Raw genomic sequence first — 57,671 nt, forward strand, 5'->3', positions numbered from 1 at the left:
TCGGTGCTGGCGTTGTCGGCGATCGTGATGCGGAAGCCGTACGGGAAGGTTCCCGTGAGGTAGGCGTGCAGGCGGCGGACGCTCTCGCCGAGCACCCGCTGCTCGTTGTGGACGGGGACCACGATCTCGACCAGCCGGGTGCGCGCCGGTGCGGTGGCCTTCACGCCGCCCTCCGGGGGCGGGGGCTCGGGTGTCTCATGCCCTCAGAGTCATCATGTGATCTTGAGCGATCCTGAGGCGATCGTTAACACCGGGTGAGAAACCCGCGCGCCCGGTTCCACCGCCGTACGGGCGGCTCACACGCCGGAAGTGACGGGGAAAACGGGAAGTGACGGAGAGCAGGGACACCTCCGCCGATGCCACCGGAAACGACCGCTCACATGCCCTGGACGACGGGGTCCCTGAACACCTCCGCCGACACATCACCGGAAACGACCGCTCACGCGCCCAGGACGAACGAGACCCCCGGACACCGCCGCCGACACCACCGGCGGCGGTCGCTCACGTGCCCGGGACGACGGGAGACCGGGTGGGAGAGCCGGGCAGGCGGACGCGGGCGAGGATGCCGCCCCCGGCGGCGTTCTCCAGGTCCACCTCTCCCCCGGCGTCGCGCACGGCCTTGGCCACGATGGCCAGCCCCAGTCCCGAGCCGGGCATGCTGCGGGCCGAGGACGACCGCCAGAACCGGTCGAACACGTACGGCAGCTCCTCCCCCGGGATGCCGGGGCCGTGGTCCCTGACGGTCAGCTCGCCGTCATGGAGCCGCACGCCCACCGGATCGGGCCGGTCCGCCGAGAACTTCACCGCGTTGTCCAGCAGGTTGACCACGGCCCGCTCCAGGGCGGCCTGGTCTCCCCGCAGGTACCAGGGGCTCAGCTCCACCTCGATCGAGGTGTCGGGGGCGCGCAGCCGCGCCCTGCGCACGGCCGCCTCGACCGCGTCGTGGAAGGCGACCTCGACGTGCGGCTCGTGCTCGTCCTCCGAGCGTGAGAGCTGGAGCAGGTCACCGACGAGCGTGGACATCTCCTCGAACTGGGCCTTGAGGTTGGCCAGCAGCCTGCGCTTGGGGGCGGCGTCGAGGGGACGCCCGGTGTTCTCGCTGCGCAGCAGCAGGTCGATGTTGGTGCGCAGGCTGGTGAGCGGGGTACGCAGCTCGTGCCCCGCGTCGGCGACCAGCCGCCGCTGGCGCTCGCGGGACCCGGCCAGCGCGGTGGTCATCGCGTTGAAGGAGACGCCGAGCCTGGCGATCTCGTCGGTGCCCTCGACCGGGATCCTGGTGTCGAGGTCCTCGGTCCTGGCGACGTACTCGACGGCCTCGGTCAGCCTGCCGACGGGGCGCAGCGCCGTACGGGAGACGAGCAGCCCGGCGGAGGCGGCGCCGAGCACGCCGAGCGCGGTGACCCCCGCGAGGATCCAGGCGAGCGTGGCGAGGGTGGACCGGACCTCCTCCAGGGACCGGGACTCCATGACCGCGATGCCGCGTCTGACGTTCATCGTCATCACCCGGACCTCCTCCCCGGCGTCGGTCACGCCGTTCCTGAACACCCGCCTGCCCGGGGGGCCCTGAGTCAGGGCCAGGTCGGCCGGGGTGACCTTGACGGGCGCGGAACCCGCCACGCACCTCCCGCCGTCGGCGTAGACCAGCTGGATGGGCGGGAGACGGAGCAGCGGCCTGCGACCGGTGATCTCTCCCCGGCCCCCCGGGACTCCCGGAACCTTCGGGACTCCCACCCCCGGTAGCCCTCCCGGACAGTACGGCCCGATCCACTCGATTCCCTGCGTCCGTCCCTCCAGCGAGCGCTCCACCTGCCGCAGCAGCTCGGCCCTGACGACGAACCAGCACAGCACCGCGCACACCGCGATCGCCAGCGCCACGGCCGCCGCCACCAGCAGGGTCAGCCGGGAGCGCAGGGAGCGGCGCCCGTTCACGCGGAGGTCCGCAGCACGTATCCGACGCCCCGTACGGTGTGGATCAGCCGGGGGCGCCCACCGGTCTCGGTCTTGCGGCGCAGGTACATGACGTAGACGTCGAGGGAGTTGGAGGACGGTTCGAAGTCGAAGCCCCACACCTCGCTGAGGATCTGCTCGCGGGTGAGCACCTGGCGGGGGTGGATCATGAGCAGTTCCAGCAGCAGGTACTCGGTGCGGGTCAGTTCCAGCGGCTCGCCCGCCCGGACGACCTCGCGGCTGGCGGTGTCCATCCGCAGGTCGCCGAAGGCCAGGACCGCGTCGTCCTCGGCCGCGGGCGCGCTCAGGGCGCCGCGCCGCAGCAGCGCCCTGACGCGTGCCAGCAGCTCGTCCAGCTCGAACGGCTTGACCAGGTAGTCGTCGGCCCCCGCGTCCAGGCCCGACACCCGGTCACCCACGGCGTCGCGGGCGGTGAGCATGAGCACCGGCAGGTGGTTGCCCGCCGCCCTGAGCCTGCGGCAGGCGGTCAGCCCGTCCAGCCGGGGCATCATGACGTCGAGCAGGACCAGCTCGTACGGCTCCCGGTCGATCGCCTCCAGTGCCGCCTGGCCGTCCGAGGCCAGCCCGACCCGGTAGCCCTCGAATTCCAGGCTGCTCTGCAGCGCCTCCCTGAGCGCGGGCTCGTCGTCCACGACCAGCACCCGCGCCGCCTCACCCTCAGCCATGGCCTCCACGGTAGACGCCCATCATGAGAGCAGGATGAACGCCTCCGGCCGTGCCCGCCGGAACCGGCCCGCGACCGCCCCTCCGGCCCCGCCGGGCCGGGGCGGGCCGGGTCGGGCGATCGGGTCCGGTCGGCGGCCGGGCTCAGGTGAACAGCGCCATGGCGGCGTTGTGGCCAAGCTCAAGTAGGCAACGCCATGGCGGCGTTGTGGCCGGGCTCAGGTGAGCAGCGCCATGGCGGCGTTGTGGCCGGGGATGCCGCTGACGCCGCCGCCGCGCCGGGCGCCCGCGCCGCAGAGCAGGACGCGTTCGAGACCGGTCTCCACACCCCACAGCCCCGGCTCCCCGTACGGCCAGGACAGGTCGCGGTGGAAGATGTGCCCGCCGGGCAGGCCCGCCTCGTTCTCCAGGTCGACGGGGGTCTTGGCCTCCAGGCAGGGGCCGCCGTCGGGAGCGCGCAGCAGGCAGTCCTCGACGGGTTCGGCGAGCACCCCGTTCATCGAGGCGAGCGTGGCGCGCAGCGCGGCCTCGCGCGCGCCCGCGGGGTCCTCCCGGAACAGTCTGGCCGGCATGTGCAGGCCGAACAGCGTCATCGTGTGCGCTCCGGTCCGGCGCAGCTCCGGGCCGAGGATGGAGGGGTCGGTCAGCGAGTGGCAGTAGACCTCGGCCGGGGGCAGTGAGGGGATCCGCCCGGCCGACGCCTCCGCGTACGCGCGGGCGAGCTGGTCGCGGCCCTCGTTGATGTGGAACGTGCCGCTGAACGCCGCCGCGGGGTCCGCTCCGGGGTCCTTCAGGCGCGGCAGCCGCGAGAGCACCATGTTGACCTTGAGCTGGGCCCCCTCGGGGGCGGGCCCGGCGTCTCCGAGCAGCCGGGCGAGCACGGCGGGCGGCACGTTGGCCAGGATCCGCTCGCCCGTCACCGTGTGCTCCCCGTCCGCGTCGCGGAAGGCGACCTCGCCCGAGGGATCGACCGCGAGGACCTCGGCGCCGGTCAGGATCTCCGCCCCCGCGGCGCGGGCGGCGTCGGCCAGCGCGCCGGAGACCGCGCCCATGCCGCCGACGGGGACGTTCCAGTCACCGGTCCCGTCGCCGATCACGTGGTAGAGGAGGCAGCGGTTGGCCAGCAGGTCCGGGTCAGAGGGGTCGGTAAAGGTGCCGATGAGGGCGTCGGTGAGGACCACGCCGCGTACGGTGTCATCGGCGAACCGCTCGTCCACCACCTCGCCGATCGGCCGCTCGAACAGGTCGCGCCAGGCCTCCTCGCCGACGAGGTTCCGCATCGCCGCGCGGTCGGCGAGGGGTTCCAGCAGCGTCGGCGCGACCCGCTCGGCCACGTCGGCGGTCATCCCGTAGAAGCGCCGCCACGCCTCCAGCTCTCCGGTGCCTCCGGTGACCCGGGCGAAGGAGGCGGCGGTCCGCGCGGCGTCGCCGTTGTCGACCAGCAGCCCGGTGTCCCCCACCGGCGTGTACGAGGCGTACCGGCGGCGGCGCAGCGCGATCCTGAGTCCCAGGTCGGCGACGATCTTCGAGGGCAGCAGGCTGACCAGGTACGAGTAGCGCGAGAGCCGGGCGTCGACCCCGGGGAACGCCCTCGCCGACACGGCGAGGCCACCGACGTGACCGAGACGTTCCAGGACGAGGACGCGCCGTCCGGCGCGGGCGAGGTAGGTGGCGGCGACCAGGCCGTTGTGGCCGCCTCCGACGATCACGGCTTCGTAGCGAGAGCGGAGCACGAGACTTCCCGGTGGGTGAGGTGAGGGACGCGGGGCTGGGGGCTCCGGCCGCTCAGAGACCTGTCTGCCAGTGCGGCTCGGGGCAGAGCACACCCGACGTCTCGACCATCACCATGCGATTCACCATATCCCGAAATATCGCCAGATCGGCAGCCCCAAGCGCCCCGCCAACCGTCCCGCCGACCGTCCCGCCGCCCTGCCTGCCCACCGCCCGGCCACCACCTGCCCACCGCCCACCCGCAGCCGCTGCCCACCTTCACCTCGATCCGTGACCGACACCCCGATCCGTGACCGGCCCATCCGCGACAGGCCGATTCACAGCCGACCGACCCACGAGCGGCCGGATCACGACCGGCCAGATCACTGCCGCTCGCGGGCGGCGGAGAGGGTGATCCTGAGGAGGGTGGCGGCGGGACCGGTGGGGGCACGGCCGTGGCGCCAGACCGCCCGCAGGCGGCGCGTGAGGTCGATGTCCTTCGTGGGCACCTCGACCAGGCGGCCGGTGGCCAGCTCCGCCTCCACCGCGTAGCCACTGAGCACGGCGGGGGCGGCGCCCTCGCGGGCGGCTCCCTTGACCGCGGCGTTGGAACCGAGTTCCAGCCTCGGGGGGGCGACCGTGTGGCCGGTGAGCGCGAGGTCCAGCGTCTCGCGGGTGCCCGACCCCCGTTCGCGGACGACCAGCGGGGTGGCGGCCAGCTCGGCGGCGAGCAGCGGGGTGCGGCGGCGCGCCCACGGGTGCCCCGGCGCGACCACCACCACGAGCCTGTCGGTGGCCACCACCTTCGACACCAGCCCGGCCGGGACCGAGGGCCCCTCCACGAACCCGAGCTCGATCTCCCCGCCGATCAGTTTCGCCACCTCGGCCGAGTTCTGCACGTCCAGGCCGACCTGGACCTGGGGCTCGCGGTCCTGGAGCTCCCCCAGCCATCGCGGCAGCAGGTACTCGGCCACCGTCATGCTGGCGGCGATGTGCAGGTGCGCGGCCCTGCCGTGCCGTACCGCCTCCGCCCCCCGCATGAGCTCCTCCGCCGCGGCCAGCACCTGCGTGGCCCAGGCCGAGACCATCACGCCCTGCGGGGTGAGGGTGGACCCGCGCGGGGTGCGGTCAAGCAGCGGCAGCCCGAGGCGGCGTTCCAGCAGCGAGATGCGCTTGCTCACCGACGGCTGCGCGATGCCCGCGGCCCGGGCGGCCTGGCCGAGACTGCCCAGGCGTTCCACGTCGACGAGCAGGCGCAGGGATTCGAGGTCGGGCAGCTCGCTCATAGCGCCAGGCTATGACCTTCCAGGAAGGTGACGGCTACCGGCCTCCCGGTGCCGCGCCGACACTCGGGGCATGCCCGTCTCCCCCCTCACCCGTCCCCCCGGCTCCGCCGCGCAGGCCCCTCCGACTCCCGTACGCCCGATACCGGCACCGATATCGGCGACGGCGAGGCTCGGAGCGCTCGGGACGCTCGCGCCGGGGCTCGCGGCCGCGGCCGTCGCGGTGGTCCTGGCGACGGCCGCGACCAGGGTCGTTCCAGGGGTGAGCGCCGCCGTGATCGCGGTGGTCCTCGGGGTCGCCCTCACCAACCTCGGCGGCCTGCACCGGTCGCTGGCCCCCGGGCTCGGTTTCGCCTCCCGCCGGGTGCTCCGCCTGGCGATCGTGCTGCTCGGCCTGCAGATCGCGCTGCCGGAGCTGCTGGCGCTCGGCTGGCGGGCGCTGGCGGTGGTCGCCGTGGGGACCGGCGTCACGTTCGCCGCGACGCGGTGGATCGGAGGCCGCCTCGGGGTGAGCCCGCGCAGGTCCCTGCTGATCGCGACCGGCGTGTCCGTCTGCGGGGCGGCGGCCGTGGCCGCCATGCACGAGGTCGCCGGGAGCGACGACGACGACGTGGCGGCCGCGGTCGGCGTGGTCGTGCTGTACGGCAGCGCCTCCATCGTCACGCTCCCCCTGCTCGCGGGGGCGCTGGGGCTGACACCGCAGCAGCTGGGCCTGTGGGCGGGAGCCTCGGTCCACGAGGTCGCGCAGGTGGCGGCCATCGGCGCGGCGGCCGGAGCGGGCGTGCTGGCGAGCGCGGTGGCCGTCAAGCTGGCCCGGGTCGTCCTGCTGGCCCCGATCGTCGGGCTGACCTCCGTCTCCCTGCGCCGTGCCGCGACCGCCGAGGCCGGAAGGGCGGTGCGGCGCCCGCCGGTGGTGCCGCTGTTCGTCGCCGGGTTCGTCGCGGCCGTGGCGGCGCGGAGCCTGGGCATGGTGCCGCACGAGATCACGCGGGCGGTTCCTGGCCTGACGACGGTGCTGCTCGCGGCGGCGCTCTTCGCCCTGGGCACCGGTGTCGACCTGAGGAGGCTCGCGCGGGGCGGGCGATCGCTGCTCCTGGGCGGGATCGCCACGGCCATCATCGGCGGGATCTCACTGCTCGGGGTGGTGGTCATTGGCTGATCTTTGAGTGGACGTCTCCCTGCAACCGCCGTAACGTGCTCTTTTTGGGGAAGACGGTGTCGTTTACACCGTTCCAAAAGCAAGCAATGATTACGACCTCGGACAAGGAGACAGAACCAGCTCATGCGTACCACCCGACAGTCCCTCTCCAACGTGCTCCGCCCCTCCGGCGAGGTGGCCGAAGCGCTGGAGCGGGGTGCCCCGATCGTGGCGCTGGAGTCCACGATCATCTCTCACGGCCTGCCCCAGCCCCGCAACCTCGAGGTCGCGGTGGAGCTGGAGCGGATCGTCCGGGAGGCGGGGGCGGTGCCCGCGACGATCGCGGTGCTGGACGGCGTGGCGCGCATCGGTCTCGACAAGAGCGAGCTGGAGCGCGTCGCCGGTGAGCCGGGGCTTCGCAAGCTGGGCTTCCGCGACCTGCCCGCCGCGGCGGCGCTCGGGGCGAGCGGGGCGACCACGGTCTCCGCCACCTCGTTCCTGGCCGCCAGGGCGGGCATCCGGGTCTTCGCCACCGGTGGTCTCGGCGGCGTGCACCGCGGGTGGACCGAGAGCCAGGACGAGTCGGCCGACCTCGACACGCTGAGCCGGACCCGCATCACGGTGGTCTGCGCGGGCGTGAAATCGATCCTGGACGTTCCGGCCACCCTGCAGCGGCTGGAGACGCGCGGCGTCACGATCGCGGGGTTCCGCACCGACGAGTTCCCCGGCTTCTACCTGCACTCCTCGGGCGAGCCGATCGACTGGCGGATCGAGACCCCGGACGAGGCCGCGGACATCATGCGGGCCCAGGACGCGCTCGGCGGCCCGGAGACCGCGCTGATCGTCGCCAACCCGGTGCCGCTGGCCGAACAGCTCGACCCCGAGCTGCACGACCGGGTCCTCGCCGAGGCCCTCGCCGAGGCGGAACGGCGGCGGATCACCGGTCAGGCCATCACCCCGTTCCTCCTGGGCTACCTGGTACGCGGCACCGACGGCGCCTCGCTGGAGGCGAATCTGGCCGCGGTGCGGGGCAACGCCCGCGTCGCCGGGCAGATCGCGGCCTCCTGGAGCCGGGGAGACTGAGGGCACCGTGGCCGGAACGGGTCTGCTGGTCATCGGCGACGTGGTGACCGACGTCGTCGCGCTTCACGGCGGGTCCGCCAGGAGCGGCCTGGCCGTCGGGACGGACACCGCCGCCGACATCGTGCTGCGTCCCGGCGGCTCCGGGGCCAACACGGCCTCCTGGGCCGCCCGGCTGGGCGCCGACGCGCGGATCCTGACCCGGGCCGGCTTCGACACCGCCGACTGGCACGCCGCCGAGCTGCGACGATTCGGGGTACGGCCGCACCTGCGGGTCGACCCCGACCGGCCCACCGCGGTGGTGATCGCCATGGTCGACGTGACCGGGGAGCGTTCCATGCTCACCAACCGGGGCGCGGGCGGGCACATCGGCACGGGCGACTGGGACGAGACCCTGCTCGACGGTGTGGGGCATCTCCATCTGTCCGGATACACGCTGTTCGCCGAGCCGGGGCTCCAGCTTTCCCGGCTGGCCATGGCCGAGGCGTCCCGGCGCGGTGTCTCGATCAGCGTGGACCCCGCCTCGACCGGTTTCCTGCGCTCGTTCGGCGTCGAGCGGTTCATCCGGGAGACCCTGACCGCCCAGCTGATCATCCCCAACCTGGACGAGGCGCTGCTGCTCACCGGCGAGGCCACCGCCGAGGAGGCGGCCGAGAGCCTGAGCCTCCGCTACGGCGCCGCGGCGGTGAAACTCGGATCGCGCGGCGCGCTGATGGCCAGGGACGGAAAGTTGGCCGCTCGGGTTCCCGCGCTCACCACCGAGGTGATTGACTCCATTGGAGCGGGGGACGCGTTCGCCGCCGGGCTGCTGACGGCCCTGCTGAGCGGGGCCGCGGACGAGGCCGCGCTGGACGCCGGACGTCGTGCCGGGGCGGAGGCCGTGACGGTCCTGGGTGGCCGTCCGCGTGTCCTTCCGTCTGATTTGGGTACTAAGGAGCTTTACCCTCTTAACACCAATTGATAGCTTGCGGCGTAAGCTGCACCATTAGCCACACGCGTCACTTTGGGGAGGTTACGGTCCGCCGATGGATGCCGAGTCATCGATCTGCCTGAGTGATCTGGTCCCGGCCCTGCGCTGGAGCCGTCCCCAGCAAGTCGCCGAAGCCCTCGCCGACCCCCGGCTGCCCGCCGGCTGGTGGTCGTCGGTCACCCTGCCCAAGGCCCTCGGCGCCGCAGGGCTCGACTGGGTTTGCGACAGGCTGGCCCGGCTCTCGCTGTCACGCTGGGATCATCTGCCGTTGAGCGACGTGCTGCCCGCGCTGCACGTGCACACGGTCGATCCCACCCTGCCCGGCTGGCCGGAGCCCGCGCGCGCGGCCATCGCCGGCCTGGGCGGCTGGAACCGCCTGCGCCGCCTGACCCCGGGAGACCTGAGCGGGTCCGCGACGTCCTCTCCCGAGATCCCCGAGATCGTGGTCACCGCCGTGTTCCGGGAGGTGCTCAGCCGCATTCCGGCGGTCGCCGAGCACACCGCGCCGGCCGCCGCCTCGGCCCAGGTCCCGCTCCAGGAGCGGGTCCAGGACCCGGCGCAGACACCCGCGCCGCAGGTCCCCGCCCAGCCGTCGGCACCGGCGGTGCCGCAGGAGGAGCGGCAGGCCCCGGTCCCCGAACCGGCGGTCCCTGAGCCGGTCGCCGCCGCCCCCGCCCCCCAGGTCAACCTCGGCGACTACCCGCTGGTGCGTCTGGTCGACAACATGTTCCGCGACTGGAGCCCGCTGGAGCGCGCGGTCGCCGTGGAACGGCTCTTCGCGGTCGACCCGATCAGCCTGCGCGCGCTCGCGCACAAGCTGAACGCCGACCGCGACGCGCTCTCGACTGCCCAGCGCGCCGCCGAGGAACGCATCCTGCTCTGGCTGCGCTCCTCGGAGTCCGCGCCGCTCACCGGGCACATGTTCGGGCTGACCGAGTGGCTGGGCGCCGCCGCCACCAAGGACCAGCTCATCGGCGCCGACCCCGCGCACCCGATCGAGGTCCCCACCCTGCGGACCCCGCTCTGGAGGGTGCTGGTCACGCTCATGCCCGACCGGCGGCTCCAGGACGACTGGCTCGTCGTGGGCGACCTGGGCGGTCTGCGCGACCGGACCCGCCAGCTCCTGTCGAACAAACCGATCGACAGTGACGCGCTCAGGCTCATGGAGCACCAGCTCGGCATCCGGGCCCACTCGGCCCAGCCCTGGCTGGACGCCCTCGCCGCCGCGGGCATCGTGCAGGAGGCGACCCTCCAGGAGGGCACCTCCGAGGAGATCAGGCAGCTGCCGCGCCGCACCCCGGGGGCGAACGGCCACCACCACCGCGGCGGGCAGCCGATCCCGCAGGTGAACACCGGCGCCATCGACCCCCGCGCGGCCCTGGCCACGCTGTCGGCCCTGGCGAGCGGAAACTCCAGGCCGCACCTGATCACCAGCCAGCGCGCCCAGCTCCACCCGCCCGCGAGCCCGTCGTCCGACCCGAGCCGCTGGCAGCGCATCGAGGTGACCAGCGACCACCTGCGGGGTGGCCCGGTGGCCGTGCCCGAGGGGTACGCCACCCAGCTGGGCATGCGTCCCGGCACGCTGCTGTCGGTCACCGGCCCCGGCGACAACGCGGTGGTCCTGGTCTGGCGGGACCACCCCGTCTTCGACTCGCTGCAACCCGTCCTGATGCGCCTGAACGCCCGTCCGGGCGACCAGGTCTACGTCACCGTGGACGGCTACCGCCTGGACGCCCAGCTGCCGGCCTGAACCCCGCCCCCTCCCCCGGAAACCGGAAACCCCGGAAACCCCGGAAACGGTCCTGAACGGTCCCGGGGGAAGGGCGGGGGCCCGCACCGCGTCCCCGCCCCGGAGAGCGAACCGCCGCGCGGTGACCGGGGACGCCTCGAGCGACCCGGGCACCGGGCGGACCGCCCCGGCCGCCTTCGGCCCGCTCCGGTTCGGCCGCCGGACGCCACCGGGTGCCGCCAGGACGGGGTTTCCCGCGACGACTCCCAAACGCCACTTTTCCGGGCGCGGAAACGAACGACCTTTCCCGGTTGCTCTTCTTCGGCGCTATGCTTTTGGGACTCAAGTGACTTAGCGGCACCACTGTGACCCGTTTTGGCGAACGGGCTCTCATTGTTGTTGATTTCTGCGGCTTTTTGTCAAGAAATTGTCATCGTTCACCTAACAGCGGGAGTCCGTATAGCTCTCTCCCTCCATTGCCTTGTGAGGTGTTCCCTAGGACGCAGACGGGGAGGACGGCGGGCGACCAGGTCGCGCTGGGGCCCGGGATCAGAGAGCGACTTCGAACTAGCCGATGAGAAAATTCGCCCGCGTCTGGCTGGGGATGACGTTCTCGACCGTGGGATCGCGAGCCGTGAGTGTCGCCTATCCCCTCCTGGCACTGGCCCTGACCGGTTCTCCGGTCCAGGCGGGCTGGACCAGTTTCGCCCTGACCTTCCCCATTCTGGTCTTCTACATCCCGGCGGGCGTCCTGGCGGACCGGGTGAACCCGCGCTCGCTCATGCTCCTCACCGAGACGCTGCGAGGGTTGATCGTCCTCACCGTGTTCCTCGCGCTCGTTCTCGGCCGCCCGTCGCTGGCGCACCTTCTGGCGGCGGCCTTCCTCGAGGGCACGCTGTGGGTGGTCTACTCGCTGGCGGAGACGGCGCTGATCTCGTCCCTCGTCCCGAAGGACCAGGTCTCCCTCGTGATGGCCAGGAGCGAGACGATCTCGCACATCGCGGTGCTGGCGGGCAGGCCGCTCGGGGGGTGGCTCTTCGGGGTCATGCACGCGATGTCCTTCGCGGTGAACGCGGCGCTGTTCTTCCTCGCCCTCCTCTCCCCGCTGAGCGTGGCGGCGGGAAAGCCGGGGAAGCCAGGGAAGCCGGGGAAACCGGGAAAGAGGAGGAGCCGGCCGCAGCTGCACGCGATCCGCGAGATAGCCGGCGGCGTGAGAAGCCTGGCGGGACGGCACCTGCTGCGGGAGATAGCCGACGGTTTCCACGAGCTCTCCAGGCACCCGTTCCTCCGCAGGGCCATGGCCCTGACGATGGTCACCAACCTGATGATCAACGCGCTCATCATGATCTTCATCGCCGGGTCGGCGAACCTGCCCTCGTACCAGGTCGGCCTGGTCCTGGCCGCCGGGGGCGTGGGCGGCGTGGCGGGATCGGGCCTGGCCCCCTACCTCAGGCTCGAACCGAGGAACTTCACGCTCTTCGCCCAGCTGTGGATCTGGGTGCTGGCGCTCTTCGTCGCGGCCTACGGTGAGGGGCCGCTCTTCTTCGGGCTCGCGATACTGCTGACCGGGTGCGCCGGGGCGCTCAGCAACGTGGCCATCAGGACCTTCGAGGTCGACACCGTCGACAAGGGCAAGCTCGGGCGGGTGGTGAGCGTGCACCGGCTCGTCGCGCACGGCGCCGTGTGCGTCGCCGCCCCGCTCGGCGGGATCCTGGTCGCCGTGTTCGGCATCCGGACGGCGGCCGTCATCCTGACCGTCCTGATGCTCGCCGTCGCCACCGTGGTGACGTGCACGTCACTGCTGCGCCTTCACGCGCGGCTCGGTCTCGCCGGGACGGCTAGGAAGGTGAGGGCGACCGGTGCCCACGTGGCCGCGCGGGTGCTCACAACGTGGCGAGCAGCCGAGTCGCTTCGGCCGCGAGATGGGCAGGCAGGCTGGGTGCTCTCGCCGCCCTCGCCCTCAGGACCAGATCGGCCGCCGACGCGGCGTCACCGGCCAGGGCGTGAACCCGGGCGGCGTACAACAGCACCGGACCGTGATCTCCCGCCTCGGCCAGCACCGCCCTGATCTCCCGTTCCGCCTCGGGGAAACGCCCCAGGAAGGCCAGCGCGAGAGCGTGGGCGGCCCGGGTGGACGGCCACTGCAGCGGCCGGACCCGGTCGAGGTCGCGCAGCGCCGCCTCCGCCCGGCCGAGCCCGGCGAGGATCTCGCCCCGCGCTCGCAACGCCTCGGTGATGTTCCCCTCCCTGCCCAGGACGTCGTTGAGGACGTCGCGCGCCGCGTCGGGGTGACCGTCGTACCAGAGCGCCCAGGCGAGCTCGGTCTCGATGTTCAGGTCGTTGGGCACCCGGCGTATCGCCGAGTACAGCTCCCGGACCGCGACCGAGGAGCGTCCCTGGGCCAGCCGCAGCCTGCCGATCCCGGCGAGAAGGCCGCCGACGGCCGAGGTCGCCCCCAGCGTCTCGAAGTGGACCGCGGCGTTGCGGTAGTGGGAGACGGCCTTCTCGAAGTCCTCCCGCCGGTGCGCGACGTTGCCGAGGAAGGACTCGATCTCCGCGCGCATCCTGGTGTTGCCCCCGCACCGCGCCAGCGCCTCCTCGGCCTGCTTCGCGGCCAGCGCGAACTCCCCGTCGCGGAAGGAGAGCTCGGCGGCCCGCAGGTAGTCGTCGGGGAAGGACCGACTCTCGGCCCGCACGACGACGTGGTCGTTCTGCAGGATCGGCTGGATGAGGCGCTCGTGCGACAACTCGCACCATCGCGTGCCGGCCTTGATGTCCTCGCGCAGGATGTGGCGGTCGACCAGCGCCCTGACCACCGCGTTCGGCATGCCGGCGGTGACGGTCTCCCCCTGGTAGACGACCTCGCGGGTGCCGAGCTCGGTGATGAAGCAGCGGCGCAGCCAGCTCCTGAGCTCGGCGACGTCGTCTCCGAAGTGGTCGTGGGCCACCTCGGCGATCATCCGCTCGGAGAAGTCGGTGAGCGACCGGTCGGCGTTGGCGAACCTGCGGACGTGGTCGGAGGAGATGACCCGCACGTCCTCGGGCAGCGAGCGCCACATGGCCGAGCACACGACCTGCAGTTGGACGGGCTCGACCGCCTTGGCGTCGGCGACGACCTCCTCGCCGCCGAGCGCCCTGCCGACCCTGATCATGCGCAGGTCGTCCACCAGCCCCCGCGCCGCGCCGGGGGCGAACGAGCGGCCCGTCCCCTCCAGCGGCCCCTCGGTCGCCCGGACCGCGGCGGCCGGGCCGAGGGCGGTCAGCGAGAACCGGTTTCTGGCCATGCCCGCCAGTTTCGGCTCGTGGGGAAGGATCGAGGCGAGGTGGTCCTCCCTGATCGAGACGAGGAGCCGCAGGTTCGGATCGTCGTCCAGCGCCTCGACGAGCTGGCTGATGAACCACTCCCGGTACGGCTGGCGGTGGGCGAAGTCGCCGAAGAGCTCCTCCGCCTGGTCGATCGCGGCCAGGGTGAGGACCGGGTCGCCGTACGGATCCTGGCGCGGCGGGCGCCGGCTCAGGAACTCGCGGATCGTCAGCCCGGCCAGCCGGGTTGGCGTCTCCGAGGGGGACCACGACGACAGCAGCGCGAACACGTGCGGGTTGTGCCGCGAGAGCGCCGCGGACGGGAAGGGCGAGCCGTGCGACACCCGCCCTATCGGGAGGACGTCGGTCCTGCCCGCGTCCAGCAGCGGGAGCACCCCGGCCTGGATGAGCGAGGTCTTGCCCACGCCGGACGGCCCGTACAGCACGGTCAGGCGCCCGGCCTGCCACAGGTCGGAGACCTCGCAGGACTCCCTGTCGCGGCCGAAGAACTTGGAGCCGTCCTCGCGACGGAAGGCCCGCAGGCCGACGTACGGCTGGTCGGCCGCGTCCGGCCGGCCGCGGTCGGGGGTCACGTCGGGGGTCACGGCACCGGTCCCATCCGCCGGCGCAGCTCACGGCAGAACTCCTCCGCCGTCCCCCAGAAGATGGAGATCCGCCAGTCTTCGTAGTATCTGGCCAGCTGGCGCTGGACCTCCAGCACGTCCGCCTTCGTGCTGGCGAGCGAGGGGGCGAGCTGGACGCTCACGTGCCTGCGGCGGTTGATTCCGGGAACGGCTTTCAACAGCCCGTGGAAGAGCACGCGAAACGTCCAGTCCTGCAGGCTGTATCCGATGAACAACAGGGGTCTTCTGGTCAGCGCCGCGAGAATGGAGGTCGGCAGCATTCGCTGGCCGCCCGCGACGCCGTCCACCGCGAGGTTGGTGAGAAACTCCAGATAGTCGTCCTCGGCCAGCACGATCGACGCCGGATCCTGCAGGTTGCCGTGCAGGTGGTAGATGAGCGGGGCCTCGGGCCTGGGATTCCAGCCCGCCTCGCTGCTGAACAGATCCTCCGCGTAGGCCAGCCCTTTGTTCCACGGACAAATGGCCACATTCGGCCTTTTCCCCACCGCTTCAAGCGAGCGCAGGATGAAGTCGTCGTAGTTCGTCGTCAGATACACCGGAAGGGGAAAGCTCGCCAGCAGGGCGTGCGGTTCGAGGGGGTCGAGGAAGTTGGGCGCACCCCCGGCGTCGAGCTCGTCGCAGATGCGCCTCTTCACATATACGGAGTCCCCATATCTCATCACCGCGAACTGCGTGACCCGGGGAAGGTCGTGGTCGTCGGCGAAGGGGTAGTCCCAGCGGCGCGCCATGTCGCGGCTCAGTGCCGTCCCCGTCGGCAGAGTCCCCACGCACGCCCCGGACCCCAGGAAGGGCGTGCAGTCTCCGCTGTTCAACTGGTCGAGCAGGCGCTCCCACTCGGCCTCCCCCATGTCGTGCACGCAGGGCACCACCTCACGGACGGCAGGTCCAATCAGGTCATGGACTCGATGCCGTACGACTCTATTGGCACGGTCAATCCCCCCCGCGCGGGAAGGCACCCCTTGTATCGCCGGCGCGACCGGAGTGGACGAATGATTCACGATCACCTTTCTGCCGCAACCCGCGTGAAACGGCAAGGTGATTCCTCAGATCGAACTCGTGAATCCCGCCGTCGGCTCCGCCGTCTCCAGCAGCAACGGCTCCAGCATCCTCCGCAGCCAGGCCTCGTCGACCTCCGTGAGCTTCTCCAGGGAGAGCCCCTCAAGGTCGACGAGACCGTCTGACCTTGAATTATCATCGCGCATGCGTGCTCCCTATCACGTCGCGTCGCATCCGGCCTGGTCCGACCCTGGGTTTTGGGATGTCCCAAAAGCGGGACGCGACATCGCTTTCGAAAGTTCCCGGGGCCGTGTTTTTTCTCAATGTGATTCTGTAATACCCCACTCTTCGAATCAACCTTTAGGATGACCGTACGATCCCTTTGGCTAGAAAAAGGCGGAGGCCCGAGGTGGTGGAGCTTTCACACGCGGCGAACACGGTGCCCGAACGGCAGCCCGAGGTCTGGGAGAAGGTGCCGCCCCGCAACAGGAACTTCACCGGCCGGGACGACATGCTCGTCAAGCTCCGCCAGGGCATCAGCACCGTCACCGCCGTCGTTCCCCAGCCTCAGGCACTGCAGGGGTGGGGCGGTGTCGGCAAGACCCACCTGGCCATCGAGTACGCCCACCGCTACCGGTCGCACTACGACCTCGTCTGGTGGATCCCCTCCGACCAGCGCGTGCTGGTGCCGTCCGCGCTGGCGGCGATGGCGCCCCACCTGGGCCTGCCGCCCGCGTCGGCCACCGGCGTCGAGGAGGCCGCCGAGGCGGTGCGCAGGACGCTGCAGAGCGGCGTCCCCTACCGCCGCTGGCTGCTGATCTTCGACAACGCCGAGGAGCCGGGGCAGGTCCAGGAGTTCATCCCGCGCGGGCCTGGCCACGTGCTGATCACCTCGCGCAACCCCAAGTGGGAGGACCACTTCGAGACCCTCCAGGTCGACGTCTTCACCCGCGAGGAGAGCGTGGCGTTCCTGAAGAAGCGCCTGCGCCGGGAGGTCCCCGACGACGACGCCTCGCGGCTGGCCGAGCAGCTCGGCGACCTTCCGCTCGCCCTGGAGCAGGCCGGCGCGCTGCAGTACGAGACCGGCATGTCGGTCGACGAATACCTGGAGCAGCTCGGCGAGCAGGCGAGCAGGCTGCTGGGCGCGAACAGGGCGCCGGGATACCCGCTGTCGATGACGGCGGCCTGGAAGGTGTCGGTGTCGCTCCTGGAGGACCGCCTCCCCGAGGCCATCACGCTCCTGCGGTGCTGTGCCTTCTTCGGCCCCGAGCCCATTCCCCGCGACGTCTTCCGCAGGGGCAACAAGGCCGTCGTCCCCCGGCTCGGCAAGATTCTTTCTGACCCGATCCTGCTCGCCACGGCGCTGAGCGAGCTGAGGCGCTTCGCGCTGGCCAGGATCGAGCCCACCACCCGCACCATCCAGGTCCACCGCCTGATCCAGGCGCTCCTGCGCGACGACCTGCCTGAGGAGGACCAGGCGGGCATCCGGCACGAGGTGCACGTGCTGCTGGCCGGCAGCGCCCCGAACGACCCCGACGAGAGCGCCAGGTGGCGCCGCTTCGAGGAGCTGGTCGCCCACGTCACCCCCTCCGGCCTGGAGGAGTGCACGGATCCCACCGTCAGGCAGTTCGCCCTCAACGTCACCCGTTACCTCTACATATCGGGCAACTACCAGTCGGCCCGCTCCTTCCTCGAGAGCTTCGTCAAGAGATGGACCGAGGTCAGCGGGGCGAAGCACCCGGACGTGCTCGTCGCGCACAAGCACCTGGGCAACGTGCTGCGAGGGCTCGGCCAGTACTCCGCGGCGTACGAGACCGACCACCGGACCCTCGACAACATGCGCGAGATCCTCGGCCATGACCACGACGAGACGCTCCTGACGACCAACGGCTACGGGGCGTCCCTGCGGGCTCGCGGCGACTTCATCGCCGCCAGGAGGCTGGACGAGGAGTCCCGGGCGGCCCACGCCGCCAGCCGGGGCCTCAGCCACCCGTCCACGCTGCGCGTGCTCAACAACCTGGCCCTCGACTACGCCCTCACCAGTGACTACCCGCAGGCGCGGCGCCTGCACCAGGAGACGTACCTGGAGATGAGCGACGCGGTGGAGGGCATCGGCAGGAGCATCCTGCTGCTGTCGTGGAACGGCCTGGCCAGGGCCGTGCGACTCTGCGGCGACTACACCGAGGCGTGCGACCTGGGCGAGGAGGCCTACGCCTACGGCGTCCAGGAGCTGACACTCGACCACCACGTCACGCTGCTGACGGCGAAGGACCTGTCCATCGCCAAGCGGCGCTCGGGAGAGGTGGCCGAGGCGCTGGACCTCGCGCGCGACACGCACACCCGCTTCCAGCGGCTCTTCGGGGACGAGCACCCCGACACGATGGCGGCCGCGATCAACCTCTCCAACGCCCTGCGCACGACCGGCGACCTCGACGAGGCGTTCGCGACGGCCGACAGGACGGTCGCCCTCTATCCCCGGGTGTTCGGCGAGGAACACCCCTACAGCCTCGCCTGCGGCGGCAACCTGGCGATCCTGCACCGCCTGCGAGGCGATGTCGCGACGGCCAGATACCTCAACGAGAGGGCGGTGGAGGGCCTGGTCGCCAAGGTCGGCCGGCGACACCATTACCCGCTGACGTGCGCCATCAGCCTCCAGGGGGATCTCGTGGCGCTGGGAGAGCTCACCCAGGCGTGCGAGCTCGGCGGGGAGACCCTCGGCCGGCTGCGGGAACTCTTCGGCGAGAACCACTTCCTGAGCCTGGCCTGCGCCAACAACCTCGTCCTCGACCTGAGGGCCGCGGGTGAGAAGGAGCGGGCCGAGATCCTGTACGACGACACGATGCGGCGCTACGAGCGCCCGCTGGAGGCCGGTCACCCCGACGCCCTCTTCGCGAGCGAGGGCCGTCGCATCGACTGCGACTTCGACCCCCCGCCGATCTGACCGCCGGCCCCGTCCCGGGCTAGTTCGCCCGGAAGCCGGGGTTGCGCCTCCTCCACGCGTCGAGGTGGTGCTCCGCCTCGCGGAGGGCCTGGCTCTCCGCGGCGGAGTCCACCGGTTCCGCGGCACACTCCTCCAGCGTCTTCCTCATGCGCGCCACGAACTCCTCCCCACGCTCGTTCAGGCCCCCGCCGGCCAGCAGCGTGCCGGTGACCGCGTAGGCGGCCCGCCGCCAGCGGGCGAGCTCCACGCGTGCCCGGAACGCCTCGGCGTCCCGCTCGAACCGGTGCTGCCTCCGCCAGAACTCCGCCACCCCGAGATAGGCGTACGAGCCCTGCAGCAGGCCGTAGACGGGGCGCGGGTCGTCCCGCCAGGGCGCGTAGTAGCGCCTGCCGTCGTCCGGCAGGGTCAGCGGGATCACCTCGGTCAGCGCCGTGAGCTTCGCGTGCTGGATCTCGTGTGCGAACGTGGCGGCGAGCCCCACGCCGTCCCACGGGTCCGACATCGCGATGGTTCCGAACGTCTCGCGCGAGGAGGCGCTGTTCTGTCCCCTTTCCGGGGCCTTGACGGGGGTGAGCACCGACACGGCGAGGCCCACCTCCTCCGCCACGGTCCGGTGGTGGGCGGTCAGGACGCGCCACGCCTCCTCCAGGTGCTCCCCCCACGCGCGGAGCCGCTCGGGCTCCAGCCGCGGCTCCGCGACCTCCTCCGCGGCCCACCGGTACGGGTCGAGGTCGTCGACGACCAGGTCGAGTCCCGGGTTCACCCGCAGCCTGTGCAGCGCCTGCCAGCCGGACCGGTCGCCGGAGGGGTGGACGCGGACCGTCAGGCCGCCGGCGTCGAGTTCGGCGCCGTCCCCGTCCGGCCGCACCGTGACGTCGATCGCGTCTCCCGTACCGGCGGGGAGGATGAGCCGGCCCAGGGAAGGCAACATGATCGCGCCGTCGCGGACGGGCAGCCGGACCCGGCACGCGGCCCGTGCCCGCACCGCGGCCACCACGGCCAGCGCGCCCAGCTGCGCGGGATCGTCGTGCGCGCCGTTCCCGCTCCTCAGGGACCGGTAGGCCCGCCACGCCCACGCCCCCACCGCCGGGTAGCGCAGCACGCGCTCGACCTCCTCGCCCGCCTCCCCCTCCAGGTCCGCCAAGAGGTCGTAGGCACGCGTCGCCAGGGCGGCGTCGGGGTGGCCCGCCGACCGCGCCTCGGCCGCGACCCCGCGTACCAGCAGCCTGTTCTTGACGCGCTGGACCGCGCTCAGCTCGGCCACGGCGTCGGCTCCCCCCTCACCGGCCGCCAGCGTGAGAACCGTCGTGTCGGACACTCCCCGCTCACCGAGCCTCATCGACTTCCCTTCAGCCGGGCGACATCCCTCGCGAAACCTGTACGGATATGGGTGATCAACCGATAGAGGTCGGGACAGTAGACCGAGGGCCCCCTGAACCCGGCGGCCTCGCTGTACCTGTGCGCGTACAACCCCCCGCCGCAGACCGAACGGAGGTCGCAGGCCAGGCAGACGGGTGCCAGCGCGAGCTCGCCGATCTGCCGGGCGGCCATGGCCGGGTGCCTGAGCGCGGCGTCGAACGAGTCGCGGAGCAGGTGCAGGCGGGTCGCGGCCGCCCCGTGGTAGCTGGACTTCAGGATGTCCGACTGCTCGATGCTGCCGTCGGTCTCCACGACGGCCATCCGGGCCGGTGAGAGCCCCACCGTCTCGCTGCGCGAGGCGCCTCCCGTCAGCAGGCGCATGATCTCGCGGAACAGCCTGACCTCCGTCTGGTCGGCGGACGAGCCGTACCAGCGGTCGAAGATCGGGATCAGCCAGTCGGCGTACGGCGTCGCCTCGGCGTCCGGGAGGCGGTACGGCGGCGGGGTGGACCAGTTGCCGTGCGGGAGCAGGAAGTCGACGGCCGGTGGATCGAAGGCGAGGAGCGCCTCGTAGGTCGCCAGCGGATCGTTGCGGACGTCGATGGTGCACAGCAGGCCGCTGAACAGGTGATGGAACGGGCCGTCGGTCAGCCTGCGAAGCGATTCCGCGACGATCGCGTGACTTCCCCTGCCGTCCGCGTAGCGCCTGTGCCGGTCGTGGCCCTCGGCGTAGCCGTCCATGCTCACCCCGACACGGATCTCCAGGCTCTCGAAGAGCCGCAGATAGGTCTCGTCCAGGCGCAGCCCGTTGGTCTGCACGCCGACGCGGACGCGGGTCCCGACGTCGGCGGCGGCCCCCCTGATGGTGCGCACGGCGTAGGAGATGAGTTCGGGCCCGGCCAGCAGGGGCTCTCCCCCGTGCAGGATGACCTCGACCTCGGCCAGCTCGTGGGCGAGCGCGTGCTCGGCGACGCGTCTCGCCGTGCAGTCGACGATCGCCTTCGACATGCGCCGCGGCTGGGCCTTCCAGGACTGGTCGGCCATCTCGTAGATGTAGCAGTGGCGGCAGGCGAGATCGCACCTGCTGTGGATCTTCAGGATGAACTGCCGGAAAGCCGCCGGCCGCCACCCCGCGTCCAGCAATCCCCCGACATCGAGCGTCTCGGGGAACACACCCCGGGGTGAGGGGATTATCGGGTCAAGATTCTCCGGCAAACGCGGCACACCTCTCTTGCGCCATTCCCTATCTGGCATGAGTTTGCCCCAATAGTCAAGTTTCAGCCCCGCGAATACCTACCCTTCCCCGACATGATCACTGGTTTTCCCCGCAACCTGGAACGGCGACCGGCCATCATCTATCGTGTAAACATCTTTCGGGCGTCACATAACGTGGTCTCGGCAGGGGGCTGATCAGCGATGCACGAGTGGCCGTCAACCCTCGACATCGGAGAGCTGATGGCCGGTGGCTGGCGGCCGACTCCGTTCCGGCAGTTCATCCTGAAGATCCACAGCAGGTGCGATCTCGCCTGCAAATATTGCTACATGTACGAAATGGCCGATTCCTCGTGGCAGACACGACCGAAACAAATGTCCCGGGAGACCTTCGCCGCCACGGCCTCGAGAATCGCCCAGCACGCCCGCCGCCACGACCTGGCCGACATAGAGCTCATCCTGCACGGGGGCGAGCCCCTGCTCGCCGGCCGCGAGGCGATCCGCGAGCTCGTCACGCTGGTCCGCTCGGCGGTCGGCCCCGCCACTCGGACCACGGTCGGCCTGCAGACGAACGGCACCCTGCTCGACCTCCCCTATCTCCGGCTCTTCGACGAACTCGGCGTCCGGGTCGGGGTGAGCCTCGACGGCGACGAGACGATGCACGACCGCGGCCGCCGCCGCGCCAACGGCCAGGGCAGCCACGCCGACGTCCTCCGCGCCCTCGGCCTGCTGGGCTCGCCCGCCTTCAGGCACCTCTTCAGCGGCCTGCTGTGCACCGTCGACCTCAGGAACGACCCGATCGGGGCCTACGAGGCGCTCCTCGCCTTCGATCCGCCGGCCGTCGACTTCCTGCTCCCGCACGGCAACTGGTCGGCGCCCCCTCCCGGCCGGACCCCGGACACCGAGGCGACGCCGTACGCCGACTGGCTGATCCCGGTCTTCGACCGCTGGTACGCCGCGCCACGGCGGCCCACCTGGGTCCGGACGTTCAACGAGATCATCCACGGGCTGCTCGGCGGCTCGTCGTCGAGCGAGCAGATAGGCCTGTCCCCGGCGGCGATGGTCGTCGTGGAGACCGACGGCGGCATCGAGCAGTCGGACGCCCTGAAGTCGGCCTACCCGGGGGCGCCGGAGACCGGGCTGCACGTGGCACGCGACTCCTTCGACGACGTGCTGCTCCTCCCCTCGATCGCCGCCCGCCAGATCGGCGAGTCGGCCCTCTCCCCGACCTGCCGGGCGTGCCCGGTCTCCCGGGTCTGCGGCGGGGGCCACTACGCCCACCGCTACCGCTCCGGCCACGGTTTCGCCAACCCCTCCGTTTACTCCCCCGACCTCCTCCGTCTCATCGGGCACATCAAGAGAACGGTCGAAGCCGACCTTTCGGCCCGATCAAAACGGCAGAGAAAGGGCACGATGAACCTGCGTGAGCACCGGATCGCGGCCGGGACGTTCTCGGAACTCGCCACCGGCGGCGGGGGCACCACCGCGGTCGCCGAACTGTCCGCCGCACAGCACAGCAAGCACGTCCTCCTCGTCCGCGGGGTGCTGGAGACCGCGCGAGCGAGCGGCCATCCCGACGGCGCCGCCACCCGTCGCGCCTACGACCTGCTCGCCACCGTCCAGCGCCGCTACCCCGGCGTCGTCGACGCCGTCCTGCGCCACCCGTCGGTGGGCGCCTGGGCGCGCCGGACGGTCAAGATGCTCGCCGCCGGCGACGGCGACGCGGCTCCGGGACAGCTCGCGGCGCTCGCCGCCGCCGCGGCGATCCGTTCGGGCACCGCCTGCGAGATCGACGTACCGGCGGTGGAGGGGGTGGTCACGCTGCCGTCACTGGGGCAGGCGGTCCTGCCGCCGACCGTCTCGGCGGCCACGGTCGAGTGCGGCCCGGACGACACCGAGATCACCGCGGACGGGATCATCGTCCGGATTCCCCGCGACCCCCGCCAGGACGCCCCGGGGTGGAGGGGGCTGCGCTCGCTGTCCAGCGAGGCGGACGGCATGTCGCTCCACCTGGTCATCGACGACCTCGACCCCTACCGGATGCCGGAGACGGGCAACATCGGCGGGCGTCTCACCGAGGCCGAGACCGAGCGGTGGCAGTCGACGCTGCACGGGGCCTGGGACCTGCTGGTGCGCCACCACCGGATCGTGGCCGAGGAGGTGGCCACGGCGATCACGGTTCTCACCCCGCTGGTCGCGCCCGCCAGGGGCCAGTCGAGCTCGTCCTCGCGGGAGACCTTCGGCTGCGTGGCCCTGTCGACGCCGCCGGACGCGTCCTCGCTCGCGGTCACGTTGACGCACGAGACGCAGCACGCGAAGCTCTCGGCCCTGCTCGACCTCGTCCCCCTCACCCTCCCCGACGACGGCTCCCGCTACTACGCCCCCTGGCGCGAGGATCCCCGCCCCGTGCCGGGGCTGCTCCAGGGCGCGTACGCCTTCCTGGGCGTGGCCGGCTTCTGGATGCGCCAGCGCGGCCTGGAGTCGGGGGAGGCGGCCCTGCGCGCGCACGCGGAGTTCTTCCAGTGGCGCGAGGCCTCGCGCCTTGTCACCGGCACCCTGCTGGGCAGCGGGCGGCTCACCCCCGCCGGGGAGAACTTCACGGCCGGGATGGCACGGCGCCTCGACGGCTGGTCGCGGGAGAGCGTGCCGGCCCGCGCGCGGGCCATGAGCCGTGAGCGCTCGGACGACCACCGCGCGCGCTGGCTCCTGCGCAACGGTTAGAGGGCGGGCGGGTCGAAGTCGAAGTCGAGCCGCTCCCCTCTCAGCGCCACCGTCGTGTCGGGATGGTCCTCGCCCAGCACCCGCCGGTAGCGCTCGAAGGTGTCGGCCTCCAGCGTCTCCGCCTCCGCCAGGGCACCCCGGACCCGCAGGTCGACGACGAGGTTGTTCGCGCAGGCGAGGGTGAGCGGATGGTCGACGCCCAGCAGCTCCCGCAGCTGTGCCAGCGTCTCCTGGCCCAGCCGCCCGGCCTGGGAGGTCTCTCCCCTGGCGGCGAGGTCGCTGGCGAGGTTGATCGCGCAGGTGAGCGAGTAGTGGTGCTCGCGCCCCAGCGTGCGGTCGAAGCCCTCCAGGCATCTCAGGTCGAGCTCGTTCGCCTCCTCGACCTCTCCGTTGACCCGCAGCAGCAGGGCGAGGTTCATGTTGCAGCCGAAGGTGAAGGGGTGCTCGTCCCCGTATCTTCTGGGGTAGCGGGCCGCCGTGTCGCGCAGCAGCTCCAGCGCCTCGTCGATCTCCCCCCTGGTGCGCTGCGCGTTGGCCAGGCACAGGGCGGCCGCGAGCGTGTCGGGGTGGTCGCGACCGAAGATGCGCTCCTCCAGCTCGAACGTCCGCTGGGCGATCTCGAACGCCTCGTCGATCAGCCCCGCCCTGCGCTTGGCGATGGACAGGTCCTTGGCGGCGCGCAGGGTCCTGGGGTGGTCGGCCCCCAGCTCCTGGACGCTGGAGTCGTAGGCGTCCTCGCCGATGTCACAGGCCTCCGAGTATTCGCCCCTGAGCCGCACGATGCGGGCCAGGCCGTTCCACGAGGTGAGGATGGACTGCTGGCTCGACTTGGAGTCGCTGGAGCGCTGCAGCGTGTAGGCGGCCTGCTGCAGCTCGCTCGCCTTCTGGTAGTCGCCGAGCAGCATGTAGTCGAGCGCGAGGTTGTTCATGGTGCGCAGCGTCCGGCGGTGTCTCGGGCCGAACAGCGCCTGGTGCTGGCGCAGCGACTCCTCGTCGTGTGCCAGGGCGGCCGCGAAGTCACCCCGCATCCTCAGGTCGCCGCCGTGGCTGTTGGTGAGCAGCAGGGTCTCCTCGTGGTCGGGCCCGAGGACCTCCCGCATGCGCGCCAGTGTCCCGCGGTTGAGCTCGAAGGAGGCCCGGTAGTCGCCGAGCTCGCGCAGGACGATCCCAGAGTGCCGGTGCGCGGAGAGCACGTGCTGGTCCTCGTCGCCGCTGTCGGCCCGCCATCTCTCGATCAGGCGCCCGACGAGATTCCTCGCCGACTGGTAGCCCCCCGACGAGTAGAGGTAGCGCACGACGTCGAGGGCGAAGCGGCGGATGCGGGGGTCGCGGCTGACCTCGATCTGCGCGGGTGTCACGTGGCTGAGCAGCTCCGCGTAGCGCGGCCACAGGACGTTGTCGTCGGGGGGGCCCGGTGACGCCGCCGCCAGCAGCAGGTGCACCTCGTGGCGGAAGGACGCGTGCTCCTCCTCGCTCAGCTCGTCACGCAGGAGCGCCTGGATCAGCCGGTGCACCTGGATGGTCCGGTTGTCGGAGTCGATCCTGGCCAGGGCGTAGCGTCCCAGCTCCTTGATGCCCTTGCTCAGCAGGATCGGGTTGTCGAGGAGCGGGCCGAGGCGCGACCCGGGCGCGAAGTCATCGGGAAGCACCCCGAACACGTCGCGGGGAATGGGATCCGGCCCGAAGAAGGCGCAGCAGCGCAGGAGCTCCACGGCCTCGGGCAGCTTCGCCTTGAGCTGGGACACCGACAGCGACCACGCCGCGGTCATGGACAGCGGGTAGTCGGGCGCCTTGTTGGCCCCGAGCAGCTGGGCCGTCTGCTCCTGCAGCAGCCGGAGGTACTGCTCGACGGACATGCCGGTCTCGGTCTGCAGGGCCCCGGCCTGCTCCAGGGCGAGCGGCAGGTCGCCGAGCTGGTCGGCCAGCCGGTTCCTGTCGTCGAGGCTGGTCGAGCTGGGCACCCGCTTGCTGAGGAACTCGATGCTCTCCGCCCGGGTGAAGACGTCGACGGGAAGGGTGTCGACCACGCTCTGCCAGGCGTGGTTGCGGGAGGTGATCAGGACGTGCCCGGGACCGCGCGGGACGATCTCGTTGATGTCCTCCGGCTGCTCGGCGTTGTCGAAGACGAGCAGCCAGCGGGAGTAGGGCTCGCCGCGGCGCAGGGCGTCCAGCACGGCCGCGGACGCGTCCTCCACGCCCATCGCGGAGGAGGAGGGCACCCCCAGGTGCGGGGCGAGCGCGGCCAGCGAGGAGCGCACCAGCATCGGCTGGTCCGCGGGGATCCACCAGACCAGGTCGTACTCGTGGCGGAAGCGGTAGGCGTACTCGATCGCGACGTGGGTCTTGCCGACGCCGCCGAACCCGTGGAGGGCGTGCGGCACCACCGCGGTGACCTCGGAGGTGACCCCGGTGTGCAGCTTGTCGAGAAGGTCTTCCCTGCCGGTGAAGTTCTTGTTCTGCTGGGGGACCTTTCCCCAGACCTGGGGCTGGCGTCCCGTTGCCCGGGAAGCCCCCGACGACTGTGAAATGGGCACGCGACCGCCTCCACTCGCCCGATTTGGGATCAGCCTAGACGCCCGGTCCTCGCAAGCGCATAAACGAAGGGGTCAGAGTCTTATGGCTACGTCCCAAAGGACATCACTGTCACACCCTAAAAAGGATTATTATCCGTATACCATACTGCCCGGTCTTCCAAATTATCGTCCGAAGCGCTCGCCCGGTCATCGGAAGAGTGTAACGATGGCCCCGGGCGGGGACACATGAAGAGCCGGGAACGCGGGGGTGCGAGGGAGTCCGCATGAGCGATGAAGCCGTCATGGCCGACGCCGATTTCGGCAAAGGCCTGATCGACCTCACGAAGATGAACCTGGCCGATCTTGACGGGATCGGCGATTCCGTCCTCGGCCTCGCACTGCGGGAAATAGTCGAAGACGAGGACACCGGCCCGGTGGCCGGATTCGACTCGTTCATATCAAAACCTTTGTGACAACCCACCGATGTGCGACATTGGAGTGCGAGACTCACGCTCTTTGTCGACAAACATGGTGGGGCCGTGGACGACACCGACTGGGAACGTTTGATCGACCAGCTCGGCAGGGGTGACTGCGCCCCTTTCCTCGGAGCGGGAGCCTGTGCCGGCACCCTTCCCACCGGCACCGTCCTCAGCAACCGGTACGCCCTCCGCTACGGCTACCCGTTCTCCGACGCGGGCGACCTGGCCCGGGTGATGCAGTACGGCGAGGCCGTGGTGCGCGATCCGGTCGACCTCAAGGAGGCGGTCTGCGGCCACCTGCGCTCGCACGGGCGGCCTCCGCCGGGTGATCCCGGCGAACCGCACCGGCTGCTGGCCGGTTTCCCGCTGACGACGTTCCTCACGACGAACTACGACGACTTCCTGGCCGAGGCGTTGCGGGCGCAGGGCAAGGAGCCCCACGTGGCCGTCTCCCCCTGGTGGGACACCGACCCCGCCGCGGCCCCCCTCCTGCCGGAGCCGACGGTGGAGCGGCCCGTCGTCTACCACCTCCACGGAAGCTGGGCGGAGCCCGCGTCGCTGGTGCTGACCGAGGCCGACTACCTGACGTACCTTGTCAACATGGTGGACGCCGTCGCGACCGACGGGCGGCACCCGCTGCCGACCCCGATCCTGCGGGCGATGACCACCCGGCCGCTGCTCTTCGTGGGCTACAGCCTGCAGGACTGGACGTTTCGGGTGCTGTTCCACGGCCTGGTGCGCAACACCCCCCGCAGCAACAAGCGGCGGCACGTGAGCGTGCAGCTCATGCCCGAGGTCAGCGGGTCGGCGGGCGACACCGGGAGCGGCGGGAGCGGCGGGAGCGCCGAGAGCAAGGCCAGACGCTACATCACCCACTATCTCGACCGCTGGAACATCTCGATCTTCCTGGGGACCGCCTCGGAGTTCTGCGCGGAACTCCGGCGGAGAATGGGACGGACGTCATGACGACCGCGACTCGCACCGGCGACGGGACCATCCGGCCGTACGTGGGGCTGCGCCCCTACGACCGGAGCGAGCACGCGCTGTTCTTCGGGCGGGAGCGCGAGGCCCGCGACATCGCCACCATCTGGCAGGCCACCGGCCTCACCGTGCTGTTCGGGGCCTCGGGGGTCGGCAAGACTTCCCTTCTCCACGCGGGTGTCCTGCCGCGCGTCGAGCCCGAGCGCGCCGACGTCCTGCCAATCGCCCGCGTGTCGCCGCGCGGCATCACCTCGCTGCGCCCGAAGGTGCCCGGCAACCCCTACGTGCTGGCGTTGCTGTCGGCCTGGGCGCCGGACCGGCCGCTGCCGGCGCTGGCCGGGCTGACGGTCTCGGACTTCCTGGCCGAACGCCCCGAACGCACCGACAGGTACGGCGACCCGGTGCCCGTCCTGGTCGCCGTCGACCAGGCGGAGGAGCTGTTCGGCGGCCCGCTCGACCTCGAGGAGGAACGCCACGGGCTCCTGCGCCAGCTGGCGAGGGCGGTGGAGGAGCACGACGGCCTCCACCTGCTGCTGTCGCTGCGCGAGGAGTACCTGGCCTCCGTCCTGCCGCACGAGCGCCCGCTGGGCCGGGGCTCGCGGGCACGGTTCCAGCTGCCGCCGCTCACCCGCGCCGCGGCGCTCGACGCCACCACGAGGCCGCTCGAGCGCACCGGCCGGTTCTTCGCCCCCGGTGCCGCGGAACGGCTCGTCGACGACCTGCGCACCGTCCCGATCTCCAACGACGAGGGGCAGACGACCACGCTGACGCTGAACACGGTCGAACCGGTCCAGCTGCAGGTCGTCTGCTCCGCGCTGTGGGAGTCGCTGCCCTCCGGCCTCCGGGAGATCAGCGTGGAGCACGTGAACCTGCACGTGAACGTCGACCGGTTCCTGACCGGCTTCTGCGATCGGATGCTCGCGCGCGTCTCGGCCGAGTCCGGTGTCACCTCGAGCGAGATCCGCTCCTGGTTGCGCAAGACCTTCGTCACCGAGCACGGGACGCGCAACACCGTCTACGAGGGCCTCCACGAGACGGCCGGCATGCCGAACGCCGTCGCCAAGGCGCTGGAGGACTCCCACATCCTGCGGGGCGAGCACCGGCTGGGGATCCGCTGGTACGAGCTGCAGCACGATCGCCTGATCGGCTCGGTGCGCCAGTCGCGGCCCCCGGCGGCCTACCTCGGCGACGCGAGGCTGGCGCTGGCCAGGGGCGGGTGGGAGACGGCCCGCGGGCTCGCGGAGGAGGCGGTCCGCGCCTCGGGGAGCGGCGAGACGTGGGTGCGTGCCGAGGCCCTGCTGATCCTGGGAGAGGTGGCGTCGGCGGAAGGCGAGGTGGAGAGCGCGCGGAGCCGGTTCGAGGAGGCGGCCGACATGTTCGCGACGCTCCAGCGGTTCAACGGGGTGGCCTCCGCGCTGACCGGGGAGGGACGGCTCTGGCTGTCGCAGGGACGGTACGACAGCGCGGTCGAGCGGCTGCGCTCCGCCCTGTCCTGGGTTCCCAACGACCTGTCCGCGCATCTGGCGCTCGGGCAGGCCCTCTGGCATCTGGGACAGCCACGCGCCGCCCTCGCCCTGCTCAACGGGGCCGTCGCGCTCGCGGACGAGCCCCCCGCCGAGGCGCTCGCGCTGCGCGGCGAGATCCTGGCCGACCTCGGAAAGCCCGCGGAGGCGCTGCGCGACCTGGACCTCGTCCGCAGGCACCAGCGGCCCGCCACGATCGCCGCCAGGGCGCTCGCCCTCGCCCTGGAGCGGCGGTTCGACGCCGCCCAGCAGGAGATCCTGGACGCGCTCGCCGGCGAGTCCGACAGCGGTCCCGTCCTGGTGCGGGCCGCGCGCGTCCACGCCCTGCTGGGGCGGCCCGCGATGTCGGAGGGGCTCGCCTCGCGGGCGCTCGGCGCGGTCACTCCTGGGCTTCCACCACATCTGCGGAAGCAGGCCGAGGAGCTCCTGCGGAAAACGGCGTGACGTCGTCCCGTCTCGCCGCCTCCCACATGTGGTCGAACTGGTTCACCCAGTAGGTGTACCAGCGCTCGTCGCGGCCTCGGGTCAGCTCCAGGTGCATGCGCGAGGAGGTCGACGCGTTGTGAAAACCGTGAATCTCCACCATGACCCGGCCCCGGGGGGTTTCCGGGTCGACAAGCACGAGACTGAATCCCGGACTGTAGGAAAGCAGGCGGTATTCGAACTCGCCAGCCGTTTTCCAGCCGCTCATCAGCCGAAGGCGTTCCATCGTGCTGTCCAGCGCGGCCGGAAGCCGCTGGACGGGAAACTCGATCGAATCGTCCAGCTGCTTCGCGGCCTGCCGGACCGCCGTCTTCTCCATGGGGTCGAGAATGACGATCCTGGCCTTTCCCTTCTCCCGCGCGAGCACCGTGTTGCGTATGAGCTCACAGGTCTGCGCCGACAGCAGATTGACCGCGGACGGCGCGAACACGCGCACGTCACGGGCCTGGGCCAGCAGTGAGGACAGCGGCACCGCGTCGTACACGGAACGGTCGTGCAGAAGACCGGTGGGCGATTCCGCGGGCTCCGCGGGCAGGGTGAGCCGGTAGAGAAGCAACCCGACCCCGGAGAACAGGACGGCCCATCTGAGGTCGACGTCCAGCTTGTCACCGAAGATTGAGAGAAAGGCGAAAGCGAAGAGAACGGCCGTGAGAGCATACGCGTCGATATGCTGCCGGGCCTTGAAATCCCTGCTTATTCTTTGGAGCAGACGCACACCGACCCCCAGTTCTTGGGCGCTGTCGAGAACAGCTATGCCCATTGTCCGGGGCCGGGATCTCGTGACGCTCGATGTCGTGGGTTCCGGTCGGCCGGACCCTCCCGCTGGAGAAAGGCCCGGCATCCGTAATTCCGATGGCCGGCCGAACCTGCCGAACCTGCCGGCCCGGTGGCCGGTTGGACGGTGGCCGGCCGGCGACGGCGCTGCCAGAAGGTGGCCGGTCAGACGGTGGCCGGCCGGCGGCGGCGCTGCCAGAAGGTGTCGACGGCCAGGGCCCCGCCGCCGCTGAAGGCGACGACCAGGGTGCCGGCGGCGAGCGCGAGGACGAACTCGTAACCGCCCTCGCCCACCGAGAAGCCGTTGGCGAGATGGACGAAGACGATGGCGCCGAGCATGTTGAGCACGAGCAGGAGGCCGAACACGGGCAGGGCCGCGCCCAGGATGAGCGCGATGCCGCCGACGACCTCGAGGACGGCGACCGCCGGTGCGGCGACCGCCGCGAGCGGGATCCCCGAAGACTCGAAGAACCCGGTGGTCTGGCCCAGTCCCGTCGTCAGGAACTTCTGCGCGCCGTGGATCAAGAAGATCACGCCGAGGGCGATCCGCGCCAGCAGCAGGGCGTAGGGCCGTACCTGGTCAAGCATGATGACTCCTCTTGTCATTCGAATTTGCACCAAACCATAGCGGTTAGTTCAAATTCGAACAAGCCGTACAATGTTCCGGTGAGCGACACGAGATGGCTCAATGAGAGCGAGATGGCCGCGTGGATGGCCTATGTGGCCGCGACGCACCTCCTGGAGCGCCGTGTCGAGGACCAGCTGAAAGCCGACTCCGGTCTGACCCACGCCCAGTACGAGATCCTGGCGAAACTCTCCCAGCACCCCGGCGGGCAGATGCGGATGACCGAGCTGGCCAACCGGCTGATCGTTTCGAAAAGCGGTCTCACCTACCAGATCGGGCAGCTGGAACGGAAGGGACTCGTCACGCGGGCGGCCTGCCCGTCGGACGAGCGGGGCGTGCTGGCCGTGCTCACCGAGGAGGGCAGGCGCTGCCTGGAACGCACCGCGCCGGGGCACGTGGCCGTGGTGCGCGCCTTCCTGATCGACCGGCTCACCCCCGAGGAGGTCGAGACCATGCGGCAGATCATGACGAAGGCCACCGCGGCCATGGAGGCGACGCCCGCGGGCCCGCTCCGCACGCTCCGGCCGGGCAAAAGCCCAGGGTAACGCGCGGGACGGACCCTCGGGACCGGTTCTCCCCTTCGGCCACGCGGTCACGGGGAAGGCGGAAGAATCCGGTACGGCTCGCGCGGGGGGCATACCGCGCGAGCCGCACCGGATCAGGCGGCGACGCAGCTGACCGAGGAGGGTGCGCCGTTGCTCCCCGACCAGTTACCGGTGAACCCGAAGGACGCCGAGGCGCCCGGGGAGAGGTTGCCGTTGTGGGACACGTTCCGCACCGAGACAGCCGTGCCGCTCTGGGTGTGCTGCCCGTTCCACAGCTGGGTGATGCTCTGGTTGCCGGGGAAGGACCAGCTCACCGTCCAGCCCGTGATGGCCGCGGCGCCCGCGCTCCGCACGGTCACCTCGGCCTGGAAGCCACCCTGCCAGGAGCCGATCAGCCGGTAGGCGGCCGTGCAGGCCCTGCCGCCGGTCGGCGTGACGCTCGGGGTCGGGGTGGGCGTCAGGGTGGGGGGCAGGGTGGGCGTGGGGGGCGAGGTGACGGGCGGGGCCGCCATGGCCAGGTCGTAGGCGCGCTGCGGGACGAACTGCCCGGCCCCGGCGATGCAGCCGTCGGCCTCGCCCGGCAGCTTGATCCACAGGAAGGCGTCGATCGCGGAGTCGCCGGTGACGTTGGTGCTCGGCGTGCCGATCGCCCGGCCGGCCGGGTCACACCACTCGCTGCCCTGCGGGCCGTTGCCGTTGCGGCTGGTGTCGATCACCGCGCGGAGCCGGGAGACGCCGGTGGCGGAGATGATGTTCTTGGCGTACGCGATCTCGGTGGAGCTCCACCGGTAGTTGGAGACGTTCAGGGCGATGCCGTCCGCGCTGTTCGCCACGTCCGCGGCGTTCAGGCGGGCGGCGGCCTCCGACGGCGACAGCCATCCCGAGTGCCCGATGTCGAAGTAGACCCTGGCCGAGGAGGAGGCGGCCTTCAGCTTCTTGCCGGCGTACGCCATGGAGGCCCTGGTCTCCTGCTGCTGGGAGGCGTTCATGCAGTTGGTCATGATCGGGAGCACGTCGGGCTCCAGGATGATCGACGCCGGACGTCCCTGGAGGCCGGCGGCGAGCTCGTCGATCCACTGCCGGTAGACCGTGTGGTTGGGCGCGCCGCCCGTACTGGCGCCGCTGCAGTCACGGTTGGGGATGTTGTAGACGACGAGGATGGGGGTCTTGCCCGCCCCCGCCGCCGCTCCGACGAACGCCGACACCTGGCCGCGCACGGCGGAGGTGTTGGTGGTGGTGAACCATCGGGCCTGTGGCACGGCGGCGATCCGGTCCCGGATGACCGGCGTCCTGGAGTCCCCGGGGTTGGCCGCGACCCACTTGGCGGCGTTGGTCTCCGGATCGACGTAGAACGGGGAGTCAGCGGCGAACGCGCCGGAGGCGACGGCGACCGCGGTACCTGACACGATCAACAGAGCCGCGCAGAGCGTGGCCAGGATCGATCTTCTTGGCATGGATCGGCTCCTTCAGGGGAGGCATGGGAGCGCTCCCACCATAGGTGGCCAACCCCTCCCGGACGTAGTCGGCACCGGCGCCGCCTCACATTGCGACACGCTGACCTGTGCGAACACCTCCGGCGCCCGGTGAAAGTTTCAGCACCGCAGGCCCGTCCCCGTCCAGGACCGTGGTCCCAGACGGGAGGGCGACCGGTGTCCCGCTCCCAGGCGGGAAACCGTTCCCCATGGCGAGGGACGGGGCCCGATCGTGGACGAGCCTGGAGAACATGAACGAAAACCAACGGTCCATCACACGCCGGGTCGCGACGGCGCTCGTCACCGCGGGAACCTGCGGGACACTCCTCGTCTCGCTCCTCACCGCCCCGAACGCCGCCGCCCACGGCCACGACACATCCCCGGCCGCCGCGCGGACCGGCAGCGGGGAGGCGACCGGAGAGGCCGGGAGCGCCGTGGCCGGTATCCGTGGGACGGGAGGCGAGGGAGACCCCCTCGCCTCCCACCGGCCGTCTCAGACGGCCGGCTCACCCATCAGGATCGTCGCGGCCGCAGCGGCCACCGCTGCAGCACGAGCGGCCCGTGACCTCCTGGCCGTCGGGGCCGGTGACGGCCTCGAAAACGAACTCGGGCCCCGTGTCCTCGCGAGTGGTGTCATCGTTCACGATGTTTCTCCCTCCAGGAGCGCCTGCCGGGGCAGGGCGAGGTGGCGACCCGATGCCGGGCCGGTTTCTCCGCGGTCCGGCACACCGGGTGCGCCGGGCGCGGAGGATCGGTGGCGACGCCCGCGGGCGTCGTGCCCCGGTCGCGGGGTGGGGGCCGGCGACGGCGGCGTGGGATCCGGACCGGCGTCTCGTCCGGCGCGGTCCATCGCGACCGGCACCGCCCTCCCCGTCGGGTCATGTTCCGCCGCGATCCCGCGAAGGTGTGTGCGGACCCTCCCGGCGGGCGGCGCGTGAGAAGTCAGGACCGCGGCCATACCAGACCGGCCAGTACCAGCTTGGCGAGCGTTTCCGCGGCGCGGGCGTGATCACCGCCCACCTCGGCGACCACCTGGGCGGCGTCGCGGGTGCCGTCACAGCGGGCCAGCAGCATGGCGGTGCCGTCACTGATCCGGTAGGCCCGTACGACGGGCGCCCGCCAGCCGCGCTGCAACAGCACTCGCGTCCGTACGGCGGGCAGCTCACCGATCGGCGGCCCCGCGGTGACGTCATGGGTGTACGTCTCGACCCGGGCGGCGGCCGACAGCCGGAGCGCCCCGGCCGGCCGGTCGCCGGATCCCGCCACGGTGGCGGCGTCGCGGGCGGCCAGCGCGGCGTCCCGGTCGTGGACCAGCGTGGCGCGTGCCAGCTCGTAGCGGGCGTAGGCGGTCAGCCGCGGTGTCTCTTGGGTCGCCAGCCAGGCCGTCAGCCGTTCGGACTCCCACATCCCGAACGGCCGCGCCGCCGGCTGTGGGCGGCGTACGACGCCGCGGGCGAACTCCTCCCACAGGGCACGGTGACCGCCGAGGAGCTCGGCGACCGTGTCCGGCAGGCACGCGGCGACCGCCGACCGCAGCTTGCCCAGCACGCCGGTGTACGTCACCCGGTAGCCGTCGAGCGCGGCACCGCTCAACATGGCCAGCTCGGCGTCGCTCAGCTCGTACCGGCGCTGCAGCCTCACGGGGTCCTCGCGCAGCAGCGCGGACTCCGCCTCGCAGACCAGCATCGCCGCGAGCGCGTCCTGCACGCCCATCACGCGCCCCCCGCCGACTGTGCCGCCGCTCGCTCTCCGGTGGCGCGGGAGCGCAGCACGGTTCGCGCGCGGTCGATCTCGGCCAGCAGGTCGCCGAAGTCGTCGGGGAAGTTCTGGTCGCGTTCGACCAGCGTGGCGTTGACTCGCGTACGCGACACCAGCTCCGCCAGCAGGTCCCACACCCGGGCCGGGATCGCGGCACCGTGGCTGTCGAGGGAGAGCCGATCCCCGTCCCCGTCGACGCCGCCGGCCAGATGCACCTGGACGACCCGTTCGACCGGGATGGTGTCGAGGAACTCCAGCGGGTCGAAGCCGTGGTTGCGCGCGTTGATGTCGAGGTTGGCCAGATCCAGCAGCAGGCCGCACTCGCAGTGCTCCATCACCTCGGTGACGAACTGCGCCTCGGTCAGCGGGGTGGCCAGGTCCACGTAGTAGGTGATGTTCTCCAGCAGGAACGGCCTGCCCACCGCCTCCTGCACCCGCCGCGCCCTGCGGCCCAGCCGCCGGGCGACCTCCCGGGTCCTCGGCAGCGGCACCAGCAGCCCCACGTCGACCCTGTCGGTGCGGGTGAAGCACAGGTGGTCGCTGAACCACGGCGCGTCGATGTCCGCCACCAGTGCGGCCAGCGCCTGTACGTACGCCGCGTCCGGTTCCCGCTCCGAGCCGATGGACAGTTCCAGCCCGTGCGGCACGACCGGGAACCGGCGAACCAGCTCCCGCAGCCGCTCACGCTCGTCGGGCGGGGCGAACAGGTAGCGCTCGGTGATCACTTCCAGCCAGTCGATCCGGTCGGCGTGCGCCTCGATCGCCTCGGCCAGTTCCGCGCGATGTCCCAGGCCGGACCCCAGTGCGGGCAACCCTGTCAGCATGTGGTTCTCCCATCACCTCACAGTGATGTTCACGAGCACTTCACAACCGCTGTACCCCGCAACGTGCCCGACGGGATCGGGAGCCACGCCGGGCCGTCGCGTCAAACTTCCGCAAAGCGGCGGCCCGGCCGGGGCGTCGCACGCGGTGGCCTCGCCGGAGGCGAACGGCACCCGCCGGTTCATCTCCCTGCTGGATGCCGCCCATCTCCGGCTCGGCGGACCGATCGTGCTGGTATGGGACAACGACCTGGTATGGGACAACGACCGCCGCCACCTCAGCGCCGCGATACGCACCGAGATCGAGAACTAAAACGCCGGCCCCAAGCCATTCGTCTGGACCAAGACGGCCGAAGAGGTTATCGACCCCCTCGCCCGCTTCTGCCAACGAATCTCAGGCGCGGAACACCAGCGCGGAATACATTTGTGTCAATTCTTGACCTGTGCCTCGTCCGGTTCGTCCGCAGGGACGGCATCGTCAGCCTCGGCCGGGAGCTCATCCGCTTTGTGCGCGAGGAACTCTTCCTCGGTGACGGCCAGGAAGCCCTTGCCATCCGGATCAGGGATGAGGAACTCCTGCGGTCCCTTGCGCAGGATGAAGTAAGCCAGGGCGAGCAGGAACATCAGAAGCGCGACCCAGACATTGAGCCGCTGGCCGAAGAAGACCAAGGCTTCGTCCGTCCGTATGGCCTCGATCCAGGCGCGGCCCGCAGTGTAGGCCATCACGTAAAGCGCGAACGCGCGCCCTTTGCCGAACTTGTATTTGCGGTCGAGCCAGTAGACAACCCCAACTACACCGAGGTTCCACAGCATCTCGTAGAGGAACGTGGGGTGATAAAGCCCATCCAGCAGAACGGGCTTGCCATCGGCGCCGACCGCCGCGCTGCCCACCGGCGGGTTTCCCTCACCGCCGCTGGACATCCTGTGCACCTCAAGCCCCCACGGCAGGTCGGTTCTGCCGCCGTAGAGCTCGTTGTTGAACCAGTTGCCCAGCCGGGCGACCACCTGGCCAAGCGGAAGACCCACGGCGATGCAGTCAGCGAAGAACGTAAAGCTCAACCCCATCTTCTTGCAGGCGATCCAGGCACCTAGCGCACCTCCGGCGACAGCGCCCCAAATGCTTATGCCGCCTTCCCAGATCCTGAGGGTGCCCACGATGCCCTCACCACCGACGCCCCAGTATTTATCCGGGGTGGTGATGACGTGGTAGAGGCGGGCACCGACGAGGCCGAAGGGCACCGCCCACACGGCGATGTCGAAAACAGCCTGCGGAGGCGCGCCACGGCTGCGCATGCGCCTGTCCGTGACGATGCTCGCAACAACGATGCCGGCAACCATGCACAGCGCATAAGCCCGGATCGGAATCTCGACAAACCCGAGATCCACGTACCAGACCGCCGTTGCGGGGCTAGGAATGCTCGCGACTGTCACGGGAGAGAACACTACCGACATGCCGCGAGGTCGTACAGCAGAGGTTGTACAGCAGTCGGTTTCAGGCAATTACCCGGCAGGATAGTCGTCTTCGTGAATGGGCTTGGAGGCTTGGCGTCGCTCGTATTCGGCGGGGCCGAGCCGGCCGTTCGCGGAGTGACGGCGGCGTGAATTGCAGAACCCTCGATGTGGGCGAACACCGCGCTCGGCATCTGACCTGGCGTGGAAGGTGCGTCGGTCGATCAGCTCGCACTCCAGCAAGGCGAAGAGGCTCCCGGTGACGGCGTTGGCTCGCATCCAACCGTCATTGAGGCGACCGACAGATCAACAGCAAGGACACCCGCAGGGTCAGTCGTACACGGGTCAAGCCGCCCCGGTGACGGTGACCGAAGCAGGTGCCGGTGCGGCCGGTCGAGGGGCGCGCACCGGCCTGCGCACACCCCCGCCGGACGGCCTTCGACGTGAGTGGGGTTTCAGCGGGTCAGAGGCCGGACAGCCCCAGTTCCCTGGCGATCAGCATCCGCTGGACCTCGCTGGTGCCCTCGCCGATCTCCAGGATCTTGGCGTCGCGGTAGAAGCGGCCGACCGGGTACTCGTTCATGAACCCGTAGCCGCCGAAGATCTGGGTGGCGTCGCGGGCGTTGTCCATGGCGGCGTCGCCGGCGACGAGCTTGGCGATGGCGGCCTCCTTCTTGAACGGCTCGCCCGCGAGCATCCTCTCGGCCGCGTGGTGGTAGGCCAGGCGGGCGGTGTGGGTGCGGACCTCCATGTCAGCGATCTTGAACTGGATGGCCTGGTAGTGGCCGATGGGGTGGCCGAACGCGTGGCGCTCGCGGACGTAGCGCAGCGACTCGTCCACGCAGCCCTGGGCGAGGCCGGTGGACAGGGCGGCGATGGCGACGCGGCCCTCGTCGAGGGTCTGCAGGAACTGCGCGTAGCCACGCCCGCGCCCGCCGAGCAGGTTCCCGGCCGGGACGCGGCAGTCGTCGAAGGAGAGCTCGCGGGTGTCGGAGCAGTTCCAGCCCACCTTGGAGTACTTCTTCGAGACGGTGAGGCCGGGGGTGCCGGACGGCACCAGGATCGTGGAGATCTCCTTCTTCCCCCCGGCCCGCTCGCCGGTGATCGCGGCCACACCGATGACGCCGGTGATGTCGGTGCCGGAGTTGGTGATGAACGCCTTCGTACCGTTGATCACCCATTCGTCACCGTCCAGCACGGCGGTGGTGCGCATGCCGCCGGGCACGTCGGATCCGCCGCCGGGCTCGGTGAGGCCGAAGGCGCCGAGCATCTCGCCCGACGTCAGCCGGGGCAGCCACTCGGCGCGCTGCTCGGGCGTGCCGAACCGGTAGATCGGCATCGCGCCCAGCGACACCGCGGCCTCGACGGTGATCGACACGCTGGAGTCGACCCTGGCCAGCTCCTCCAGGGCGAGGCAGAGCGCGAAGTAGTCACCGCCCATGCCGCCGTACTCCTCGGGGATCGGCAGCCCGAACAGGCCCATCGCGCCCATCTGCCGCACGATGTCGTAGGGGAACTGCTCGCGCTCGTAGAGGTCCCCGATCACCGGGGCCACCACGTCGCGGGCGAACGCCTCGACGGTCTTGCGAAGCTCCTCGTACTCCTCGGTCAGCTTGGGCATGATCACTCCTCGACGTTCTCTGCGGTGGTGCGGGACGGGTTCTCGCCCAAGGCCTGGACGACCCGCGACGGGCTGGGGCGGCCGAGCCTCGCGGCCAGCCAGGTGCTGGTCTCCACCAGCGAGGAGAGGTCCAGCCCGGTCTCGACGCCGAGACCGTGCAGCATCCAGACCAGGTCCTCGGTGGCGAGGTTGCCGGTGGCGCTCTCGGCGTACGGGCAGCCGCCGATGCCGCCGGTGGAGGCGTCGACGACGGTCACGCCCTCGCGCAGGGCGGTGAGGGTGTTGGCCAGGGCCTGGCCGTAGGTGTCGTGGAAGTGCACCGCGAGCCGGGAGGGGCCGCCGAAGGCCTCGATCAGCGCGGCGACGTGGCCGGGGGTGCCGACCCCGACGGTGTCGCCGAGCGACAGCTCGAAGCAGCCCAGGTCGAGGAGCCTGCGTCCGACGGAGACGACCTGGGCGACGGGCGTCGGTCCCTCCCACGGGTCGCCGAAGCACATCGAGACGTACGCCCGCACCTTCAGGCCGTGCGCCAGCGCCCGCGCGACGACCGGCTCGAACATCTCGAACTGCGACTCCAGCGTCCGGTTGAGGTTCCTGCCCGCGAAGGTCTCGGTGGCGCTGGCGAAGATCGCGATCTCCTCGACGCCGTGTTCGAGCGCGCGGTCGAGGCCGCGCTCGTTGGGGACGAGCACCGGGTAGCGCACCCCGGGGACCCGTTCCATGCCCGCCAGCAGCTCCGCGGCGTCGGCGAGCTGGGGCACCCATTTGGGGTGCACGAAGCTGGTGGCCTCGATCACCCGGTGCCCCGCGGCGGCGAGCCGGGCGATGAACTCGGCCTTGACCTCGACGGGGACGACCGCGGCCTCGTTCTGCAGCCCGTCGCGCGGCCCGACCTCGTAGATCGTGACCCGCTCGGGCAGTCCGGCCGCCCGGACCCGCTGTGGCTCGCGCATCATGCCCCCCTCACCGGCTCGCGCCGCACGGCCCCCGTGGCAGGGGGCGTCGCGACCTCGGCGACCCATCCGGTCGTGACCCCGCCGTCGTCGTGCGTCACGGCCCATCTGACCGCCCGCGTCGCGATCTCCCGGCGTTCCCGTACGGCCGGCGCGACCGGCCGTTCCCATACGGCCAGCGCGACCGGCGCGGTGCCCGTCACGGTTCCTCCCCGTGGACCACGGCCAGCACGGCGTCCATGGCGACCGCCTGGCCCGCCCGGACCCGCAGCTCGGCGACGACCCCGCCGATCGGCGCGGTCACGGTGTGCTCCATCTTCATCGCCTCCACGATGAGCAGCGGCTGTCCCTCGGTGACCCGCTCCCCCTGGCCGGCCTTCACCACCAGGACGGTGCCCGGCATCGGGCTGCGGACCAGCCCGTCCCCGGGGCTGCCCGCGCCGGCCCGGTCACCGGGATCGCCCAGGTGGCGGCGGGTGAGCGCCCAGGCGTCGCCGTCACGGCCGAGCCAGACGGTGTCGCCGTCCCTGGCGACGGCGTAGCGCCGCGCGGTCCCGCCGAGGGTGACGAGCAGGTCAGCGCCCCCGCCGCCCCCGTCGTTCCCGCCGCCCTCGTCGGTGAGCCGCGCCCGCACGGTCTCCGCGCCGGGCAGCTGGACCTCGGCTCCCGAGGCGGGCAGGCCGCGGACCCTGAGCTCGCAGACGCCGTCGCGGGTCTCCAGCCGGTAGACGGTCCAGGCCGCCTCGCCCAGCCGCCAGCCGTCGGGGACGTCCCACGGGTCGGCGGGCGCCCCGGAGGACACGGCGGGCACGTGCTCGTGGTGCAGGACCAGGGCGGCGGCGGCCAGGACGTCGGCGGGGACGCCCTCGCCGGGGACCAGCTCGTCGAGGTGGCGCTCGACCAGGCCGGTGTCGAGGTCTCCGGCGACCACGGCGGGGTGGCCGATCAGGGCCCTCAGGAAGGCGATGTTGGTGGGCACCCCGAGCACGGCCGTGGCCGCGAGCGCGCCGTCGAGCCGCCGCAGGGCCGCCGCCCTGTCGGGGCCCCAGGCGATGACCTTCGACAGCATCGGGTCGTAGTCGCTGCCGACCAGACCCCCGGCCATCAGCCCGGAGTCGACCCGCACCCCCGGCGGCTCGCGCAGCGCGAGGACCCGGCCGCCGGTCGGCAGGAAGCCGCGGGAGGGGTCCTCGGCGTAGACGCGGGCCTCGACGGCGTGGCCGTCGAGGCGCACCTCGTCCTGGGTGAGCGGGAGGGGCTCGCCGGCGGCGACCCTGAGCTGCAGCTCGACCAGGTCCAGGCCGGTGACCAGCTCGGTGACGGGGTGCTCGACCTGCAGGCGGGTGTTCATCTCCATGAAGTAGTAGTCGCCGGTCGCGCCCTGGACGATGAACTCGACCGTCCCGGCGCCGGTGTAGCCGACGGACCTGGCGGCCTCGACCGCCGCCGCGCCCATCGCGGCCCTGGTCGCGGCGTCGAGGAGCGGGGACGGCGCCTCCTCGACGATCTTCTGATGGCGGCGCTGGAGGCTGCACTCGCGCTCGCCCAGGTGGATGACGCCGCCGTGCGCGTCGGCCATCACCTGGATCTCGATGTGCCGGGGGTTCTCCACGAACCGCTCGATCAGCAGGGTCGCGTCGCCGAACGCGGCGGCGGCCGTGCGGCGGGCGGACGCCAGCGCCTCCGGCAGCTCCGCGGCGGAGCGCACGAGCACCATGCCCTTGCCCCCGCCGCCCGCCGAGGGCTTGATCAGCGCGGGGAAGCCGACCCGCCCGGCCGCCTCGGCCAGGTCGTCGTCGGGCTCGGCGCCGCCGGGGACGACGGGGACACCGGCCGCGGAGACAGTGGCCTTGGCGCGGATCTTGTCGCCCATCGCCTCCACGGCCTCCGGCGGCGGGCCGACGAAGACGAGCCCGGCCGCCGCGCAGCGCCGGGCGAAGGCCGCGTTCTCGGCGAGGAAGCCGTACCCGGGGTGCACCGCCTGGGCGCCGGTCGCCGCGGCGGCGGCGAGGATGCCGTCGGCGTCGAGGTAACCTCCGGCGAGCCGCACCGCGACGTCGGCCTCGCGGACGTGCCGCGCCCCGGCGTCGGCGTCGCTGTGCACGGCGACGGAGCGGATGCCCAGCCTCCTGAGGGTGCGGGTGATCCGCAGGGCGATCTCGCCGCGGTTGGCGACGAGGACGGTGTCGAACATCCGACGGGGTGGCGGTGAGTGGGTCATGGGTGGGGTCACATCCGGAAGACGCCGTAGCCGACGGGTTCGAGGGGGGCGTTGGCCGAGGCGGACAGGGCCAGGCCCAGGACGGTACGGGTGTCGAGGGGGTCGATGACCCCGTCGTCCCAGAGGCGGGCGGTGGAGTAGTAGGGGTTGCCCTGTTCCTCGTACTGCGCGCGGATGGCGTCGGGGTCGGCGTCGCCCACGGTGGACAGGACGTTGGCGGCCTGCTCGCCGCCCATCACCGAGATGCGGGCTCCCGGCCACATCCACAGGAACCGAGGCGAGTAGGCGCGCCCGGCCATCGCGTAGTTGCCGGCCCCGAACGAGCCGCCGACGACCACGGTGAACTTGGGCACCCGGGCGCAGGCGACGGCGGTGACCATCTTCGCGCCGTGCTTGGCGATGCCGCCCGCCTCGTACGCCCTGCCGACCATGAACCCGCTGATGTTCTGCAGGAACACCAGCGGGATGTTGCGCCGGTCGCACAGCTCGATGAAGTGGGCGCCCTTGAGCGCCGACTCGCCGAACAGGATGCCGTTGTTGGCGACGATCCCCACGGGGTGGCCGTGGAGGCGGGCGAACCCGGTGACGAGCGTGGCGCCGTACTCGGCCTTGAACTCGCCGAACCTGCTGCCGTCGACGATCCGGGCGATGAGCTCGCGGACGTCGTAGGGCGTGCGGGTGTCGGCGGGGACGATGCCGTACAGGTCGCGAGGGTCGTGCGCGGGCTCCTCCGAGGGCGCGCGCTCCCAGGGCGGGGGGGTGCGCGGCGCGAGGGTGGAGACGATGTCGCGGACGATCCGCAGCGCGTGGCGGTCGTCGTCGGCGAGGTGGTCGGTGACGCCGCTGACGCGGGCGTGCAGGTCGCCGCCGCCCAGCTCCTCGGCGCTGACCTCCTCGCCGGTGGCGGCCTTCACCAGCGGCGGGCCGCCGAGGAAGATCGTGCCCTGGTTGCGGACGATCACCGCCTCGTCGCTCATCGCCGGGACGTACGCGCCGCCCGCCGTGCAGGAGCCGAGGACCGCGGCGATCTGCGGGATGCCGCGCGCCGACATGGTGGCCTGGTTGTAGAAGATCCGGCCGAAGTGCTCGCGGTCGGGGAAGACCTCGTCCTGCCTGGGCAGGAACGCGCCCCCCGAGTCGACGAGGTAGACGCACGGCAGGTTGTTGTGGAGGGCGACCTCCTGGGCCCGCAGGTGCTTCTTGACGGTGATCGGGTAGTAGGTGCCGCCCTTGACGGTGGCGTCGTTGGCGACGACCACGCACTCGCGCCCGGAGACGCGGCCCACCCCGGTGATGATCCCGGCGGCGGGGGCCGCGTCACCGTACATGCCGTTGGCGGCCAGCTGGGAGAGCTCCAGGAAGCGCGAGCCTGGGTCGAGCAGGGAGTCGACGCGGTCGCGGGGCAGCAGCTTGCCCCGGGAGACGTGCCGGGCGCGCGACCTCTCCGGGCCGCCCAGACCCGCCACGGCGACGCGTTCCCCGAGATCGGCGACGAGGCGCTCGTTGACCTCGGCGTTGCGCTTGAAACCCTCGTCACCCGGGTCGCAGGCGCTCCGCAGCACCGGCCAGCCACTCATTCGAGCCTCCCCGTCCGGCATATCCGGTATATCCGGCGTGCCCGGCCCGTCTGGCTCCGTCGCCACCGGTCACCGGTCATCACTTCACCGCAGATGTTAGTCATTATTAACGTTACCGTCTACCATGCGAGAGGTGACGACTGTTCAGCCCTCCACCCGCAACCGTGGCTCCCGGCGCACGGAGATCCTGGACGCCGCGGCGGAGCTGTTCGCCGCGCGCGGCTTCCACGGCGTCTCGATCGAGGACATCGGCGGCGCGGTCGGCACCTCGGGCCCGGCCCTCTACCGGCACTTCAGCGGCAAGGAGGCCCTGCTCGCCGAGATGCTGCTGGACGTCAGCGAGCGGCTGCACACCTCGGGCGCGCGCCGCGTGACCGAGGCCGCCGACGCCGAGCAGGCGCTGGACGCCCTGCTGAGCTGCCAGATCGAGTTCGCACTCAGCCACCCGGCACTGATCACCGTGCACGACAGGGAACTCGGCAACGTCCCCGAGCCCGCGCGGCGGCGGATCCGCAGGCTGCAGCGGCTGTACGTCGAGGAGTGGGTCACCGTGCTGAGCGAGCTCTACCCGGGGCGCCCCCAGGCAGGGCTGCGCGCCGCGACCCACGCCGTCTTCGGATTGCTCAACTCCACCCCGCACAGCGCGGGCGAGTTGCCGCCCGCGGCGATGGCCGAGCTGCTGCGCGGCATGGCCCGTGCGGCGCTGGCCGCCGCCCAGGGTTAGGGATTGCTAACTTCTAGCGAAGAGTTCCCCTCGCCTGGACGGGCTCCACGCCTGCGAGGGGGTCACCACGACCGTGCACGGCGCCTCGCGCAGCATCACCTGGCAGACCGGGCCGATGGCGGGGTCCAGCGGGTCGTGACGCTCCCGGTCGGGAACCACCAGCAGGTCCGAACGGTCGGCCGCGTGGCGGAGCACCTCGACGTGGGGCCGCGTCTCGATCATGGTCTCCACCTCCACCAGGGGATACTTCTCCTCCCACACCGCGACGTTGGTGTTGAAACGGACCGACGTCGACCTGATGTCACCGACGTCCTCGGAGTAGAGGCAGATGATCAGCAACGCCGCCCTGCGCAGCCTCGCCTCCTCGAAGGCGATGCCCAACTCCGGCGAGTCGATGCCGGCGTCCTCCACCGCGATCGCCACACGGCCGGCGCGCGGGTGGCCGGGCCGCCTGACGACGGCCACCGGGCAGTGGGCGTGCGCGGCGACCTCGACGGTCGAGCCGATCCGCAACTCGTCGGGACCTCCGGCGCCACGCGGGCCGATCGCGATCAGCTCCGCGGAGTTCGACAGGCCCACCAGGGCCGCGGCCGGGGTTCCCTCCACCAGCTGCCCGCGCAGCGGCACCCTGGGCGCCAGTTCCCGCGCCATCATCAGCCCGCTCTCAAGGACGCGCCTGCCCATGCGGCGTACGACCTCGGTGGTCTCCGGGGCGAGGGAGAGCCTGGGGTAGGGCCACTGCCAGGCGTGGCAGACGAGCAGCGGAAGAAATCTCAGGCGGGCGTCCTCGACTGCCCATCGCAGGGCCATCCGGCTCTCCGCCGAGCCGTCGTATCCGACGACCACCGGTCGTCCCTCGTCCCGTACCGGCATTGCGGCTCCTCTCCCGCGTCACTCCTTTCCATCCTTCTCCGATCCGCCCGTCAAGAAGGGCTTGCTTTCACAAGACTCTTCTTGTTTTGCGGCTCGTATCGGCAAAGATGCCTTCTCCCGCCCGGGGGCGGCGGGAGGGCGCTCAGAACCGGCCTGAGCCGGGAGGGGGTCCGCACGGGCCGCACGAGCCCGCCGGAGCGGTACGGCGACCGGTAACCGGCACGGTCGTCGACATGATCACCAGCACGGTCACCGGCATGTCATCGGCGCCGGGCGGTCACGAACGCGGGCCGGTCACCGGCGTGAACCGGTCACAGGCACGGAGCGGCCACGGTCGCGACGCCGACCGGCGAGCAGAGCGCTCCCGCCCAGGCGGCCACGGCCGACGCGACCACGAGCGGCGTACCCGGCGCGGCGAAGACCACCGGGTACGGTGCGACCTGGACCGGCGGGGCGACCACGGGCGGTGCGACCTCGGGGGGCACGACGACCGGCGGGGTGGTGCCGGGCGGGGTGCCGTCGACCGGCGGGGTACTGCCAGGCGGAGTGGTGTCGACCGGCGGGGTCGTGTCGGGCGGCGGGGTGGTGCCGGGTGGGGTGGTGCCAGGCGGGGTGGCGCCGGGTGGGGTCGTGTCGGGCGGTGGCGGAGTCCCGGGCACCGAGGCCGTGGGCACCCCGGCCGCGGGCTGCGGGGCGGGCGGCGGCGTCGCGACCGAGGGTGACAGCGCGGACATCGACGCGGCCCCCGGCACCGGTGGGTTCCCGGGCGCCGGCGCCCTCCCGGTGGCCGGTGCGGCGGGGGCCGGTATCCCGGGGACCGGCGTGCCGGCGGAAAGCGCCGTGACGGACGGCGCCGTATCCGGAAACGGCACGACGGCGTGGGCGGTGGCCGGCAGCATGACGACCGCCCCCACCGCCCCGGTGAGAATCAGTTTTCCAAGCATGTGTGTCTCCACTCATGTGACTGATGGGATGGACGTGAACTCCGAAGATGCTGGCAGCCGCCGTACCCGCCGATGGCAAAGACACCCTCCACGGGAAGTCCGCAGCGGGAACGGCTTGTGGCAACAGGGGGCTGGATACTCACGGATCGGAACACAGGGCCAGGAAACGAATGCGCGCACACCGTCCGGGGCGCTCCCGCGCCTTCGGCCCGCCCGCCCCTGCCTGGGAGTTCCGGCTCCGGAGTTCCCGCTCATTTCATCGGACGGACCGTAAAATCATGCCTGACAAGCTGTCATGAATAGTGGTTAAGCACGATCGGTCCACCACCATGTGCGCACCAAAGATGTCAAGGTTCAGGACGGCATCCGTCGATGGGGGACATAATCGGGCTGTGGCGCGCGACACTGTTGAGACTCATTTCACCGAGGCCGTGACCGCCCTTTCCCCTGGGGCGCCGCGCGATCCCGGCCTGCCCGTACGTGAGGGCACGACCCTGACGGGGGCGCGATGCCGCGAGCTGTTCGAGTTCCAGCTCGGCAGCAGGCTGCTGGACGTCACCGCCCGCTGGCTGCGTGAGCAGGGCCAGGGTTTCTACACGATCGGCTCGGCCGGACACGAGGGCAACGCCGCGGTCGCCGCCGCGCTGCGCGCCACCGACCCGGCCCTCCTGCACTACCGGTCCGGCGCCTTCTACCTGACCAGGTCGGCGATGGCGGGGCGGCTGCCCGAGGAGGGGCTGCGCGACGTGCTGCTCGGCCTGACCGCCTCCGTCGAGGAGCCGATCGCGGGCGGGCGGCACAAGGTCTTCGGCCACCCCGGCCTGGCGGTGATCCCGCAGACCTCGACGATCTCCAGCCACCTGCCCCGCGCGGTGGGCGTGGCCTTCGCCGTCGAGCGCGCCCGCCAGCTCGGCCTGACGGGGCCGTGGCCCGCCGACGCGATCGTGACCTGCAGCTTCGGCGACGCCTCGATGAACCACGCCAGCGCGCTCTCCGGCCTCAACACGGCCGCCTACGGCTCGTACCAGAAGCTGCCGCTGCCGATCCTGTTCGTCTGCGAGGACAACGGCCTGGGCATCAGCGTGCGCACCCCCGACGGCTGGGTCAAGGCCGCCCGCCACCCGCTGATGAGGTATTTCGAGGCCGACGGCTGCGACCTGGCCGACGTCCACGACATGGCGCTGGCCGCCGCCGACCACGTCCGCGTGCACCGCGCACCCGCCCTGCTGCGCGTCGGCACCGTCCGGCTGATGGGCCACGCGGGCTCGGACGTGGAGCTGTCCTACCGGACCAAGCGGGAGATCGACGCCGACCTGGCGCGCGACCCGCTCGTGGCGACCGCCAGGCTGCTCGTCGAGGCCGGCCTGACCACTCCCGACGAGCTCCTGCTCCGGTACGAGACGACGCGCGAGCACCTGTTCAAGATGGCGATGGAGAGCTCGCGGCGGCCCCGGCTGGTCTCCGCCTTCGACATCGTGGAGCCGCTGGCCCCGCGCACCCCCGTCGCCGTCGCCGCGGCCAGCGCCGGGGTGGCGGCCCCGGACGCCAGATCGAAGGCCTTCGCCGGCAGGCTCCCCGAGCGGGAGGGCCCGCTGACCTTCTCCCAGTCCGTCAACCGCACGCTCGCCGACTCCCTGGCCGCCCACCCCGACGTGCTGGTCTTCGGCGAGGACGTGGCGCGCAAGGGCGGCGTCTACGGCGTCACGCGCGGCCTGCAGAAACGCTTCGGCCCCGGCCGGGTGTTCGACACCCATCTCGACGAGCAGGCCGTGCTCGGCCTGGCGCTCGGCTCCGGGGTCTCCGGCCTGCTCCCGGTGCCCGAGATCCAGTATCTGGCGTACCTGCACAACGCCCTGGACCAGATCCGGGGCGAGGCCGCGACGCTCCAGTTCTTCTCCCAGGGGGCCTTCCGCAACCCGATGGTGGTGCGCATCGCCTCCTACGCCTATCAGAAGGGCTTCGGCGGCCACTTCCACAACGACAACTCCGTCGCCGCGCTGCGCGACATCCCGGGCCTGGTCGTGGCCTCCCCGGCCCGGCCCGACGACGCCGCCTCGATGCTGCGCACCTGCCTGGCCGCGGCCCGCGTCGACGGCAGCGTCTGCGTCTTCCTCGAGCCCATCGCCCTGTACAACACCCGCGACATGTTCGAGGAGGGCGACAACGGCTGGCTCTCCCCGTACGCCCCCCCGGCCCGGTGGGCGGAGACGCACGTCCCCATCGGGCGTGCCCGCAGCTACGGCGACGGTCGCGACCTGACCATCGTGACCTTCGGCAACGGCCTGCGGATGAGCCTGCGCGCCGCGGTGAGGCTCACCGCCGAGGGGCACAGCTGCCGGGTGCTGGACCTGCGCTGGCTCTCCCCCCTGCCGGTGGAGGATCTGATGCGGGCCGCGGAGCTGACCGGCAAGGTGCTGATCGCCGACGAGACCCGCCGTACCGGGGGCGTCTCGGAGAGCATCGTCGCCGAGCTGCTCGACGCGGGTTTCACCGGCAGGATCGCCCGGGTGACCTCCTCCGACAGCTTCATCCCGCTGGGCGAGGCGGCCAGGCACGTGCTGCTGTCGGAGGACGAGATCGAGGCGGCCGCCCGCAAGCTGCTCGGCTGACCCGCCCTCCGGTTCGGAATCCCCGAATCGACCCCACCCCCACACCGGAACGTGTTCAATTGGTCGCACGCCGTCACGGGTCATGACCCCGGCCCGTCGGCAGACCGTCCCTCCATTCCCCCGAGCAGGAGGTAACATGCCCGACGTGGCGACCAAGAGCACCGTTCAGCGTGTGGTGGACCTGGAGGCCTGGGCTTTCAGGACCGGTGAGGACCTGGCGGACATCAAGGAGACCCTGCACGATCTCCCCAAGATCATCCGCGAGGAGGTCATGACCTACACCGCGCCGATGTTCGAAGAGATCATGAACCGGATGGCCACCAAGGAGGATCTCTCCGCGCTCTCCACCAAGGTGGACGGCCTGGAGACCAAGGTGGACAACCTTGACAGCAAGGTCGGCAACCTTGAGATGAGGATGAACACCCGGATGGACTCCCTCGAAGGCCGGATGGAGTCCATGGAGGGCCGGATGGACTCCATGGAAGGCAAGCTGGATCTGATTCTGACCAAGCTCGGCTGATTCTCATCGTCGGGCCCCGGGCCGGTGGTCCGTGGCCCGACGGGGTCATAGCCAGTCGCGGCGTTTGAACACCAGATAGAGGGTGAGGCAGACGCCCGCCATGAGCAGGACCGCGAAGGGGTAGCCCCACTTCCAGTGGATCTCGGGCATCACGTCGAAGTTCATGCCGTAGATGGTGCCGACGAGGGTGGGGGCGAACAGGATCGCGGCCCAGGCGGAGATCCGCTTGACCTCATCGTTCTGGGCGTTGCTCGCCTCGGTGAGCTTGGTCATGTGCTCGTTCTGGGCCTGGGCGACCATCGTCGAGTTGACCACGAGGATGTCGTGGAGCATCTGGCGGAAGCCGCCGACCCGCTCGGCGACGGTGATCGCGTGGTCGGCCACGTCCCGCAGGTATCTCTGCAGCTCCTGGTCCACCCCGTATTTGGCGGCCCCCGCGATGAAGCCCTCGATCATGCCGAGGAGCGGCTGGGTGGCCCGCTGGAACTCGATCACCTCGCGCGACAGCTCGTAGATGCGGCGGGAGACCCCGGGCTCGTTGCCGAAGACCTGGACCTCGATCTCGTCGATGTCGTTCTGCAGGCCGGCGACCACGGGGGCGTAGCCGTCCACGACCGCGTCGAGGATGGCGTAGAGCACCGCCTGCGGGCCCTGGCCGAGCAGCTCGGGGTCGTGCTGCATGCGGCGGCGGACCTGGGACAGGTCAGGCGCCTCGCTGTGCCGTACGGTGATCACGAAGTTACGGCCGACGAAGACGTGCAGCTCGCCGAAGTCGACCTCCTCGGCCTCGTCGAGATAGCGGGCCGGGCGGAGCACCACGAACAGGGTGTCTCCGTAGCGGTCGGCCTTGGGCCGCTGGTGGGCGACGATGGCGTCCTCGACCGCCAGCTCGTGCAGGTCGAACTCCTCGGCGACGTTGAGGATGACGTTCTCCTCCGGCCGGTAGAAGCCGATCCAGGCCATGCTCTCCGGGGTGTTCTTCAGGCACTCGAAGGCCTCGGGCAGCGACTCGGGGGTGGCGGCGCGATGACCGTTGACGTAGATCGCGTTGTCGATGACGCGCGAGCGGGGCGGGACCGGCCTCCCGTCGCCGACGGACCTGGGGTCCATCGACCGCTCGGGAGACTCCTGACCGGTGCCGGGACGCCCGCGCATCAGGCTCCGCAGGCCCCGCATTCGCCGGTCGGTCACGCGTCTCTCCTCATCGGGCGCTCATGAACTCCTGCAGCGACCGCATCGCGGTGGTACGGATCTTCGCCCTGAGCATCGGGGTCCAGCCGAGGACGATACCGACCGGCCGGCCCATCGCCATCTTGGACCAGCGCCTGAGGTCGAAGTCGTCGTGGTGGCGGACGATCAGGCCGTCCTCGAAGCGAAAGAGGGCGTCGACCTCGTTGACGACCTTCCTGCCTGTCTTGCCGAAGGTGTAACGACCGGTCCAGTGCGCCGTGCCCTCGTGCGGGCGGGCGGTGATGTCGCGGACGGTCACGTCGAGGTCGGCGCTGCGGCCCAGCAGCATCCGCCACATGCCCATGACCCTGTCGCGTCCTTCGAGGTCCTGGAAGACGGGGTCACCGAAGGTGGCGTCGGGGTGGTAGCAGAGTTCCATCGCGTCGGCGTCGCGGCGCGCGAAGGCCTCGTAGAACGTCTTGATGAGCTCGGCGTTCCGATCGTTCACGAGTTTCTCCCGGTCATCAATGTCCTGCCGACCGAGTGTAGTGCGCGGAAAGGTCGAGGAGATTGTCCACGTTGTTCCAGCACACCGCACGGAGCCGGTCGTCGCCGAGCCCGAGCCGGTCGAGCACGTGAAGCCGGCGGGCGTACGGGTGGGGGATGTTCGGGAATCACGCTCGGCACGGTTCCGACTTTATCGCCAGCACACCGGAAGTCGTGGGACGCTTTGCTCCCACGCCGCGAAGGAGAAACGAGCGTTGTCCGACCTCTGGGTGACCCTGACCACGACCCGTTCCGGGCCGCCCCTGTGGGTCGTGCTGCTGTCCGCCCTGGCCGCGCTGGGCGTGGTGTCGTGGTCCACCTCGTGGCAGCTGTCGCGGGGGCTGATCACCATCGCCCACGAGGGCGGGCACGCGTTGGTGGCGTTGCTCACCCGGCGCAAGCTGGAGGGCATCCGGCTGCACTCCGACACCTCGGGCGTGACCCTGACCAGGGGCAAGCCCCGGGGATTCGGCATGATCCTGACCGCCGCCGCCGGCTACGTCGCCCCATCCCTGCTGGGGCTGGGCGGGGCGTGGCTGACCGCCTCCGGCTACGTGGCGGTGCTGATCACGATGGTGATCGGGCTGCTGTTCTGCATGCTGCTGCTGATCCGCAACCTGTTCGGCGTGGTGAGCCTGCTGGTCACCGGGGGCGCGATCTTCGCCTTCACCTGGTACGCGGCGCCCGACATGGACGCGGTCCTGGCCTATCTGGCCGTGTGGTTCCTGCTGCTGGGAGGCGTACGGCCGATCGTGGAGCTCCAGCGTAAGCGGCGCCGCCACCAGGCGCCCGACTCCGACGCCGACCAGCTCGCCAGGCTGACCTTCCTGCCCGGCGGGTTCTGGGTGTTCCTGTTCCTGGTGGTGGCGGGCGCGTGCCTGGTGGCCGGGGCCTACCTGCTGCTTCCCTCGGCGCTCAGGCTCATCTGAGAGAGCCCCGGAACACCTGAGGCCCTGTCCTCCCCTTGCCGCGCGGCCCCACCGGAACGCCTCCGGTCGCCGGGTTCGACGGTCACGTCCGGGCGGTCCGGCCATTCGCCGGCTCACGATTCGCCGGTTCGCCAATTCGCCGACGGGAAAGTCGCCCATTCCGCGCGAAAAGACGGTGGAGACGGCCGGGTCGTCGCCCGCCGGCCCCGGCCGTGCCGGAGACGCCACCGCATCCGGCCCCGTTGACCGCCACGACCACCGTCAGGAAGCATGACAACAAGATGGTCACGATTCACGGACAGAGTATTAGTCGGGCTATATCACCGCATTTCATGCTGATTTTATGATGCTCCTCACCCTTCCGTATCGTGTCACAGAACCACTCTTCTTGATTGACATTTAACGACTTTTTTGAGTTTATTAGCGGGGATATCATTTCTCCTGCGAAAGGCGCTCCATGCCCCACCCCGCTTACCTCGTCGGAGCGGCCGGAACGGGCATCCTGCTGGCCTCGCTGGGCGTGACGCTCGCCCTCGTCCTGCGGATCAGGCGGCTCCGCGCCGAGCGGGAGAGGGCGCTCAGCAGAGCGTACGAGGGGTTCGCCCGCGACATGCACGACATCGTGGGGCACTGGCTCTGGCTGGCGTCCATCAAGGGAGAGCTCGCCCACCGGAAGGCGAAGGGCGACGCGCGCCTGCGCGAGGACCTGGAAGAGGTGCTGCAGGCGGTGCGGCAGGCCGCGCACGCCGTGCGGGACGTGTCGAAGGCCGCCCACCGGCTGTCGTTCTCCGGCGAGGCCGCGCGGGCCAGGACCCTGCTGGAGGGCTTCGGGGCCTACTGCTCGGTCCGGGTGGACGTGGACGAGCTTCCCGAGGTCGTGAGCGCCGCGCTGGGCGCCGTGGTCCGCGAGGGCGTGACGAACATGCTGCGGCACAGCCAGGTGAGGCGGTGCGCGATCGAGCTGGTCGAGCACGGCGGCCGGCTGCGCCTGACCGTCGTCAACGACGGGGCTCCCCGACAGGAGGCGCCCTCCACCGGCAGCGGCGTGGACAACCTGGGCCACCGCATGGGTGAGCTGGGCGGCACGGTTCGGGTGGCCGGCGGCGCGGACGGGTGGTTCACCCTGATAGCCGAGGTTCCTGCTAATTTTCCCGAATGATCTTCACGTTTACCGCGAAAGCGCAGGTAGCGCACACCTTCACGGTCGGCACTGTGAGTTTCGCATATACGAGTGGTTGAGTTTGTAACTAGTGGTTTCTCGGGTTATCCGTAATTCTCTCTTCTGGAAGACAGCAGGGGAGAATGCCGTGGATGACCAGTATGAGCTTTATTGCCTGGCGGACCCGCTTTTTTATGACACGCTTGACGGTCGCCGAGGTGATCACCCCGATTTCGCGCTCGCTGCCCGAGATGTCCCAGACGACTGGCAGCACCAGGCGACCGACACCTGGATGCACTATGCGCCGCTCGCCGGTCGCACACCCGCCCAGGGCTGGAAGATCCATGTCTCTGCCCGCGCAGAGGATGCCGACCGCGCCATAGAGGCGGTCTGGGACTACTGCGTCCCCCGCGACATCGCGTTCAAGTTCCTGCGCAGCCTGCCGGTCATGACCATGCTGAACTCCAAGGCCGCCCCCCGTGGCGCCAGCGGGAAGCTCGTGACGATCTACCCGGTGGACGAGGCGCAGCTGGAGCTCACGCTCAAGGAGCTCGACGAGCTGCTCAGGGGCGTCGAGGGGCCGTACATCCTCAGCGACCTCCGCTACGGCCAGGGCCCGCTCTTCGTGCGGTACGGCGGCTTCGCCGGGCGGCGCTGCCTGGCCGACAACGGCGAGCTGGTGCTGGCCATCGAGGACGGCGACGGACGGCTCGTCCCCGACGTGCGAGAACCCGCCTTCGGCGTGCCGTCCTGGGTGACGCTGCCCGCCTTCCTCGAATCCCACGTGGCCGCCCGCAACGCGGTCACCACCGAGGGACTGCCGTACCGGGTCGAGAGCGTCATGCAGTTCTCCAACGGCGGCGGCGTCTACCTCGGAGAGGACCTGCGCACCGGGGAGCGGGTCGTGCTGAAGGAGGCCCGCCCGCACGCCGGCCTGGACGCCGCCGGCCGGGACGCGGTGGCGCGGCTGGCGCACGAGCGCGACATGCTGGAGCGTCTGTCCGGGCTGGACGCGGTTCCCGCGCTGATCGACTACTTCACCCTGGGCGGGCACCACTTCCTGGTCGAGGAGTTCGTCGACGGCAACCCGCTCCAGCGGCAGCTCGTCCACAAATACCCGCTGACCAGGGCGACCTGCGACGACGAGGCCCTCACCGAGTACACCGCCTGGGTGCTCGACATGCTCCCCAAGGTGCGGCGGGCGATCGAGTCCCTGCACGAGCGCGGGGTGGTCTTCGGCGACCTGCACCCGAACAACATCCTCGTGACCGCGGACGGCCGCCTGACCCTGATCGACTACGAGGTGGCGACCCTCACCGAGGACCGCGGCCGCGCGGCGCTCGCCCACCCGGCGTTCGGCGCGCCGGCCGACAGGCAGGGCGTCGACGTCGACCTGTACGCCCTCGCCTGCCTCTGCCTCGGACTCTTCGCCCCCCAGCTCACGATCATGCTGCCGCTCGACCGCACCAAGGTGGCCGAGCTGGCCAGGCTCATCGGCGAGACCTTCCCCGTACCGCGCGAGGTGCTCGACGAGGCGGTCCGGACCGTCACGGGCGCGGAGCCCGCGGCGGCCACGCCCTACCCGAGGCCGGGACGCGACAGCTGGCCCCGGCTCAGGGAGGCGATGACCCGGGCCATCCTGGCGAGCGCCACCCCCGAGCGCGAGGACCGGCTCTTCCCCGGCGACGTCGCCCAGTTCCAGCCCGGCGGGGGCGTCAACCTCGCGTACGGCGCGGCGGGCGTGCTCTACGCGCTGGCGAGGACCGGGGCCGAGCGCCGTCCCGAGTACGAGGACTGGCTGCGCGCGAAGGCGCTCGCCCCCGACCCGGGGACGGGGATCGGGTTCTACGACGGCCTGCACGGCGTGGCCTACGTCCTCGACCTGCTCGGGCACCGCCAGGACGCGATCGACACCGCCGACCTGTGCCTGCGCCAGAAGTGGGAGTCGCTGGAGCTCGGGCTGTTCAGCGGCCTGGCCGGCATGGGCCTGAATCTTCTCCACCTGGGCGGAACCACCGGCGAGCGGGCCTTCACCGAGGTGGCCCTGCAGATCACCGACATCTGCTCCGACAGGCTGGGCGGGCCCGATGACGTGCCGGAGGTCAGCGGCGGCAGCCACCCCCGGGCCGGACTGATGTACGGCTCCTCCGGGCCCGCCCTTCTCCTCCTGCACGCCTACGAGCGCACCGGCGACGCGTCGCTGCTCGACAGGGCGGCCGTGGCGCTCCGGCAGGATCTGCGGCGCTGCGTCACCGGCGAGGACGGAACCCTCCAGGTCGACCAGGGCTGGCGCACGCTGCCCTACCTGGACGAGGGGTCGGTGGGCATCGGCATGGTCCTCGCCCGCTACCTGGCCCACCGGGAGGACGAGGACTTCCGCACCGCGCTCGACGGCTGCCGGCGTGTCATCCGGGGACGCTACTTCGTGCAGTCCGGCCTGTTCACCGGCCGGAGCGGCATGATCGGCGCCCTCGGCTGGGGCCTGGGCACCGGGCCGGACGCCCCCCGTACCGACCACACAGACCTGGCCGAGCAACTCCGCGGGCTGGACTGGCACGCGCTGCCCCACGGCGGCGGGCTGGCCTTCCCCGGCAACCAGCTGCTCAGGCTCTCGATGGACTTCGCGACCGGTACGGCCGGAGTCCTGTTCGCGATGAGCGCCGTGCTGCACGACCGGCCGGTGTTCCTCCCCTTCATCGAACCGCCCGTCGGCACGAGCGCCCCGTCAGGGGTGTCCGCGCACGGATCCGCCGGGCGGTTTGGCCCCCACGACACACAGCGGAAGGAGGTGTAACGACATGGTTCTTCTCGACCTGCAGTCCCTGGAGGCCCCCACCGGCGGCCACGGCGGCGGCGGTGGCGGTAGCACCCTCACGGTCCTCGGCTGCCAGTCCGGCAAGCCCAGCAACCTGAGCGTCGTCCTCTGCCACTAGGCACTCGATTTCTCCATATCGGTTCGGTTCCCATCAGAAGTGAGGCAATCCCATGGTCCTTCTCGACCTGCAGTCCCTGGAGACCCCCGGCGGCGGCCACGGTGGCGGCGGCGGTGGCGGCAGCACCCTCACGGTCCTGGGCTGCCAGTCCGGCAAGCCCAGCAACCTGAGCCTCCTGCTCTGCCACTAGTCCTCCCGTTCCACAGAATCCAGAACCCGTAGAACCCCGTAGAAACGGAGCAACTCCCATGGTTCTTCTCGACCTGCAGTCCCTGGAGACCCCCGACGGCGGCGGCCACGGCGGTGGCGGCGGCAGCACCCTCACGGTCCTGGGCTGCCAGTCCGGCAGGCCCAGCAACCTGAGCGTCGTGCTCTGCCACTAGTGAGACCCCGTGCCCGGGACGGCCAGCGACGGCGGCCGTCCCGGGCACTCCCGTTCCGGGGGAGCCCGGGAGAGTCCGGGAGATCAGGGAAGTCCGTGAGATCAGGGAAGTCCGTGAGGTCGAGGACGTCCGGGAAGCCGGGGACGTCCGTGAAGCCGGGGAAGCTCGGGAAGTCAGGAGGGGGCCGACGTGCGGGCAGCGGACCGGCTGGTGGCCGACACCGTACGGCGTAGCGGACCCTGGCTGGCCGTCCTCGCGGTCACCTCCGTCCTGGGCGCGTTCGCGCAGCTCGCGCTCCCCCTCCTGCTGGGCAGGACGGTCGACGAGCTCATGGCCGGTACGCCCGGCGGCACCGGCGCGGCGACCTGGCTCGGCGCCTGCGCCGCCGCGGTGATCCTGACCGTGGTCTGCGACACCCTCGGCGTCTGGGCCTCGGGATCGAGTGGCGCGCGCTCCTCGGCCTGGCTCAGGAACCGAGTCGTGGGAAACGTGCTCGGCGTCGGGCCGATGATCACCCGCCGGTTCCCCGAGGGAGACCTGGTCACCCGGATGGGCCTGAACACCGAGGAGATCGGGCGCGCCCCCGAGTCGATCGTCACCGGGGCCGCGCTGGTCATCCCCACCGCGGGCGGCGTCGTGGCCCTCACCCTCATCGACCCGCTGCTGACCGTGACGCTGGTCGCCGGGCTCGTCCTCATCGCCCTCGTCCTGCGGGCCTTCCTCACCGTGAGCACCTCGATAGCGGGTGACTACCAGGCGGCGCAGAGCGACATCGCCGCCCGCCTGGTCGACGCCCTCGCCGGGGCCCGCACGATCGCCGCGGCCGGCACCGCCGACCGGGAGCGGGCGCGGGTGCTGACCGCCCTGCCCCGGCTGCGCGGGCACGCCATGGACATGTGGCGGGCCAACGCGCGGGCCGGCGTGCAGGCGGGAGCGGTGGTCCCGCTGCTGGAGGTGGCCGTGCTCGGGGTGGGCGGGCTGCGCCTGGCCGCCGGGGACCTCAGCGCCGGAGAGCTGTACGCCGCCGCCCGCTACGTCGTGCTCGGCGCCGGTCTCGGCTCGGCGCTGGGCTACGTCGGCCGCCTGGCCAGGGCGCGGGCCGCCGCGGTCAGGGTGCAGGAGCTGGTCGCCGAGAGCCCGCGGGCCTACGGTACGCGCCCGCTGCCCGCCGGTCCCGGCACGCTTGAGCTTCGCGGCGTCGACGCGGACGGCCTGCGCGACGTCGATCTCGTCATCCCCGGGGGGCAGGCGGTGGCCGTGGTCGGCCGCTCGGGCGCGGGCAAGTCCCTGCTCGCCGCCGTCGCCGGACGGCTGGTGGACCCGCGCCACGGCACGGTCCTCCTCGACGGCGTCCCGCTGCCCGAGCTCT

The 57,671-nt window shown here is 71.2% G+C and carries 48 protein-coding genes and 1 pseudogene (2 of these 49 only partly in view); 22 read left to right on the forward strand and 27 right to left on the reverse strand.

Features of this window, described 5'->3' with window-relative positions; translation table 11 throughout:
• The 5 genes from OG587_RS37745 to OG587_RS37765 form a co-directional block, all read right to left on the reverse strand.
• Window positions 1-164, reverse strand: partial view of a bifunctional glycosyltransferase family 2/GtrA family protein gene (locus tag OG587_RS37745; protein WP_329083595.1) — the beginning only. 1,030 nt of this gene lie to the left of the window's left edge; only the first 164 of its 1,194 coding nucleotides appear in the window; the start codon lies at window positions 162-164; the stop codon falls past the left edge of the window.
• A 337-nt stretch (window positions 165-501) separates the two neighbouring features.
• The gene (locus OG587_RS37750) at window positions 502-1,929 is read right to left on the reverse strand and encodes a sensor histidine kinase (RefSeq protein WP_329083596.1); all 1,428 of its coding nucleotides are present in this window, start codon (window positions 1,927-1,929) and stop codon (window positions 502-504) included.
• Entirely contained in the window at window positions 1,926-2,633 is a 708-nt protein-coding gene (locus OG587_RS37755) for a response regulator transcription factor (RefSeq protein ID WP_329083597.1), read from the reverse strand. The genes OG587_RS37750 and OG587_RS37755 overlap by 4 nt, the downstream gene beginning before the upstream one ends.
• 216 nt (window positions 2,634-2,849) lie before the next feature.
• Window positions 2,850-4,364 carry a phytoene desaturase family protein gene (locus tag OG587_RS37760; RefSeq protein ID WP_329083598.1) on the reverse strand — a complete coding sequence of 505 codons (1,515 nt, stop codon included), beginning with the start codon at window positions 4,362-4,364 and terminating at the stop codon, window positions 2,850-2,852.
• Window positions 4,365-4,724: 360 nt separating this feature from the next.
• On the reverse strand, window positions 4,725-5,627 hold the full coding sequence (locus OG587_RS37765) for a LysR family transcriptional regulator (RefSeq protein ID WP_329083599.1): 903 nt from the start codon (window positions 5,625-5,627) through the stop codon (window positions 4,725-4,727).
• A 70-nt stretch (window positions 5,628-5,697) separates the two neighbouring features.
• Here OG587_RS37765 and OG587_RS37770 point away from each other — a divergent pair, with 70 nt between their 5' ends.
• The 5 genes and pseudogenes from OG587_RS37770 to OG587_RS37790 form a co-directional block, all read left to right on the forward strand.
• Entirely contained in the window at window positions 5,698-6,783 is a 1,086-nt protein-coding gene (locus tag OG587_RS37770; protein ID WP_329083600.1) for a YeiH family protein, read from the forward strand.
• A 123-nt stretch (window positions 6,784-6,906) separates the two neighbouring features.
• Window positions 6,907-7,845: a pseudouridine-5'-phosphate glycosidase gene (locus OG587_RS37775; RefSeq protein ID WP_329083601.1), complete on the forward strand. Its 939-nt coding sequence runs from the start codon at window positions 6,907-6,909 to the stop codon at window positions 7,843-7,845.
• 7 nt (window positions 7,846-7,852) lie between these two features.
• Window positions 7,853-8,803, forward strand: a complete 951-nt coding sequence (locus OG587_RS37780) for a carbohydrate kinase family protein (RefSeq protein ID WP_329083602.1) — start codon at window positions 7,853-7,855, stop codon at window positions 8,801-8,803.
• 64 nt (window positions 8,804-8,867) lie between these two features.
• Entirely contained in the window at window positions 8,868-10,562 is a 1,695-nt protein-coding gene (locus tag OG587_RS37785) for a hypothetical protein (protein ID WP_329083603.1), read from the forward strand.
• A gap of 553 nt (window positions 10,563-11,115) precedes the next feature.
• Window positions 11,116-12,198, forward strand: a pseudogene (locus OG587_RS37790) (MFS transporter); the annotation flags it as partial.
• A gap of 226 nt (window positions 12,199-12,424) precedes the next feature.
• Here the strand turns inward: OG587_RS37790 and OG587_RS37795 are convergent.
• The 3 genes from OG587_RS37795 to OG587_RS37805 form a co-directional block, all read right to left on the reverse strand.
• Window positions 12,425-14,449 carry a tetratricopeptide repeat protein gene (locus OG587_RS37795; RefSeq protein ID WP_329083604.1) on the reverse strand — a complete coding sequence of 675 codons (2,025 nt, stop codon included), beginning with the start codon at window positions 14,447-14,449 and terminating at the stop codon, window positions 12,425-12,427.
• On the reverse strand, window positions 14,446-15,336 hold the full coding sequence (locus OG587_RS37800) for an SIR2 family NAD-dependent protein deacylase (protein WP_329094122.1): 891 nt from the start codon (window positions 15,334-15,336) through the stop codon (window positions 14,446-14,448). The genes OG587_RS37795 and OG587_RS37800 overlap by 4 nt, the downstream gene beginning before the upstream one ends.
• A gap of 195 nt (window positions 15,337-15,531) precedes the next feature.
• Window positions 15,532-15,690, reverse strand: a complete 159-nt coding sequence (locus tag OG587_RS37805; RefSeq protein ID WP_329083605.1) for a hypothetical protein — start codon at window positions 15,688-15,690, stop codon at window positions 15,532-15,534.
• A 203-nt stretch (window positions 15,691-15,893) separates the two neighbouring features.
• On the opposite strand from OG587_RS37805, the gene fxsT (OG587_RS37810) reads away from it, so the two are divergent.
• Window positions 15,894-18,425 (forward strand): FxSxx-COOH system tetratricopeptide repeat protein, encoded by a 2,532-nt coding sequence (gene fxsT / locus OG587_RS37810; RefSeq protein ID WP_329083606.1) that lies wholly within the window; start codon window positions 15,894-15,896, stop codon window positions 18,423-18,425.
• A gap of 19 nt (window positions 18,426-18,444) precedes the next feature.
• Here the strand turns inward: fxsT (OG587_RS37810) and OG587_RS37815 are convergent, their stop codons facing one another.
• Together OG587_RS37815 and OG587_RS37820 are read right to left on the reverse strand one after the other, a co-directional pair.
• The gene (locus OG587_RS37815; RefSeq protein ID WP_329083607.1) at window positions 18,445-19,764 is read right to left on the reverse strand and encodes an HEXXH motif domain-containing protein; all 1,320 of its coding nucleotides are present in this window, start codon (window positions 19,762-19,764) and stop codon (window positions 18,445-18,447) included.
• Window positions 19,761-20,999 carry an FxsB family cyclophane-forming radical SAM/SPASM peptide maturase gene (locus OG587_RS37820; protein ID WP_329083608.1) on the reverse strand — a complete coding sequence of 413 codons (1,239 nt, stop codon included), beginning with the start codon at window positions 20,997-20,999 and terminating at the stop codon, window positions 19,761-19,763. Before OG587_RS37820 ends, OG587_RS37815 begins: the two co-directional genes overlap by 4 nt.
• Window positions 21,000-21,200: 201 nt before the next feature.
• On the opposite strand from OG587_RS37820, the gene OG587_RS37825 reads away from it, so the two are divergent.
• Window positions 21,201-23,717, forward strand: coding sequence for an FxsB family cyclophane-forming radical SAM/SPASM peptide maturase (locus OG587_RS37825; protein ID WP_329083609.1), 2,517 nt, complete (start codon window positions 21,201-21,203; stop codon window positions 23,715-23,717).
• Here the strand turns inward: OG587_RS37825 and fxsT (OG587_RS37830) are convergent.
• Window positions 23,714-26,251, reverse strand: coding sequence for an FxSxx-COOH system tetratricopeptide repeat protein (gene fxsT / locus OG587_RS37830; protein ID WP_329083610.1), 2,538 nt, complete (start codon window positions 26,249-26,251; stop codon window positions 23,714-23,716). The two genes, OG587_RS37825 and fxsT (OG587_RS37830), sit on opposite strands and share 4 nt — an antisense overlap.
• Before the next feature lie 263 nt (window positions 26,252-26,514).
• Here fxsT (OG587_RS37830) and fxsA point away from each other — a divergent pair, with 263 nt between their 5' ends.
• The 3 genes from fxsA (at window position 26,515) to OG587_RS37845 (ending at window position 29,657) form a co-directional block, all read left to right on the forward strand.
• Window positions 26,515-26,703 (forward strand): FxSxx-COOH cyclophane-containing RiPP peptide, encoded by a 189-nt coding sequence (fxsA, locus tag OG587_RS37835; RefSeq protein WP_329083611.1) that lies wholly within the window; start codon window positions 26,515-26,517, stop codon window positions 26,701-26,703.
• A 66-nt stretch (window positions 26,704-26,769) separates the two neighbouring features.
• Entirely contained in the window at window positions 26,770-27,675 is a 906-nt protein-coding gene (locus OG587_RS37840; RefSeq protein ID WP_329083612.1) for an SIR2 family NAD-dependent protein deacylase, read from the forward strand.
• Window positions 27,672-29,657, forward strand: a complete 1,986-nt coding sequence (locus tag OG587_RS37845; RefSeq protein WP_329083613.1) for a tetratricopeptide repeat protein — start codon at window positions 27,672-27,674, stop codon at window positions 29,655-29,657. The genes OG587_RS37840 and OG587_RS37845 overlap by 4 nt, the downstream gene beginning before the upstream one ends.
• Here the strand turns inward: OG587_RS37845 and OG587_RS37850 are convergent.
• The gene (locus OG587_RS37850; RefSeq protein WP_329083614.1) at window positions 29,593-30,411 is read right to left on the reverse strand and encodes a hypothetical protein; all 819 of its coding nucleotides are present in this window, start codon (window positions 30,409-30,411) and stop codon (window positions 29,593-29,595) included. The genes OG587_RS37845 and OG587_RS37850 overlap by 65 nt on opposite strands.
• A 224-nt stretch (window positions 30,412-30,635) precedes the next feature.
• Window positions 30,636-31,058, reverse strand: coding sequence for a DoxX family protein (locus tag OG587_RS37855; protein WP_329083615.1), 423 nt, complete (start codon window positions 31,056-31,058; stop codon window positions 30,636-30,638).
• A gap of 78 nt (window positions 31,059-31,136) precedes the next feature.
• On the opposite strand from OG587_RS37855, the gene OG587_RS37860 reads away from it, so the two are divergent.
• Window positions 31,137-31,640, forward strand: coding sequence for a MarR family winged helix-turn-helix transcriptional regulator (locus OG587_RS37860; RefSeq protein ID WP_329083616.1), 504 nt, complete (start codon window positions 31,137-31,139; stop codon window positions 31,638-31,640).
• 113 nt (window positions 31,641-31,753) lie between these two features.
• On the opposite strand, the gene OG587_RS37865 is transcribed toward OG587_RS37860, so the two are convergent.
• From OG587_RS37865 to OG587_RS37880, 4 genes are all read right to left on the reverse strand, one after another.
• The gene (locus OG587_RS37865) at window positions 31,754-33,094 is read right to left on the reverse strand and encodes a glycoside hydrolase family 6 protein (protein ID WP_329083617.1); all 1,341 of its coding nucleotides are present in this window, start codon (window positions 33,092-33,094) and stop codon (window positions 31,754-31,756) included.
• 524 nt (window positions 33,095-33,618) lie between these two features.
• Window positions 33,619-33,756, reverse strand: a complete 138-nt coding sequence (locus OG587_RS37870; RefSeq protein WP_329083618.1) for a hypothetical protein — start codon at window positions 33,754-33,756, stop codon at window positions 33,619-33,621.
• A 298-nt stretch (window positions 33,757-34,054) separates the two neighbouring features.
• On the reverse strand, window positions 34,055-34,825 hold the full coding sequence (locus OG587_RS37875) for a hypothetical protein (protein WP_329083619.1): 771 nt from the start codon (window positions 34,823-34,825) through the stop codon (window positions 34,055-34,057).
• Entirely contained in the window at window positions 34,825-35,694 is an 870-nt protein-coding gene (locus tag OG587_RS37880; protein ID WP_329083620.1) for a DUF692 domain-containing protein, read from the reverse strand. The genes OG587_RS37875 and OG587_RS37880 overlap by 1 nt, the downstream gene beginning before the upstream one ends.
• 145 nt (window positions 35,695-35,839) lie before the next feature.
• Here OG587_RS37880 and OG587_RS37885 point away from each other — a divergent pair, with 145 nt between their 5' ends.
• Complete coding sequence (locus OG587_RS37885) at window positions 35,840-36,004, forward strand: hypothetical protein (protein ID WP_329083622.1); 165 nt, start codon at window positions 35,840-35,842, stop codon at window positions 36,002-36,004.
• Window positions 36,005-36,120: 116 nt separating this feature from the next.
• Here OG587_RS37885 and lgt read toward each other — a convergent pair whose 3' ends face one another.
• The 6 genes from lgt to OG587_RS37915 all read right to left on the reverse strand — a co-directional run bounded on the left by lgt (window position 36,121) and on the right by OG587_RS37915 (window position 43,512).
• Window positions 36,121-37,122, reverse strand: coding sequence for a prolipoprotein diacylglyceryl transferase (gene lgt / locus OG587_RS37890; protein WP_329083623.1), 1,002 nt, complete (start codon window positions 37,120-37,122; stop codon window positions 36,121-36,123).
• Between the two features lie 481 nt (window positions 37,123-37,603).
• On the reverse strand, window positions 37,604-38,761 hold the full coding sequence (locus OG587_RS37895; RefSeq protein WP_386266486.1) for an acyl-CoA dehydrogenase family protein: 1,158 nt from the start codon (window positions 38,759-38,761) through the stop codon (window positions 37,604-37,606).
• 2 nt (window positions 38,762-38,763) lie between these two features.
• Window positions 38,764-39,717: a hydroxymethylglutaryl-CoA lyase gene (locus tag OG587_RS37900; RefSeq protein ID WP_329083625.1), complete on the reverse strand. Its 954-nt coding sequence runs from the start codon at window positions 39,715-39,717 to the stop codon at window positions 38,764-38,766.
• Window positions 39,714-39,917, reverse strand: coding sequence for a hypothetical protein (locus OG587_RS37905; protein WP_329083626.1), 204 nt, complete (start codon window positions 39,915-39,917; stop codon window positions 39,714-39,716). The genes OG587_RS37900 and OG587_RS37905 overlap by 4 nt, the downstream gene beginning before the upstream one ends.
• Window positions 39,914-41,908: an acetyl/propionyl/methylcrotonyl-CoA carboxylase subunit alpha gene (locus tag OG587_RS37910; protein ID WP_329083627.1), complete on the reverse strand. Its 1,995-nt coding sequence runs from the start codon at window positions 41,906-41,908 to the stop codon at window positions 39,914-39,916. Before OG587_RS37910 ends, OG587_RS37905 begins: the two co-directional genes overlap by 4 nt.
• Window positions 41,909-41,943: 35 nt before the next feature.
• Window positions 41,944-43,512, reverse strand: coding sequence for a carboxyl transferase domain-containing protein (locus tag OG587_RS37915; protein ID WP_329083628.1), 1,569 nt, complete (start codon window positions 43,510-43,512; stop codon window positions 41,944-41,946).
• Between the two features lie 124 nt (window positions 43,513-43,636).
• Between OG587_RS37915 and OG587_RS37920 the strand changes: the two genes are divergently transcribed.
• The gene (locus OG587_RS37920) at window positions 43,637-44,236 is read left to right on the forward strand and encodes an SACE_7040 family transcriptional regulator (protein WP_329083629.1); all 600 of its coding nucleotides are present in this window, start codon (window positions 43,637-43,639) and stop codon (window positions 44,234-44,236) included.
• 6 nt (window positions 44,237-44,242) lie between these two features.
• On the opposite strand, the gene OG587_RS37925 is transcribed toward OG587_RS37920, so the two are convergent.
• Window positions 44,243-45,109 carry a universal stress protein gene (locus OG587_RS37925; protein ID WP_329083630.1) on the reverse strand — a complete coding sequence of 289 codons (867 nt, stop codon included), beginning with the start codon at window positions 45,107-45,109 and terminating at the stop codon, window positions 44,243-44,245.
• A 311-nt stretch (window positions 45,110-45,420) separates the two neighbouring features.
• Window positions 45,421-46,053: a hypothetical protein gene (locus OG587_RS37930; RefSeq protein WP_329083631.1), complete on the reverse strand. Its 633-nt coding sequence runs from the start codon at window positions 46,051-46,053 to the stop codon at window positions 45,421-45,423.
• Between the two features lie 392 nt (window positions 46,054-46,445).
• Here OG587_RS37930 and OG587_RS37935 point away from each other — a divergent pair, with 392 nt between their 5' ends.
• Window positions 46,446-48,662 carry a thiamine pyrophosphate-dependent enzyme gene (locus tag OG587_RS37935; RefSeq protein ID WP_329083632.1) on the forward strand — a complete coding sequence of 739 codons (2,217 nt, stop codon included), beginning with the start codon at window positions 46,446-46,448 and terminating at the stop codon, window positions 48,660-48,662.
• Between the two features lie 136 nt (window positions 48,663-48,798).
• Window positions 48,799-49,182 (forward strand): DUF2730 family protein, encoded by a 384-nt coding sequence (locus OG587_RS37940; RefSeq protein WP_329083633.1) that lies wholly within the window; start codon window positions 48,799-48,801, stop codon window positions 49,180-49,182.
• Window positions 49,183-49,227: 45 nt separating this feature from the next.
• Here OG587_RS37940 and OG587_RS37945 read toward each other — a convergent pair whose 3' ends face one another.
• Window positions 49,228-50,373 carry a magnesium and cobalt transport protein CorA gene (locus OG587_RS37945; protein WP_329083634.1) on the reverse strand — a complete coding sequence of 382 codons (1,146 nt, stop codon included), beginning with the start codon at window positions 50,371-50,373 and terminating at the stop codon, window positions 49,228-49,230.
• A gap of 10 nt (window positions 50,374-50,383) precedes the next feature.
• Window positions 50,384-50,860 carry a nuclear transport factor 2 family protein gene (locus tag OG587_RS37950; protein WP_329083635.1) on the reverse strand — a complete coding sequence of 159 codons (477 nt, stop codon included), beginning with the start codon at window positions 50,858-50,860 and terminating at the stop codon, window positions 50,384-50,386.
• Between the two features lie 253 nt (window positions 50,861-51,113).
• Here OG587_RS37950 and OG587_RS37955 point away from each other — a divergent pair, with 253 nt between their 5' ends.
• The 7 genes from OG587_RS37955 to OG587_RS37985 all read left to right on the forward strand — a co-directional run.
• Window positions 51,114-51,827: a M50 family metallopeptidase gene (locus tag OG587_RS37955; RefSeq protein ID WP_329083636.1), complete on the forward strand. Its 714-nt coding sequence runs from the start codon at window positions 51,114-51,116 to the stop codon at window positions 51,825-51,827.
• 457 nt (window positions 51,828-52,284) lie between these two features.
• A complete protein-coding gene (locus tag OG587_RS37960) occupies window positions 52,285-52,986 on the forward strand; it encodes a sensor histidine kinase (RefSeq protein WP_329083637.1) in 702 nt (233 codons plus the stop codon).
• Between the two features lie 148 nt (window positions 52,987-53,134).
• Window positions 53,135-55,780: a class III lanthionine synthetase LanKC gene (lanKC, locus tag OG587_RS37965; RefSeq protein WP_329083638.1), complete on the forward strand. Its 2,646-nt coding sequence runs from the start codon at window positions 53,135-53,137 to the stop codon at window positions 55,778-55,780.
• A gap of 4 nt (window positions 55,781-55,784) precedes the next feature.
• Entirely contained in the window at window positions 55,785-55,919 is a 135-nt protein-coding gene (locus tag OG587_RS37970) for a SapB/AmfS family lanthipeptide (protein ID WP_329083639.1), read from the forward strand.
• A gap of 52 nt (window positions 55,920-55,971) precedes the next feature.
• Entirely contained in the window at window positions 55,972-56,109 is a 138-nt protein-coding gene (locus OG587_RS37975) for a SapB/AmfS family lanthipeptide (protein WP_329083640.1), read from the forward strand.
• Window positions 56,110-56,167: 58 nt separating this feature from the next.
• Window positions 56,168-56,302, forward strand: a complete 135-nt coding sequence (locus OG587_RS37980; protein WP_329083641.1) for a SapB/AmfS family lanthipeptide — start codon at window positions 56,168-56,170, stop codon at window positions 56,300-56,302.
• A 189-nt stretch (window positions 56,303-56,491) separates the two neighbouring features.
• On the forward strand, window positions 56,492-57,671 hold the 5' portion of the coding sequence (locus OG587_RS37985; protein ID WP_329083642.1) for an ABC transporter ATP-binding protein. 893 nt of this gene lie beyond the right edge of the window; only the first 1,180 of its 2,073 coding nucleotides appear in the window; its start codon is at window positions 56,492-56,494; its stop codon lies off the right edge, out of view.

Source organism: Streptosporangium sp. NBC_01469 (assembly GCF_036227305.1).
Classification (GTDB): domain Bacteria; phylum Actinomycetota; class Actinomycetes; order Streptosporangiales; family Streptosporangiaceae; genus Streptosporangium.

What these genes read in the sequence shown, in the direction of transcription:
- OG587_RS37755 (WP_329083597.1), bottom strand. Translation starts at nt 2,633, where the DNA reads ATGGCTGAGGGTGAGGCGGCGCGGGTGCTGGTCGTGGACGACGAGCCC.
- OG587_RS37765 (WP_329083599.1), bottom strand. Translation starts at nt 5,627, where the DNA reads ATGAGCGAGCTGCCCGACCTCGAATCCCTGCGCCTGCTCGTCGACGTG.
- OG587_RS37770 (WP_329083600.1), top strand. Translation starts at nt 5,698, where the DNA reads ATGCCCGTCTCCCCCCTCACCCGTCCCCCCGGCTCCGCCGCGCAGGCC.
- OG587_RS37775 (WP_329083601.1), top strand. Translation starts at nt 6,907, where the DNA reads ATGCGTACCACCCGACAGTCCCTCTCCAACGTGCTCCGCCCCTCCGGC.
- OG587_RS37785 (WP_329083603.1), top strand. Translation starts at nt 8,868, where the DNA reads ATGGATGCCGAGTCATCGATCTGCCTGAGTGATCTGGTCCCGGCCCTG.
- OG587_RS37800 (WP_329094122.1), bottom strand. Translation starts at nt 15,336, where the DNA reads ATGGGGGAGGCCGAGTGGGAGCGCCTGCTCGACCAGTTGAACAGCGGA.
- OG587_RS37805 (WP_329083605.1), bottom strand. Translation starts at nt 15,690, where the DNA reads ATGCGCGATGATAATTCAAGGTCAGACGGTCTCGTCGACCTTGAGGGG.
- OG587_RS37815 (WP_329083607.1), bottom strand. Translation starts at nt 19,764, where the DNA reads ATGAGGCTCGGTGAGCGGGGAGTGTCCGACACGACGGTTCTCACGCTG.
- OG587_RS37825 (WP_329083609.1), top strand. Translation starts at nt 21,201, where the DNA reads ATGCACGAGTGGCCGTCAACCCTCGACATCGGAGAGCTGATGGCCGGT.
- fxsA (WP_329083611.1), top strand. Translation starts at nt 26,515, where the DNA reads ATGAGCGATGAAGCCGTCATGGCCGACGCCGATTTCGGCAAAGGCCTG.
- OG587_RS37845 (WP_329083613.1), top strand. Translation starts at nt 27,672, where the DNA reads ATGACGACCGCGACTCGCACCGGCGACGGGACCATCCGGCCGTACGTG.
- OG587_RS37855 (WP_329083615.1), bottom strand. Translation starts at nt 31,058, where the DNA reads ATGCTTGACCAGGTACGGCCCTACGCCCTGCTGCTGGCGCGGATCGCC.
- OG587_RS37865 (WP_329083617.1), bottom strand. Translation starts at nt 33,094, where the DNA reads ATGCCAAGAAGATCGATCCTGGCCACGCTCTGCGCGGCTCTGTTGATC.
- OG587_RS37875 (WP_329083619.1), bottom strand. Translation starts at nt 34,825, where the DNA reads ATGGGCGTGCAGGACGCGCTCGCGGCGATGCTGGTCTGCGAGGCGGAG.
- OG587_RS37880 (WP_329083620.1), bottom strand. Translation starts at nt 35,694, where the DNA reads ATGCTGACAGGGTTGCCCGCACTGGGGTCCGGCCTGGGACATCGCGCG.
- OG587_RS37895 (WP_386266486.1), bottom strand. Translation starts at nt 38,761, where the DNA reads ATGCCCAAGCTGACCGAGGAGTACGAGGAGCTTCGCAAGACCGTCGAG.
- OG587_RS37900 (WP_329083625.1), bottom strand. Translation starts at nt 39,717, where the DNA reads ATGATGCGCGAGCCACAGCGGGTCCGGGCGGCCGGACTGCCCGAGCGG.
- OG587_RS37910 (WP_329083627.1), bottom strand. Translation starts at nt 41,908, where the DNA reads ATGTTCGACACCGTCCTCGTCGCCAACCGCGGCGAGATCGCCCTGCGG.
- OG587_RS37915 (WP_329083628.1), bottom strand. Translation starts at nt 43,512, where the DNA reads ATGAGTGGCTGGCCGGTGCTGCGGAGCGCCTGCGACCCGGGTGACGAG.
- OG587_RS37920 (WP_329083629.1), top strand. Translation starts at nt 43,637, where the DNA reads ATGCGAGAGGTGACGACTGTTCAGCCCTCCACCCGCAACCGTGGCTCC.
- OG587_RS37925 (WP_329083630.1), bottom strand. Translation starts at nt 45,109, where the DNA reads ATGCCGGTACGGGACGAGGGACGACCGGTGGTCGTCGGATACGACGGC.
- OG587_RS37930 (WP_329083631.1), bottom strand. Translation starts at nt 46,053, where the DNA reads ATGCTTGGAAAACTGATTCTCACCGGGGCGGTGGGGGCGGTCGTCATG.
- OG587_RS37940 (WP_329083633.1), top strand. Translation starts at nt 48,799, where the DNA reads ATGCCCGACGTGGCGACCAAGAGCACCGTTCAGCGTGTGGTGGACCTG.
- OG587_RS37960 (WP_329083637.1), top strand. Translation starts at nt 52,285, where the DNA reads ATGCCCCACCCCGCTTACCTCGTCGGAGCGGCCGGAACGGGCATCCTG.
- OG587_RS37970 (WP_329083639.1), top strand. Translation starts at nt 55,785, where the DNA reads ATGGTTCTTCTCGACCTGCAGTCCCTGGAGGCCCCCACCGGCGGCCAC.
- OG587_RS37975 (WP_329083640.1), top strand. Translation starts at nt 55,972, where the DNA reads ATGGTCCTTCTCGACCTGCAGTCCCTGGAGACCCCCGGCGGCGGCCAC.
- OG587_RS37980 (WP_329083641.1), top strand. Translation starts at nt 56,168, where the DNA reads ATGGTTCTTCTCGACCTGCAGTCCCTGGAGACCCCCGACGGCGGCGGC.